Genomic DNA, 57,671 nt, shown 5'->3' on the forward strand with positions numbered 1-57,671 from the left:
GGGCATGTGCAACGTGTGGGCCGCACGTTACATCGAGCCGAACGGCAAGCGTCGCATCTTCGGTTCGTTCCGCCACGGCACGATGGCGAACGCCCTCCCCCAGGCGATCGGTGCCTCGGCTGCGCAGCCGAACCGCCAGGTCATTTCGATGAGCGGCGACGGCGGCCTCGGGATGCTCATGGGCGAACTTCTCACCGTTCGCCTGCACCAGTTGAACACGAAGATCGTCGTGTTCAACAACTCGAGCCTCGGCATGGTGAAGCTCGAAATGCTCGTGCAGGGCCTCCCCGACTTCGAGACCGACCATGATTCGGTGAACTTTTCGAAAATCGCCGAGGGCGCCGGTATCCCCTCGATCCGCATCGAGAACCCCAAGACTCTGCGCAAGGACCTCAAGAAGGCCCTCGCGGCACCCGGCCCGATGCTCATCGACATCGTGACCGATCCCGATGCGCTCGCGATGCCTCCGAAGATCACGCTCGAACAGATGAGCGGCTTCGCAACCGCGGGCGGCAAGATCGTGCTCGAAGGTGGCGTGGGCAAGATGGTCAATCTTGCAAAGTCGAATGTGCGCAACATTCCGCGCCCGGGGGCGTTCTTCTAAGAGCGTCTAAGGCCACGCCTCGGCGGGCCCGTGCTCACGCAAAAGGCGGTCTCCCTTAGGAGATCGCCTTTTGCAGTTGGTCGGCGGCGATGCGCACGGATTCAAGCATGTCGAGGTCGCGCGAGGAGTCGCTTCCCTGCCACGTGACGGCCACGGCTGCGACGGGCCACTTGGCGCCATCGAACACGGGGAGGGCAACGGAGCGGTGCCCGTCGAGAACCTCGCCGTTTTCCACGGCATAGCCGCGAGTGCGCGTGTCGCGAGCATCGGCGAGCGCCCGGGCAACGGGGAAGGCTGGGCCAACGTCGGCACCGAGATGAGGCTCGAGCACGGTTTCTCCCGTGAACACCGCGGCGAGTTGATTGGCGGGCAGGGCACTGAGGATCGCGCGCCCGCTTGCGGTGAGGTGTGCGGGCACGCGCACACCCACGTCGGTGGGGTATGACGCGGGCTTGTTGAGTCGTGCTTCAACCACGTAGAGAACGTGGCGCCCCTGCAACACCGCGACGTGGGAAATTTCGCCGACCCGATCCGTGAGGCGTTCGGTCACGCGTTTGCCAAGGCGGGCGAGCGGGGCCTGGCGGGTGTAGCCGAAGCTCAGCTCATAGGCGGACGGGCCAAGGCCGTAGGCGTGAAGGTCCGGGTAGTGCAGAACGAAGCCCTGGTCGAGGAGTTCGGCGAGGATGTCGTAGGTGCTCGAACGAGGAATATCGAGTTCGCTCGCGATGCGTGAGGCGGCGATGGGCCTCGAGCGCTGTGCGAGGTAGGTGAGGATCCTCAGCGTTGAGGCGGCTGCGGGTACTTTCGACGGCATGGGGGACACACTATCGGGCGCGCCTGGAGCGAATCTATTTGGATACAGTCCGCGCACCCATAATGGAGGGCGTGAACACGTTGAGCAGCATCGAAAGCAGTCCGTGGCAGGGTCGGGTCGACGGTGAGGGGGCGGCGCATGCGCGCTGGCATCAGCGCGTGTCGCTCGTGAGTGAGGGGCGCCCGCCCGAGGGCCCGCACGTGGCTCTCGCGGGCTTCGCCTCGCACGAGGGGGTGCGCCGAAATCATGGTCGCGTAGGCGCTGCGGAGGCGCCGCGGGCTTTGCGTTCGGCTCTTGCGGGCATGGCACTTCACGGCCCGCTCGGCACGGGCGAGGCGGCTCTCGTGGACTGGGGTGACGTGGCGACGGTCGGCGAAGCGCTCGAGGAGGCGCAAGCGGAGATGGGGCATCTCACGGCCCGTGCGCTCGGCGCGCAGGGGAATCGCCTCACGCTCGTGCTCGGTGGTGGTCATGAGACCGCATGGGCGAGTTACCTGGGGCTGCGCGAGCACTTGGGTGCGTGCGGGTCAGCGAAAGAAAGCACGCCTCGCCCTGGGGGCCCGGGGTCCGACGCATGCCAGCTCCCGTCGTGGGGTGTTCTCAACCTCGATGCCCACTTTGATCTTCGCAGTGCTCCCACGCCCACGAGCGGGACTCCGTTCTTGCAGATGGCGGAGGCGGAGGCGGCCGAGGGGCGCGCCCTCAACTATGCCGTTTTGGGTATCGCGGAGCCGGGCAATACGCGCACACTGTTTGAGACCGCAGATGAGCTCGGCGTTCAGTACCGCACGGATCTCGAGTGCCTTGAGATGGGCGCCGCGGGTGTCACGCGTTTCGTGGAGGAATTCGCGGCGAGCGTGGATGTTCTCTACCTGACGATCGACCTTGATGTTCTTCCCGCCCACACGGCCCCGGGGGTCTCGGCACCAGCAGCTCTCGGCGTGGATCTTCCCATCATCGTGGCGGCGGTGCGGGCAGCGGCGGCGTCGGAAAAGCTCGCACTCATGGACGTTGTCGAGTTGAACCCGCGCTTCGACATTGATGGACGCACGGCAAAATCGGCGTCCCGTCTCGTGAGCGAGGCCACGCATCTCGTGGCTAGCTGACTAGGATAAGGGTCACCCCTGTCCCTGCACCCGAGGAGATGCCATGAGCACCCAGGCAACCCCCGAAAACCTCTCCTCGAGCCCCGGCCTCATCGAGCACCAGGGCATCGAGATCGTCGCGGAATCCGAACGCACGGCGAAGCCAAGCGACCTGTTTTGGCCGTGGTTCGCCGCGAACATCTCGGTGTTTGGCATGAGCTACGGAAGCTACATCCTCGGTTTCGGCGTGAGCTTCTGGCAGGCCACGCTCGTGACCCTCATCGGCATCCCGATCTCGTTCTTCCTGTGTGGCCTGATCGCGATTGCGGGCAAGCGCGGGAGCGCCCCAACGATGGTGCTCTCTCGTGCGGCGTTTGGCGTGCATGGCCAGAAGGTTCCCGGAATCGTCTCGTGGCTCACCTCGATCGGGTGGGAGACGTTCCTGTCGATCATGGCGGTTCTTGCGACGGCAACCGTGTTCTCACGCCTTGGCCTTCCCAGTGGCACGCCCGTGCTCGTTGCCGCGACGGTTGCGGTTGCTGCGCTCATCGTCGTCGCGAGCGTGCTCGGCTACCACACGATCATGAAGCTGCAGTCGGTTCTCACGTGGATCACGGGCGCCATCACGATCCTGTACGTGCTCCTCACGTTCTCTCACATCGATGTCGACGCGATTCTCGCGGTCCCGAACGGCACGCCGCAACAGGTCATCGGCGCGCTCGTGATGGTCATGACCGGCTTTGGCCTCGGCTGGATCAATATCGCCGCCGACTGGTCGCGGTACCAAAAGCGCGAAACCTCCGACGGCGCGATTATCTGGTGGAACACGTTCGGCGGTGCGATCGCCCCGGTGCTCCTCGTGTTCTTTGGCGTGCTCCTCGTGGCCTCGGATCCCTCACTGAGCGATGGCATCGTGAATGATCCGATCGGCACGCTCGCCTCGATCCTCCCGATCTGGGTGCTCATCCCGTTCTGGCTCACCGCTGTCCTCGCGCTCGTGTCGGGGGCCGTGCTCGGCATCTACTCCTCAGGCCTCACGCTGCTCAGCCTGGGCATTGATATCCCGCGCCCCGCTGCGGCCGCGATCGACGGCGTGATCCTCACGGCGGGCACCATTTACGTGGTGTTCTTCGCGCACGACTTCCTCGGCCCGTTCCAAAGCTTCCTCATCACGCTCGGTGTACCGCTCGCGGCATGGGCGGGCATTCTTATCGCCGATATCCTCACGCGCCGCGTGGACTACGACGAGCAGGCATTGTTCGATGCACGCGGCCGCTACGGCTCGGTCGATTGGATCTCGATCGCGACGCTCATCGTGTGCTCCATGCTCGGCTGGGGGCTCGTGGTCAACGGCTTCGCGGAAGCTGCGGCATGGAACAACTGGCAGGGCTACCTCCTTGGCCCGCTCGGCGGGCGCGATGGCAAGTGGGCGGACGCGAACCTCGGCGTTCTTCTCGCACTCGTCCTCGGCTTCGCTCTCACGTTCGTGCTGCGCCGCGGCACAATCCGCCGGCAGGAGCTTGGCCAGTGAGCGGGTTTCCGACGCCTGTAGGCGCCGAGCTGACTCCTCACACTCACGTAGATCCCGCTCACGACTCCTCGAAGGCGTGGCTCCTCGTCATTGATCCGCAGGTGATTTTTGCCGAGCAATCGTCGGACTGGGCCTCCCCCATGTGGGAGGCGGCCTGGGCGAATATCGCGCGCCTTGCGGAGGCGTTCGAGGGGCGCGTGATTCTCACGCGCTGGATTCCGACGGCGGACCGCTCGACTTCGTGGGGCGAGTATTTCGAGGCGTGGCCGTTTGCGGATGTGCCCGCGAGCGATCCACTGTACGACCTCACCCCCGAGGCGGCCGCGCTCGACGCCCCACACGTGATTGATGAGCCAACGTTTGGCAAGTGGGGCGCCCAGCTCACGGCGATTACGGGCGGGAGTCCGCATCTCGTCGTGGCGGGAGTGTCGACCGATTGCTGCGTGATCTCGACAGTTTTGCCCGCGGCCGATTCGGGTGCGTGGATCACCCTCGTAGGCGATGCGTGCGCGGGCTCTGACCAGGGAAATCACGAGCGGGCGCTCTCAATCATGGGACTTTTTGCGCCGCAGGTGCGTATCGCCACAACGAACGAGGTGCTGTCCCTGGGTTGACGGGAGGAGGCTCCCTATGTTGTTAATGATAGCGACTCTCATTAACAACCGTTGCTCGCGGTTTTCGCCGGGCGACATAGAAAGGTGCTCCCTTGGTCCAGACAGCCACGGCGCCGGCGCGCACTCGCGCCGCGTTGCGCGCGCTCCTCGCGGCGTTCGCTTCGCTCGCCGTTATTCTCATTCCTCTCGGCTCGGCGCACGCCGCCGAGCGCCTCGTGATCGATTCCGGCCACGTCGATGCCTTCAACGTCACCGCTGAGGGCGACGCGCTCAAGCTCGACCTCAAGGAAGACGTCACGGGCTCGCACAAGACTCACGCTGCCGAAGACGTCGAGCTTCACGTGAAGTCGGCGGCGCTCAAGGATCTGCCGAAGGGTGTTCCCGGCGCCCCGAAGGCCTACTGGCTGCCGATCACCCAAAACCAGAACCTCCTCTGGCCCGGCTGGGACACCTTGGGGATCAAGGGCACGGGCTTTGATGAGTCGATCAAGCTCAAGTTCGACAAGGTCGAGGGGCCCGGGAACATCCACCTCATGGGCGCTGACAGCTTCGGTGCTATCACGCCGCTCCTCGAGAACGGCAGCATGGACCTCAAGTCCGGTTCCGTGCGCGACCAGTCGTTCGCTGCTCACACGCACGCGCACTGGGTCTTCACGAAGCCCGGCGTGTACACGCTGACCCTCCACGCCGAGGGCACGAAGGGCGGCAAGAAGGTCTCCTCGAACAAGGCGACCTACACCTTCACCGTGGGCGATGAGTTCAAGGGCAAGGCCGACGCCAAGGCTGAAAAGCCTGCACCGGCTCCTGCCCCCGCACCGGCTCCTGCCCCCAAACCGGAGGACTCGACGACACCGGAGAAGCCGTCGGACACCGCACCCACCGCGGAAGCGCCTGCGCCGAAGGACTCCACCAAGCCTGCCGCGCCCGCAAATCCCGCACCCGCGGACAAGCCGAAGCCTCGCACTTCCACGCCGAAGGCCAAGGCGCCGGAAAAGCCCGCCGCACCCGCGCCGAAGGCGAAGCCTAAGGCTAAGGCTGCGGCTCCGGAGGCCAAGACGCCGGCAAAGAACGCTGCTCCCGCAGCACCGGCGATGCCGGAAGCCCCCGCTAAGGAAGAGCCGAAGGCGCCCGTGTGCACCGCGACCGAAGTCGTGCGCGACGCAACGCAGGACGAGGTCAAGGCCGCGACGAGCACGTCGAAGGCCAAGGTTGGCGGCTCGTACACGATTCCCGCGAACACGCACGTGCACCCCAACTGGGTGTTCTCCAAGCCCGGCACCTACAAGCTGAAGATTCGCCAGAGCGCGAAGGGCAAGGACGGCAAGACCTATTCCGACACCGCGACGCTCACGTTCAACGTGGGGAGCAGCTCGCGCGCCACGAGCGGCCACTTCGACTTCGGTTCGCGCTTCGAGAACGGCGCGCTCATCTCGTCGATCAAGGACGACCGCAAGTCACCCGCGCAGTGGGTTGACCCCTCCTCCATCTCGTTCGGCCTCGGCAACGCCGCAAAGGCAAAGGCCCCCGCGGGCATCGAGTACATCGCCCCCGCCGGCTCGGACGTGTGGATGATCGGCTCGACTCAGGCCCCGAGCGTTCCGTGGGTCGGCGCGAACTCGATGCACCCCTCGATCATTCAGAACACGACCGGCGAAATCACGCAGACCCTCGTGTCCGCGAGCGGCCCGGGCAACGTGGGCGTGTTCACCGCTGGCAACTTCGGCCAGATCGTTGGCCAGAAGTGGTACTCCTCGACCGCCGGTTCGGGCTCGAGCGTGAGCGCCGCAAAGGACCGCAAGAGCGCGAAGATCGGCCAGATCTTCAAGGACGGCAAGGGCTACAAGATCGTCGACCTCAAGGGCAAGACCAAGGACGGCGCCGACTGTGAGCTCACCGCCGACCAGATCGTGGAGGCGGGCGGCTCCGCCGACTACGCCAAGTCCGTGACGGGCGACGCTCCCGCGGGTTCCGCTTCGGGTCTCCCGCGCACGGGCGCTGAGGTGACCGGCCTCGCCGGCACCGCCGCAGCGCTCATCATCGTGGGCGCTGGCACGGCAGTGGCGAGGCGCCGCTTCCAGTGACCTCCACCCCTCAACTGCGGCGGCGCTCCGTGCTCCTGGGCGCCGCCGCCTGCTCTCTCGGCGCGATCATTCTGCCTGGCCGCACCGCGCGCTCGAGCGAGGATCCTCGCCCGCGCGTCGTGGCAACGACCGGCATTCTCGCCGATCTCGCAAAGAACGTCGCGGGTCCCGATGCACTCGTCACGTCCCTCATCCCCGAGGGCGGCGACCCGCACTCGTTCGAGCCGCTCCCCCGCAACGTCCGGGACATCGCGTACGCCGATCTCGCGCTGTCGAACTACCTCATGCTCGAGGAACAGGCGCTGATCCGCACGATCGACGCGAACCTTCCCGCTGGCTCGACGCATCTCGCGCTCGCCGAGGAAGCCTCGACGCGCGGTGCCACAATCATCCCGCTCGTCGAGAACCGCTCTCTTGACACGGTGTGGCTCGGCCTTCGCGTCGCGGGCCGCGAACGTGGCGCCGGGCGCCTCACGCAGGTGCGTCTCGCCCTTGCCGAGAGCGACGGCCCCGGCGACCTGCACGGGTACGTGACCGGAACGTTCGGGGAGCCTCAGCGCGTCTTTGATTCGTCCGACGGCGTCTCGGCCCGCACCGATGCCATCGACCTTCCCATGGATGCCCACACGCACATGAGCTGGGCCTTTACCAAGGCAGGCGTGTATCGCGCGCGCTTCAGGGGAACGTGGAGCGGTGGAGCGCTTGGTGCCGACTCCTCCGCCGAGGGCGATGTCTGGATCTGCGTCGGCATCTCCCCCGAGGAAGCGTCGAAGAAAGGCGCCCATGCCTCCCTCGCGAAGCGGCGGGTGATTTCCGCGGGCCACGCCGACATCACGGTCGACGTGCCCTCTGACGCGCTCGTGATGCGCATCGACGACCCCGAGGCCGACGGCGGTACGCGCGACATCGCGCTCGACGACATGGTGATCCACGTGCCTCCGAAAGCGCTGCTTCCGGTCCCAGCCGATCCCGCCTTCCGATTCATCGCCCGCGGCGGAACAGACGTCTACCAGCTGCCGCAGGCTGTGCTCGGCAAGCACGTGCACGGCGAGATCGACCCGCACCTGTGGCAGGACGTCACGAACGCCCAGGCCTACGTCGAGGTCATCCGCGACCACCTGTGCGGCCTCGACCCGGACCACGCGGGCGGTTACCGCTCGCGGGCGGCCACATACCTGCGCGAACTCGACGACGTCGACTCCTACGTCCAGCGTTCGATCGATTCAATCCCGAAGGCCGGCCGCGAACTCGTGACGACCCACGACGCCTACGGTTACCTTGCGAACCGCTACGGGCTTCGGATCGCCGCCGTTGTTTCCCCCTCACCGGGGCAAGAACCCTCCATCGCGGATCGCCGCCGCCTCGCCGCCACTCTGCGCGACCTCGCCCCGAAAGCGGTCTTCCTTGAAGCCACAGCGGGACCGGTATCGACGAGCCTCGTTGATGCCGCCCGCATGGAAAAGATTCCCGTCCAGCCCATCTGGGGCGACTCCTTCACGCGCGAGGTCAATACCTACGCCGCGATGATGAGGGCCAACGCCGACTCCCTCGCGAGGGGGCTCGGTGGAAAACCCCTGGGCGATGGCGACCGGCAAGCGTCGGAATAACACCCTCCTACCAACGAAAGATGAGCTCATGACTTCCCGTTCTTCTCGCGCCCTCACGCGACGCCACTTTTCCGCCCTCGGCGCCGGCGCACTCGGCGCCCTGGCATGCGCCCCCGCTGCCCTCGCGGCACCCGCACGGCCCCTCCCGCTCGATCCGACCGACGGCGCGACCGACGGTGCCGACGACCCGGCTCTCAAGCAGAAGGTGAGCGATGACGAGAAGATCGTCGAGGGCGAGAAGGTCGTGATCGATGCGCATCACGTCGATCTCGGTCCGCGCCTCATCGACGGTGAGTGGATCTTCGCCGCGCGTGACGACACGGGGGAAACCCCCACGTGGCGCATGCTCGAGGACATCGTTTTCCAGGTTCATGACCAGGGTATTCTTCCCGTTCCGGACGATGAAGCGTACTCGTTCATCAAGGCGGAACCTGGCTCTGAGGTGTACGTCGTGCCCCAGACCGAAGTGTCGGGCGTCGTGTGGCTCGGGTGGAATACGCAGGATCCCGCTGTCGTCAAAGCATGCCCGCGCGGCGTCACGCTGCGCTTCACGCACGTGTCCGGTCCCGGGCACTTCAGCCTGTTCCTCCAGCCGGGCAACTTCGCGCCGCCGCAGCAGCTCGCCGATGGCGACACGCTCGAGCAGACCCCCGCCGACGTGTTCGTGGACATCAACACGCACACGCACGCGAACTGGGTGTTCACGAAGCCCGGCGTGTATCTCCTCGCCGTGGAGGCGGTGGCCGAGGGCGAGGATGGCACGAAGTACTCCGCCGGCGGCACCCTGCGTTTCGCGGTCGGCGATGCGACCGCACCGGATGAAGCGATGCAGGCGACGCCCGCATGGGGCAACGACGGTGCACCGGCCGCGGGAAGTGCGAGCGATGGCGGGTCCGACGCCTCCTCGGCTCCCGGCGCCGCGAAGGATGACGCGAAGGCCAAGCCCTCGAAGGGCGCTGCCGATGACGGCGCGAGCGAAAAGACGAGCTCGAACTCGCTTCCGTGGATCGTGGGCGGCGGCGCTGCCGTGGTTGCTGCCGCGGGCGGCGGAGCCTACGCGCTCAACAAGAAGAAGAATGAGCGCGCGCGAGCCGAAGCCGAAAGCGAAGCCGCAGGCGCCGGCTCTTCGACCGCGAACCACCCGGGCGAAGGTGGCAGGAAGTGACCTCCGCTCTCGGCGCACGCCCGCGTGAGGCGGCTGGCGCGACCGCGGCGGGCCACGCGGATCGCGCACGTCCGCTGTCGTGCTCGCAGCTGCGCGTCAATCTCGGTGGGCGCACGGTCCTCGACGACATCAGCCTCGATATCGAGGCGGGAAGCGTCACGGTGCTGCTCGGGCCGAATGGCGCCGGTAAAACCACCCTCGTGAAGAGCCTCCTCGGGGTGCTCCCCCTCGCTTCGGGAACCGTCGAGGCGCGCGGGGAACGTGCGTACGTTCCGCAGCGCAGCGAAATGGAGTGGGATTTCCCCGCGACCGCGCACGACGTGGTCATGCTCGGGCTTATTCGCAAGCTCAGCCGCTGGCGCTCCCCCGGCAAAGAGCACTACAAGGCCGTCGCGCACGCCCTGTCAAAGGTCCGCATGGACGCGATGAAGGATCGTCCGATCGGTGAGATGTCGGGCGGTCAGCGCCAACGCGTCATGATCGCTCGCGCACTTGTGCTCGAGCCTGCCGTTCTTTTGCTCGACGAGCCTTTCACGGGGCTCGATATGCCTTCGCAGGAACTCCTGAGCGACCTGTTCGTGTCGCTCGCGCGCGAGGGCTGCGCCGTTGTCATGTCCACCCACGACCTCACGCATGCGCTGCACGTCGCCGACCGCGTGGTGCTGCTCAATCGCCGAGTGATCGCCGATGCCCCGCCAAGCGAACTGCGCGACCCCGAGCCGTGGCGGGAGACCTTCCGCGTCTCCGAGCACTCACCTCTTCTTACGCACGTCGCCTCCGCGGTCGACGCCGAATCGAAAGACCATTGATGCTGACTCCTCTCGACTTCCTCACCGACCTCACGAACCCGCAGCTGACGTTCCTTCCGAAGGCTCTTGTCGTGTCGATGCTCGCAGCGCTCGTGTGCGCTGTTGTGGGCACGCACGTGGTGCTGCGCGGCATGACATTCATTGGCGATGCGGTCGCCCACGCGGTGTTTCCGGGAATCGCGGTGGCGTTCGTCCTCCAGGGCTCGTTCCTCGTGGGCGGCATTGTCGCGGGCGTCATCACGGCGATCCTCATCGCCGTTTTCGGTCACCATCACCGGTTGCGAAGCGACGCCGTGATCGGCGTGTTCTTCGTCGCGGCGTTTGCGCTCGGCATCGTGGTCATGAGCCGCGCCCCCGGCTACGGCGGTTCGCTTTCGAGCTTCCTGTTCGGGGCGATCACGGGCATCGAGGATTCGGCGCTCGTCACCTCCGCGGTGTTCACGGCGATCGTCCTCGCCCTCCTCGTCATCCTTCACCGCGACCTCGTTGTCGTCGGCATGGACCGCGGCTACGCTGCGGCACTCGGCCTGCCCGTGATGCTCCTCGACATCGCCCTCTCGGTGCTCGTGACCCTCGCGGTCGTCATGAGCATCCACACGATCGGCAACATCCTCGTCCTCGCCCTCCTCGTCACGCCGGCGGCCTCGGCGCGGATGCTCACCGACCGGATCGTGCCGATGATGGCGTGCGCGGCGGCGATCGGCATGGGCAGCGCCCTGCTCGGCGTGTACTTCTCGTGGGCGCTCGACCTTCCGACGGGCGGCACGATCGTGCTTGTTGCGACGGCGATCTTCGTTCTCTCGTGGGCGCTGAGCCCCCGCCACGGGGTGCTGCGCAACAAGCGCCGGGGCGAACTCGATAACGGCGCCGAGGGAACGGAGCTCGAGGCGGCGGTCTAAGGTTTACCGTTCGCCGACCCCGCTCGCCGGGGCATCACCCCGGCGAGGAGGTCCGGCTTCCTAGGCAGCGTAGCCGCGAATCACTCGCGGCTCCTTCGTGAGGGGGTGGTCGCTCGCACCGCTCGCAAACTGGGTGAAGTAGCGGCGCAGGTCAGTACCTGCACGGTCAATCTCCTCCCACGTGGCCCCCTCGAACGGGAGCGCACTTCGCCACGAGTCCTCGCGAGAAAATAGCAGCGCGATGTCCGTGACGTGCGGGGAGCCGAATGGGTTGCCGGGCACGCTCCACGGAACCACGGCGCGGTGGGCAACACCGCCGGCCGCGCCCCACTCGTGCGCGAGAAAGTCGATGCCTTTCGTAAATACAGCCCTGCTCGCCGAATCCACGAACGTCCAGTACGCCCGCTCCCCCACGCGCGGAAGCCCCCGCAAAAAACGGGCGAAAGGCATCGAATGCGCGAAGAAGCTGCTTTCGGTTCCCACCGCACTGATAAGGAGGGGCACCTTGGGCGCGATCGCGTGCCACGCCGCGAGCACGCTTTCCTCCGGCGGAAGCGGGTCGTGGCCGTATTGGACGCCGAACGGCATCGACCCCGCGTAGCCGAAGGGCGCCGCTGCCGTTTCAATGGCCTTTTGCGCCGCGAGCAGGTCCTCGATGGGCGACTCGCGCCTCACGCGCTTCTCAAGAATCCTCGCGCTGAGCGCGTTCATGCGGCTGCGCCCCTCGCGGATCCCGAGCGGCGGGCTGAGCGCGATCGCGCGGTCGAAGAGCAGCTCCTCGTCGCGGCCTTCGAGGATCGCGTGCCCCATGGCGGCGGCGTGGTGCAGGATGGCGTCGGCCCCCGCCGACTCCCCGAGTGCCGTCACTCGCGCAGCGTCCCCGCCAAACGACGAAATGTTGCGCCGCACCCACCGAAATGCCTCCGCCTGGTCGAAGAGCCCGAGGTTCGCGGGGCCGAGCGAGGAACCGAGGAAGCCAAGCACGCCGAGGCGATAGGAAACGGTCACGACGATGACTCGCCGCTCAGTCACCCACCGCGCGGGATCGGTGAACGCCGAATCGCCAGCCCCGGCGACGTAGGAGCCGCCGTGGATCCACACGATCACGGGAAGCTTCTCGCCCTCCCGGATATCACCGGGAAAGGTGATCGAGAGGTTTTGACAGTCCTCGCTCACGGGGAGGTCGCGAAGCTCCGGCCCGAAAATGGGCGGCCCTTCCACGGGATTCTGCGGCGACGAGGGGCTCCACTCGCGTGCCTCGAACTTCCCCAGATCCCGCACGGGAACCGGCTTGTCGAAACGTTCGGCGCGGGCGTACGGAATCCCCGTTGCGCGGATGACCTCGCCGTCGCGCCACCCGGTGATGCGCCCGGCCGGCGCGTCAACCACAATGCTCTGCTCTCGTGAAAAACGCTCGGAAGTCACGACACCATCGTACGAACGCCCGTCGGCGTCCTCGAGACTTGCCTGGGGATCTCAGCCGGTGATCCCGAACCTCTCGAGCAGCTTCTTCGCCTCGGCGCCGCCCGCGTTCTGAAGCGCGAGCAACTCCGCGTAGATGCCACCCGAAGCCGCGAGCTCAGCGGGGGTGCCGATCTCGTCAATGCGACCATCGCGCAGCGTGATAATCCGGTCGACACCCGCGATCGTCGAGAGGCGGTGGGCGATGATGATCGACGTGCGGTTCTCCATGAGCGCATCGAGGCCCGCCTGGACCTGCCGCTCGGCTTTCGTATCGAGCGCGGAGGTCGCCTCGTCGAGAACGAGGATCGGAGCATCCTTGAGCATCGCGCGCGCAACCGCGATGCGCTGGCGCTGCCCGCCCGAAAGTTTGAGGCCGCGCTCCCCAATCAGGGTGTCGTAGCCGTCGTTGAACCGCTCGATGAACTGGTTCGCGTTCGCGCGGCGAGCCGCCTCGCGCACCTCTTCATCGGTCGCGTTGGGGCGGCCGTAGGCGATGTTCTCGCGGATCGTGCCGCTAAAGAGCGCCGCATCCTGGAACACGACGCCCACGCGCGAGCGCACCACGTCGATCGGAAGCTCGTTGACGTTGTGGCCGCGAAGGCGCACCTCGCCCGTGCGCGTGCGGTACAGGCCGAGGATCAGGTTCACGATCGTGGATTTACCGCCGCCGGACTCGCCGACGAGCGCGACCTTCTCCCCCGAGTCCACGTGGAAGCTCATGTCGTGCAAGACGTCGTGGTTCTCTTCGTAGGCGAAGTTCACGTGGTCGAAGACGATGCGCGGGGCACCCTCCACCGCCTCCGGGAACGATCGCCCGTCGGCAAGCGTCGGCCATACCTCGACCTTCGTGTCCATGACCGCGAAATAGTCTTTAGACCCGGCAACCGCGCGCTGCGACGTGTCCACGACCCAGCTCATATTTTCGATCGGGTTGCGCACGAGGTTCATGAGCTGGATGAGGATGACCATGTCACCGACCGAGAAATCGCCCTGAACCGTGCGGATGAAGATGATGAGGTACAGCACCGCGAACGCGAGATTAAGCGCCGCGAGGCGGTAGACATCCATCTTGTGCCAATGGACCGACTGCTCTTTCGTGATCGCGTCGGTGCTGTTGAAGCGCTTCGTGAACGAGGCAAGCTCGCTCTTTTCTCGCACGAAACTCTTGACGACGCGGATCTGACCCACGACCTCCGCGAAGCGGCCCGAGGCAATGTCGATCTGCTCGTTCTTCTCACCTTCGAGTCGCTGCCACTTGACGCTCGTGAGGGAGGTCAGCCACAGGTACAGCGGGAACATGATGAACAGGATGAGGGCGAGCGGCCACCAGTACCACGCGCTGATCGCGAGCACGGCGATCGCGGTGATGATCATCGAGATGAAGGCGTTCGAGGCGATCTTCGCGAACGTTCCAATTTCGGCGATCGAACGGTTCAGTCGCGAGACGATCGTGCCCGTGAGTTCTTCGTCGTACCAGCGCTGCGGGAGGTTGAGCAGCTTGTCGTAGTAGCGAACGGAGAGCATCGCGCGAAGGCGGTTGCCCATAACGTCACCGAAGTACCCGCCAATGTTCTGGATGAGCGCACTCGCCATGAACGCGACGAAAATCCACACGGCCGTCACGATGATGTCGTGCAGAGCTTCGTCGCGCGTGAGCGTCCCCGCCACGGCCGCGGTTGCGGTATCGGTCGCCGAACCGATCAGGAACGGGATCACGAGGGTCATCGCGGTCGTCAGGAGCGCCGACACGACGATCAGAAGATAGAGCGGCCACAGCTCGCTCGTGAACCGGAAAATTCTCGAAAGTGCCTTCACCCTTCCAGGGTAGGCGAGGCCCGACGGTTGCCGAGCGCACGTCGTTTCCCCAGTGTGAGGAACTGCTCCCACTTTCAATAATGGAGTGGGCGCCGGCTCGCGATAATCGCGACGTCGGCGCCCCTTCGTTTCCTCAGGTGAGGACCATTCTCGTTACTTCATGCTCTCCTTGCGCGAGCGCGCCACGAGCACGCTCCCGAGGCCAAGGAACATGAGGCTTGCGAGTGCTCCTCCAAGCTCGACGCCCGTGCGTGGGAGGGACGCGTGGGATACCGCCGCTGGAGTGACAACTCGCGCGGGGCGTGATGCCGTGCCGGAATCGGCGACACCCGACTGGGCATCTTCACGATTCGCGCCCGTGCCCTGCTCGGCGGGGCTTTCGGCGACGCTTCCATCATCAGTGGGACCCTCGGCGGTGGTGCCCTCGTCCGTAGGCTGCGCACCCTCGGGTCCTTCAGCGTCGGCCGCCTCATCATCGTCGGCGGGAGCGGGCTCGGTGGGCGCCACACCGGTATCCGACGGCTCCTCGGCGGGATCCGGCTTCGCCGGAGCGCTCGCGCCCTCAACCGTGATGCACTGCGAGTGAGTCCGGCCGTTGACCTCAACGACAAGTTCGGCGGTGCCCGGGCGGATTGCGGTGACCTCGCCCGTCTGGGGGTTCACGCGGATCACGGCGCTTTCGTCAGCAGCCTCGGCTGCCTCGGAACCATCGTCAACGACGACGCCCTCGCCGTAATACTGTGCGGTCACGGGCCACGCGACGGGAACCTTGCGGCCATCCTGTTCGATGACTGCCGAGAACTCGCCTGTCTCGCCCTCCGGAAGGATCTTCGGGAGCGTGAGGGTGACCTCGTCGACCCAAGGCTTCACCTCGGCGGCAAGCCAGTTGACGCGGTCCGAGGTCGTGGGGTTCGAGCCGACCTTGCCTGCGCCCGGGTTGATGCCGAGCATCGTCCAACCGGTGAAGCCGCCCGTCTCCGGCGTACCCGCGGGGTTCTTCCCGGAGTTGCCATTGACGAGGTAGGTGACGCCCTCGACAGCCGCGCCGTGGAACACGCCAACGTGGGCGTTCACCACCGCAGCAGATTTTCCGGAGCGATCGCGGAACTCGCCAAGAACGCGCTCGAGTTCCCGAGCCTCGCGCTGGTCAGCGAGCTGGCTCGACTTCGAGGGAAGCGGATCGCTCGGCGGATGGTGGAAGAACACGACAATGCCCGTGAGGGTATCCGACTGCTCCACGTCCTTGAGAGCCTTCTCGAGCGCCGCAATCTGGTCGATGCCACCCGAGCGGAGCGAGCCTCCCGCGGTGTTGAGCGTGAAGATCTTCGTGCGGCCGAGGTCGCGGTCGTGGCGGGTTGCGCCGAAGGCATTCTCGAAGTTCTCGATTTTTCCGCCCATGATCTCGTGGTTGCCGGGCACGTAGATGTACGGAATCGACGGATCCCATTCCTCGTCGAGGATCTTCTTCGCAAGCTCGTAGTCCTCGGGGGTTGCCTCATCAACAAAGTCACCGTTGATGATGAGCAGATCGGGCTTTTCCGCCTTGATCTCGCGGAACGTGCGGCGGGCGCCCTTGACACCATTCGACTCGGGGGCGCGTGCCACGAATTGCGAGTCGCTCATGACCGCGATGCGCTGCGCACGATCGTCGACCGAGCCGACCGTGAGGAGTGCCGGGTCGTGGATGGCCTTGTCTTCGCTCGCCTCGGCGGACGTGGTCGTCGTTGCGGTCAGCGCCGAGACGGTCAGGTCGCCCTTGTATTGCGCGTCGGGGCGGGTCTCCATGAAGCGAAGACGCTCAACGGTCAGCGGCTGCGCGAGCCCCTCGGGAACGGTGAAGACCACCTGGTTCCAGCCATCGAACGTGATGTTCTCACCGTTAATGTTCGTGCGGGTACCCTTGCCGTCAACGACCTGGAGGCGCGGCCACACGCCCGTGGCATCGCCCTTGACGGTCGCGGTGAACGCGAGGGTGTTGCCCTCGATCTTCACGGGCTCGTTCGCCACGAGGTAGTAGCCGCGGGTCGCGGTCGACTGCGTGAAGTCATACTGCAAGCGGACCGCGGGGTCCTCTCCGTTCTCGCCAGTCGCGGGCTCGATCGAACCGGCGGCACGAGCGTTCGCATCGCTGAAGTTCTCCACGGCCGAGAAATCGAAGACCGGTGCCTCCGTGTAGCCGAAGCTCACGGGGACCGTCGTCTCGACATCGCCCACACTGAAGGTCACGGTGCCAGCTTCGGCATCGCCCGTGCCGGCGATCGCCCACGTGCCAAGCCCATCGTCGGTCACGGTAAAGCCATTGCTGGCCTCGACCTTGACGTCCTGGGTTTCGATGCGGGCGCGGCGGCCGTCGGAATCAATACCCGTGAGGGTGAGGCTGCGAGTCGAATCGGCATCGGGAAGACTCAGGGTGCGGGCGCTCGGACGCAGCGCGAGGAGATCGCCGAGAACACGTACGTTCACCGAGTCCTCGTGAACACCGGACTTATAGGTCACGGTGGCGCTGCCGGGCTCGACACCCTCGACAACCGCGGTTCCCGACACGGTCGGGGTCACTGTGGCGGCGCCCTCGGCCGTGTATTCACCTTCGACGGCGAGCGGAGCAAGGTTCTTTCCAAGCCCCGTGCCCTCAATCGTGCGGTGAAGGCCCGGGAACACGGCGTTCTCGCTCTCGAGGGCGATCGAGAGCTGCGCGTCCGAAAGTTCGTCCTTCGGGGCGCTCGAGTAGAACACGAGGGCGTCGGAAACGCTGCGGACATCGCCGTCGGAGGGGGTGTTCCACACCGCGGGGCCGTCGTCGCCAGCAGCGCGCGCAATCATCGCGGAGGAGCCGCCGCCGTCGAGGTTCACGGCGTTATACGCGCCGAGATCCTTGAAAAGCTGACCGAGCTCGGGGAGGGTCATGCCGTGGGAGTTGGCGCTACGGCCATCGAGCACGATCGCGAAGGCTTTCGAGCCGTCCTTGCTGACGCCGATCGCGGTTCGCGGGTGCGCGGTTTTGACGAGGGGGTCGTCATTCATCGCCATGACCTCGCCATTTTTGAGGATTTGGTCGCTGCCCTGCACGCCCATGTCGACGTTCTGGTCAGGGCCGATCGCGACGTCCACCTTGTCGCCAACCTTGAGCGCCGCGACCTTGTCGGCACCCTCTTCGCGGCCGAGGAGGAGCTGCGCGCCCTCGGGGATCTCCTGCTCCCCCACACCCTTCTCGACGATGCCGCTCGCCTTGACGACCTTGCCGTCCTGGACGAGGGCGTAAGCGGCGTGAGCGCTCACCTTGTCGGGTCCGCCGATAGGGCGATCGAGCGTGTAGGAACCCCAGCGCGAGTTGTACACGCCGATCTGACCCTCGGGGATACTCGGGTCGTTGAGGGTCGCAAGCTCAATCGAGGAACCGTCGGCAAGCGTGGCCTTACCCGAGGTCGTGAGCGCCTGCACCACGGCCTTGCCGCCAGCGATCGTAAACGCCGGGCGCTTGCTATCCGAGCCAACGACCGACTCACCATTCGAGACCGAGCTATAGACCGGCGCATCGCTGAAGTTAATGTCGAAGAAGGCCGAGTTGATCGCGGCAACAGCCTGGTCGCCGCGCTCGCCCGAGGTCATAAGCTCGCCAAGCGGGGCGCGGCTTGCGACAGCACCGTTGTCCACGATGTCCATCGACAGGGTCTGCTCGGTGAGATCCGCGGTCAGTACGCTTCCCTCGTTCCACCCCGCGCTCTCGAGGCGCGAGAAGGTCGTGAGGTCGAGACCCGGTGCGACGCGGCGCGTCTGCGAATCCGCAAACACGCCACCCTTGGCAACGTCGTCTTCGCTTGGCGCGGCCTGGGCCGTGGCCGGCGCGAGAACGGAGGGGGAGTCGGCGGGGAGGGCAAAGCTACCGGGAACGGCGATGGCAAGGGCCGCGGCAATGGCGAGGGCACGAAGGCCACCGCGCGTGCGGCGAGAGCGCGAAGCGCCGGCGGGGGCAACCTCGCCCGGGGCGGGGATACGGGGCATGATCTCTATCCTGAACTCGAGAAACAGTGTCAAGCTCAGGCTAGAAATCGAGTCCTAACGGCATCTTGCCCAGCGGTGAATTTCAGGCTGCGCCAGCGGCAACACCGGAGTTCACGGATCGTTCACCGCCGCAACGCGCACGCAGCACGAGGGCCGCGGCGACGAGCACAAGAAGCGTCACGGCGAAGCCCGCGGGCGCCATTCCCGTTGCCGCAAACACGACGTAACCCACGAGCGAGGATCCGGCCGCGACGAGCGCATAGGGAAGCTGGGTGTTCACGTGCGTACTCACCTTGCAGCCGGCGCCCGTGCTCGACAGGATCGTCGTATCGGAAATCGGCGAGCAGTGATCGCCGAACACACTGCCGGCGATGACCGCGCCGAACGCCGCGACCAGAAGCTCATTGCCTCCGGGAGAAGCATTCATGAGCTGGCCCGCGAGCGGCAGCAGAATGCCGAAGGCACCCCACGAGGAGCCGGTCGCGAACGCCATGAGACCGGCCATCGCAAACAGGATCGGGACGAGCCAGTGGGCCGGGAGGTTCACGTTCGCAACGACGTCGGCGAGGAAGCTGCCCGTGCCGAGATCGCCAATGACGGCGCCGAGCATCCACGCGAGAAGAAGAATCGAAATCGCGGGAAGCATCGACTTCGCGCCCTGGAAAGCGCCACCGAAACGCACGGTTGAGGAGAAGACCGGGTTGGAGAGGGTGTAGCGGTACAGGTAGTAGAACGCGACGATGAGGCCGATGGCGCCGCCGACGTTGAGGGACAGCGCCACGTTGGCATTGGCCATCGTCGAGAAAAGATCCCACGCGCCGGCCTCGAGGCCGCCGGTGACGTACATTCCGCCCACGACACCGAGAATCAGCAGCACGAACGGGACGAGCAGGGCGCGCTTCGCGCCCGGTTCGTGACGCGGGAGCTTATCGGTCGCCTGGCTGGGAGCGTCCTTCTCGTCGGCGTGCACGCCCTCTCCTGCGAAGGCCCGCTCCTCTTCCTTACGCATGGGCCCGAAATTGAGCTGCCAGGCGATCACGAGCCACAAGAACACGAGCGCGGCAACCGCGTAAAAGTTCATGAGCGCGGCGCGCACGAAAGCCTCGACTTCACTCATCTGAAGAGCGGAGGCCGCGAGGATCGGCGACATGATGCCGATGAGGGAGGCACCCCAGCTCGAGAAGGGGATGAGCACGACGACGGGGGCCGCGCCCGAATCGATCAGGTACGAGAGCTTGGCGCGCGAGACGCGTTGCCGATCCGAGATGGGCCGCGCGATCTGCCCCACCGAAAGAGCGTTGAAATAATCGTCGATAAAGAACGAGAGGCTCAAAAGGCCCGTGAGGATTTGGGCCCCACGTCGTGTCTTCACGCGCTTTTCCACCCAGTCCGAGAACGCCGACGTCCCGCCAGCCATGAGGACGAGAGAGGTGATGATGCCGAGTTCGAGGAGGAAGGCGATGATGAGGATCGTGTACCAGTTCAGCCCGCCATCTTCCCACACGAGTCCGAGGGCGGCCTTACCGACCTCTTTGAGTGAGGCGAGTGGCGCGAAGTCCGCGATGAGGATCGCCCCCGAGACAACGCCCGCGAAGAGGGATATGAGCACGCGTTTCGTCACGATCACGAGGAGAATCGCGAGAAGTGGTGGAACGAGGGTGAGGATCGGGTAGGTCTCGACCACAATGACCTCCTAGGCGTGTCGCAGACGCAAGAACACCCCCACAGTAGGCGCGCTTGCCCCACGTGAAAAGTGCAATAGCCCCCGAGGGGATCGATACGTGGTGAAGGATACGTGTGCTTAGGCCGTCGCGAGCGTCAACACGCCTACCCCGGCGAGGAGAACCGCGAAAAGCGCCGTAAGGCTCGAGGGCTGTGCCTTCGCCGAAAGGGGCCCACCGACCATCCCACCGAGCACCGTTCCGGCCGCGAAGATGAGCACCGACGGCCAGTCGATATGCGTGGGGGTCCCGATTCTCGCAAGCAACGCCGCGGCGGAGGTCATGATCATGACGAGCAGGCTCGTGCCCGACGCCGCACGCATGGGCAGCCCGAGAGCGATCACAAGCATCGGCACGGCAAGGAACCCACCGCCCACTCCAAAAAAGCCCGTGAGGAGCCCCGTGGCACTCGCGGCAAGCACGAGGGCGAGCCGGGACGGTTGGGGTTCAGGTTCCGACGGTTGCCCAGCAAGCGTCGGCCCCGTCTCTTTCGCGTTCTCTTCGGCACGCAGTAGGCGCGCGCGGCGTGCCATCACTGCCGCAACAACGAGCAGTAGCACGCCGAAGCACAGCATGAGCGCGCGCTCGGGCACGAGGAGCGAGAGCCTCGAGGCAAGCGCCGCCCCCGCAATCGCGATCGCGCCGAAAATGGCGCCCTCTTTCCATCGCACGTTCCCGTGCTTTGCGGGGTGGCGGATCGCCACAACCGCGGTGAGACCCACGACGACGAGCGAGGCCCCCGTCGCGTCGTGGGGTGCCATGCCGAGCACGTAGACGAGCACGGGCACGGAAAGGATGCCCCCACCCGCGCCGAGGGCACCGACCACGAGGCCGATGCCCACGCCGATCACCGCCGCGAAAAGGACGGCATTCATCGCATCACCGCGAGCTGCACGCCTAGATCACACCGAAATCGAGCATCGCGTCAGCAACCTTCACGAAGCCCGCGATGTTGGCGCCCACAACGTAGTCGCCGGGGCGGCCGTACTCTTCGGCTGTCGCGGCGCACGTGTCGTGGATGTTCACCATGATGTCGGTGAGGCGTTTTTCGGTGTCCTCGAACGTCCACGAGTCACGCGCGGCGTTTTGCTGCATTTCGAGGGCGGAGGTCGCCACGCCGCCCGCATTGGCGGCCTTGCCGGGGCCGAAGGCGATGTTGGCCTCCTGGAAAAGGTCCACGGCTTCGGGGGTCGAGGGCATGTTCGCTCCTTCGGAAACCGCGATGAAACCGTTCTTGAGGAGAGTCTTCGCGCTTTCGCCGTCGAGCTCGTTCTGGGTAGCGGAGGGGATGGCGATCTCGCCGGGGACCTCCCACACGTTGCCACCCTCCACGAACCGCGCTTTGCCGCCGCGGCGCTCGGCGTACTCGTGGATGCGGCCGCGCTCGACCTCCTTGATCTGCTTGAGCAGGTCGAGGTCGATGCCTTCCTCGTCAACGACGTAGCCGCTCGAGTCGGAAGCGGTGATCGCGGTACCGCCGAGCTGCTGGGCCTTCTCAATGGCATAGAGCGCGACGTTGCCGGAGCCGGACACGAGCACGCGGCGGCCCTCGAAGCCGAGGCCTTTCGCCTTGAGCATTTCGTTCGCGAAGATCGCGGCGCCGTAGCCCGTGGCCTCCGTGCGCACGAGCGAGCCACCCCAGGCGAGCCCCTTGCCTGTAAGGGTGCCGGCATCGAAACGATTCGCGAGGCGCTTGTACTGGCCAAAGAGGTAGCCGATCTCGCGGCCGCCCACGCCGATGTCGCCCGCGGGGACGTCGGTATCGGGGCCAATATGGCGGAAGAGTTCGGTCATGAACGACTGGCAAAAGCGCATGATTTCGCCCTCGGACTTGCCGTGCGGATCGAAATCGGAGCCGCCCTTGCCGCCGCCAATCGGGAGGCCCGTGAGGGAGTTTTTGAAGATCTGCTCGAAGCCGAGGAACTTCACGATGCCGAGGTTCACGCTGCGGTGGAAGCGAAGGCCGCCCTTGTAGGGGCCGAGCGCCGAGTTGAACTCGATGCGGAAGCCGCGGTTCACCCGCACCTTTCCCTCGTCGTCCACCCACGGGACGCGGAAGATAATCTGCCGCTCAGGCTCGGCGATGCGCTCGAGGATCGCGGCTTCGGCGTATTCGGGGTGGCGCGCGTGGAGCAGTTCGAGGGACTCGAAAACCTCCTTGACCGCCTGGTGGAATTCGCTTTCACCCGGGTTGCGGCGTAAAACGGCGTCAAGAGTCGCGTCAAGTGATGTGGCCATCGATCGTCCTTCGTGGTGGTCGCGTGCGATTGTTGTCGTACACCTCGGCTGATACTGACTGGTAAAGGCGTACTTGAAAATCTACACGCCGCGGCCACCTTTCGGGAAACACGGGTCTCAATATGAGAAATGCCGAGACTAGTGGCCCGCGAGTTGCTCGATCGCCCAGCGCGGATCGTCAGTGGAAATCGACTCCGGACGAAGCGCCACGGCCTTTGTGAGCTGCCCTTCCGTGTTCACGGTCCACACGTTGATCTTGTAACCGCGCGCGCGTGCGTCCTCGGCGGCCTCGGGCGTGAGTCCGTCCACGCTGCAGCTGAGCCACGTGCATCCGAGCTCCTCGAGCGTGTCCCAGGTCGAATCCTCGACCGTGTTCACAAGGAGACCGAGCCCCACGTGCGGCGCGATCTCGTGCACAGCTGCGAGAGCCTCTGGCACAAAGGAAATGACCGTATCGCGCTCTCCGTGCCCCGGGCGCTTATCGTGGATGAGCTGCGCCGACGCCTTCGCCGCCGAGGCTACTTTGACCTCGACGTAGAGTTCGAGATCCTCCATTGCGAGGAGCTCCGTGAGAAGCGGAACGCCGTGGCCACCCTGGAGAGACACCTGCGCGAGTTCAGCATTCGTGAGGTCCTTGATCGCGCCCTTCGCGGGGAGCGAGGCCGGATCGGCCATGCGGTCGATCGTCTCGTCGTGCATGATGACCGGCGTGCCATCGGCACTTAGGTGCACGTCGCATTCGACGACGCTCGCGCCATCGATCTTCGCGCGCCGGAAACCCGCGAGGGTGTTTTCGGTCGTCACGAGAGCCGCGCCGCGATGCCCGACGATCACGGGACGGTACCCCTCAACCCCCGCGACCTCGACGCCCTCAGTTTGCGACGGGGCCGCGCCCGCTGTGGGCGCATCCTCCACAGCCGCGGGGGCACCCGTGCCCGCGCCCCGCTCGGGAAGGAAGTGATCGATGCTCGCGAGTACCGTGCGCAGGCCGTGATCGGCGTCGTCCGTCATCGAGCGCACCTCATCACCCGTGCTGAGCGTGCTCATGATGGTGGGGTCGATGCACTCGACGATGCTCTGCTCGTAGGTCTCCCCCGCGCGCACGACGACGTTGCACGGGAGGAGGGCCCCCATGGACTTATCCGCGTTGAGGGCGCGGCGCGCGAGCGTGGGGATGCACGCCCCGAGAATCACGTAGGGGCCGAGCTCCGCACCGGCTTCCGCGCCGATTTTGTTGGAGAGCGTGCCCTGCATGTTGAGTTCGTACACCACCCCGAAACCTTCTTCGGCGAGGGCGTGGCGAGTCGCCTCGAGGGCAACGTCAAAGGGCGCCGAGACCTGCACTCGGTGCGTGTACTTCACGGGAGACTCCTTTTCCTGAGGTGTGCGCTCTTTGCGCGTGATCGAGCCAGGCTAGGCCCGCAATCCCACGGGCGATTGACGCCCCGGTGGCCTCGAGGTGAACGAGCCGGGTTACATGACGGGGCGAAGTGGAACGAGCAGCTTCTCGGTCACCTTTTCAATCCCGGCGCGCGCCTTCCATTTTTCGGGATCGACCTCGTAGCAGTCCTTGAAGTCGGCCTCGAACACCTTCTCGAGCGCCTCGGCGAAGGCCGGGTCGGCAACTTCGAGGTTGGTTTCGTAGTTCAGCGCGAGAGAGAGCCGGTCGAGGTTCGCGGTTCCGACGGTTGCCCACATTCCGTCGATCGTCGCGATCTTCGAGTGGTTCATCGCGGGGGTGTAGAGAAAGATGCGCACGCCGGAATCGAGCAGATCCTGATAGAAGCCTCTCGCGACCCAGTCAACGACGACGTGGTTGGACTGCTCGGGGAGCATGAGGCGCACGTCGACCCCACGCGCCGCGGCCGCGCGCAGCGGCTCGAGGAGCTTGCCGTCGGGAACAAAGTACGGGGTCGAGAGCCAGATGTTCTTCTGGGCGCGTTCGATAGCCGCGAGGTACATGCGGCGAATCGGGTACACGGCCTGGAGCGGAAGGTTGGGGTGGACCTCGACGCGCGTGTTCCATGCGTTGGGCGCGATCCAGTCGATACGCTCGTCGGCGCGGCGATCCTCGTTCCACACGTTCACGAACGCTTGCCGCAGCTCCCACACGGCGGGCCCAACTTCGCGCACGTGGGTGTCGCGCCATTCGCTTTCGTAGGCGTCGCCGATATTGAAGCCGCCCACGTAGCCGATCTCGTCATCCACGACGAGAACCTTCGAGTGAATGAGGCCGGTGGAACGAATCGGTGCACGCCAGAATGACCCCGAGATGGGGTACATGCGGTGAACGTTGATGCGCTCATCAAGCTGCTCGAAGAACTGGCGAGGAACCACAAGGTTCGCGAACACGTCCCAAATGAGGAACACATCGACCCCACGCGCAGCCGCGTTGTTCACGGCGTCCATGAAGCGCTGCCCCACGCGGTCGCCCTTCCAAATGAAGGTCGCGAGCATCACCGTGTGCTCGGCATGATCGATCGACTCGATCATCGACTCGAAGAGATCCTCACCGCTCGTGAAGATCGTGATATCCGACTTCTCCACGGTCGAGTCAAACGTGCCCGGCTTGGGGGCGCGGCGCTTCTTGCGACCGCGTTTGGTGTAGGCGTCCATCGCGAGGAGCGTTCCCACAGCGACTGCTTGAGAGGCGGCAATCCCCGCAGTCGTCGCAAGTGCGGCCCGCCTCGCGAGGCGTTTTGCACGACCAATGGCGCTTTGCTGTGCAGTGTTCTCACTCATGGTTCAATTCTCGCAAGTCTTGCTGAAGTTTGCGTCCCCGTCCACGTGCTTTGCCACGGCAGCCGCCACCACAAGGTCCTGCCAGCTCATCCCCACCGTGGTAACGACCGTGGGGGTATCCGGAACGTTCACCTCACCTGCCGCCATAGTCGCCTCTTCGCCAAGGAGCGCCTTCATGCTCACGAGCGCGCTGTCGGCAAGGAACCCGTCGGCTATGGCGCGCACAACGTCCCCGTTCTCGCGCAAGGCCACAGCTTCATCCTCGACGATGACGCGGGCGCGGCCCATCGTCGCGGCGGGAACTTCACGCGTCTGAGGCGTATGCGCCCCAACGGCGAGCACGGCGGCGTGCGGCTGCACCCACGAATCCTCGAACACCGCCTCTGTCGCGGCGCTCGCGCACACAATGACGTCCGCGGCCTCAACAGCGGCGCGGCAAGCGTCGGACCCCGCACGCACCGCTCCAACCTCGCTCGCACACCCCTCCTCGCCGACCGCGAGCGCACTCGCGCTCACGCGATCCGGATTGCGCACTGCGTAGGTGACCGCGCCGAGCCCCTCGAACCCCACACCCCCGTCGCCGCATTCCGCCGCGAGGGCGCGCACGAGCCCCTCCCCCTGGACCCCCGCTCCGAAGGCGACGATATTCGGGCGGCGCGTGACGTGCGCAGCGATCGCCGAAAGCGCAGGTCGCGCCCCCGCAATCGCGACGGCGGGCGTACGCAGCGCCGTGAGGGCGATCCCCTCAACGAGCGAGTGCGGCGTGAGAGTTTCCGCATCGCACAGGAGATAGGTGCCCTGGATGAAGGGCCGGTCCTTCTCAGGGTTGTGCGGCGCGAGGGTGAGGATCTTGATCCCCGCATCCTTGCCAACGCTCGAGGGCATCGTGAGGAACTCGCCTGCATCGACAGGAGTGAAGGTGCGCTCGGGATCGCTCGCGGGGTCAAATCCCCGCTCGAGAGCGGCGGTCAAGGCGTCTGCCGCGGCGCGGTAGCCCAGGGCAAACACCTTTTCTGCGGTGAAGGTTTTCATGCCATCACTGTGTCATGCGTGACTTGAGGCGAGCCGAATTGAGGGATGGGAGCGTAGCCTCGACACATGCCCACGTTATTGATAATTCACGGAACGACGCGCCCCTCGCGCACGGGAATCCTCGTCTCCCGCGCGCTGGAAGCCCTCGCAAAGGACATCACGAACTTCGACGTCGAATTCGCGGATCTCAAGGAGATCAATTTGCCCTTCCTTGACGAGCTCGAGCCTCCCCGCGCCGGAAACTATCAGCGCCCACACACGCGAGCGTGGGCCACCACCGTGGACCGGGCCGACGCCGTCGTGTGGGCGACGCCCCAGTACAACGGCTCGTTTTCGGCTCCGCTCAAAAACGCGATCGACTACCTCGCGGCGGAGTGGGAGGGCAAGCCGCTTGGCATCATCGCGTGGGGTTACCACAATGGCGGGCTGGACGCGGCGCGCGCGCTCGCGCCCGTTGCCGCTTCCCTTCGCATGAGGCTCGTCGAGCCGCTCCTCGGTTACACGAGCTACGGCGCTGACCTCAAAGACGGCTCCCTCGCCATCAGTGAGGAATGGACCCAGAACGCCACAGCCCTCCTCAAAGGTCTCGAAGAGCATTCGGCGTAGGATGCTCCGCATGCCCACTTCACCTCTTCGCCTCGCCGGCGACTTCGTTGTTCTCGAACCGCTCTCACTCGACCACCTCGAGGGCCTCAAGGATGCGGTGAGCGACGGCGAATTGTGGAAACTCTGGTACGCGAACATCGCGAAGCCCGCGGAAATGCGCCAGGACATCGAGAGGCGCCTCACGTTGCGCGACGAAGGGTCAATGATCCCCTACACGGTCATCCGAAAGGTCGATGACGACGCCGGCTACATTGCCGGGCTGACGTGCATCCTCAACATTGACCGAGCGAACCGGGTCGCTGAGATCGGCGCCACGTGGTACGCGCGAAGCGTCCAGGGCACCGCCGTGAACCCCGAGGCGAAGTTTCTTCTCTTGCGCCACCTCTTCGAGGTCGAGAAATTCCAGCGCATCGAGTTGCGCACGCATGCCCTCAACCGGCACTCACGTGCCGCCATCGAAAAACTCGGGGCGACATTCGAAGGGATTATGCGGCGTCATCGCGTTCTCAAGAACGGCACGACGCGCGACACCGCCCTCTACTCGATCCTCGACTACGAATGGCCCACCGTGCGTGCGCACCTCGAGCACCGGCTCGCGCAAGCGCGGGCCTAAAAGGGCGTTCGGTTCCGACGGTGGCCGCCCTACCTCCAGGCTTTTCGTGCCGAGGCGCTCACGAGGTCCACGAGGATCGAGAGCACGAGAAGGGCGAGGACGACCGTGAGCATCGAGGAATAGTCGAAGGCCGTGCGTTCGGCCTCGAGAACGCGGCCAAGGCCACCCGCGCCAACAACGCCAACCACGACGCTTTCGCGAATGGTCACTTCCCACCGGTAGAGGCTGTAGGCGGAAAATCGGCCTTTCACGAGCGGAACCACTCCGTAGACGGCCTCGACAAGGCGGCTCGCTCCAGCATGGCGCAGGGCGAGCGAGGGGCGGCGATCGACCGTTTCAAGAGACTCGGCGTAGAGGCGTCCGAGTACGCCCGCGTTGTAGATGCCGAGTGCGAGGGCGCCGGGGAGTGGTCCCGGGAAAAGCACAAAGAGCAAGAGGAGAGCCCACACGGGCGGCGAGGTCACGCGCACGAGCAAGAGGATCGCGCGGGCGAGGGCACCGAGGGCTTCACGCGCGACGTGCAGCGTGCCACGCTCCCCCTCGGGAGTCACGGGAGGTGGCGTGGCAACAAACGCCATGACACCGCCGAGGAGCGAGGCCACGGCAATCGCCGCGATCGACATCGTGACCGTGAGTGCACAGTCCACCAGCAACTGCGGCAGTGTCGACGGAAGTGTGGGCGGGAGCGCCTTTTCAGCAACGCGCGCGGCACGTTCGGCGATCCGCACGAGATCGAGCTTGACGATGTTCACGCGCAAGTGAAATGCCGAGAGAAGAAGAAGCACCGCGATGGCAATCGACGAACCGAGCATGAACCGGCGTGAAGGGTCACGAAGTTCCCGGCTCCACCATTCGCACGCGAGCCCCACGATAAGAAGCGCGTACATCACGGTCCACATTCGCTCAAAAGCGAGGCCCTGAAACGCCGTCGACAGCTCGAAGCCGAGACCACCCACGCCGAGCATGCCGAGGATCACCGCAGCGCGAAGCGAGCAATCAAGCCGGTAGAAGGCGTAGGCCACGAAATCCTTCCACACGCGCGGGAGGGTCCCGTACGCGAAGGCCGCAACCTTCCCCGCACCCGCGAGGCGGAGCGCATCCGAGGGGCCCGTAGCGGTCTCATCGATGATCTCCGCGTAGACCTTCGCGGTGATCGCCCCGAACGGTATCCCGATGGCAAGTACCCCCACGAGGGGATCTCTCCCGAGCACGAGCAGAAGCGCGACCGCCCATACCGTTTCGTGCACGCCGCGCGGAAGCGCACACGCGAGGCGCGCCGTGATCCACGCCGTGCGGGATCGCCACCAGCCCTCACTCATGATGACTCCGCCGACGAAACCGATCACGACCGCGAGGGCCGTGCCGAGTACGGAAAACGCGAGCGTCGTGAAAGTCGCCTCGAGGATGCGCGAAACGTAGGAGAAACTCAGCTCAGGGGAGAAAGCCGCGAGCCAAAACCGGGCAAGCGTCGGAAAACCCCCCGGTGCCAGGGCGACGCCCGGCATGACACTCACAACCGACACGAGAACCGCGCCGAGGGCGGCGATACTCCACCATCGCGCGCTGCGCACTTTCGTCATGCGTCGATCCTGTAGAGGGCCCTTGTGCGCTCAGCATCCACATCGCCCGCGGGCAGATCGAACTCGATGTTTCCCGCACGCAGGCCCACGACGCGATCGGCACACTCGGTCGCGACCTTCGGGTCGTGGAGGCTCACGATGAGTGCGGCGCCCGTCGAGTCAACGACGCGCGTGAGGATCGCCATGACTTCGCGCGCGCGGGCCGGGTCGAGCGCGGCAATCGGCTCATCGGCGAGGATCAAGTCAGGCCGCTGCACGAGAATGCGGGCGAGGGCAACCCGCTGTTGCTCTCCCCCCGAGAGAAGTCCCGTGCGCCTCGAGGCGAGGTGGGCGATGCCGAGCTCCCGCATGGCACTCTCGGCGACCTCGCGCTCGCGCGGGAAGGCGAGCGAAGTAAGCGCGCGAACACTCCCCCAACGGCCAAGGTTGCCCGCGAGAACGTTCTGGAGCGCCGAAAGTGGCTCGACGAGATGGAGGCCCTGGTGGACCGTGCCGATTCCGGCACGCGCGGCCCGAAGCTGCCGGCCGGAAAGCTCGGCGAGGTTCTTCCCCGCGATACGCACCGTTCCGGCACTCGGGCTCACGGCCGCCGTGCACACGCGCAGGAGTGTGCTCTTGCCCGCGCCGCTCGGGCCGATGAGCGCAACCCTCTCGCCGGGAGCAACGGTGAGGCTCCCGGCGAAAGCGCAACGTTCGCCAAAGCGCACCTCGACGTTCTCGAGGTGCGCTGCGGCCGTGTCGCGACCGGTCATGCTAGCCGAGCAGATCCAGTTTCTCGGCGGCCTCTTCGATGCGTGCGTAATCTTCGGGCTTCGCGTCGATGATGCTGCCAGCCTTGTAGAGTTCGAGCACGGCCTTGCCGTCCTCGTCCTCGTGCATCGCGAAGAGGGCGTCCTTGAGTTTCTGGGCAAAGCCCTCACCAAAGTCCTTCTCGGCCTCTTCCCGAAGGATCCAGTGGTAGTCGTGGAACGTGGGCGTCTCGAAAACGGCGATGACCTTCTCGGTATCGAGCATGCCTTCTTCGAGGCGGCTCCTCCACACCTGCGCGTTCACGGCACCGCCCTCGTAGGTGCCGGCTTGCACAAGCTCGATGGTCTTATCGTGCGAGCCGGAGAAACCTGGCTCGCCCGCGAGGTCGCCCTCTTCAACACCCGCTTCGGCGAGGAATGACGACGGCATGAGGCGGCCCGAGGTCGATGTTTCCGATCCGAACGTGAAGCGCTTACCCGCATAGACCGAGAGGCCCGCAACGTCGCTCACGGGCGCGATGCCGGAATCGGCGCTCGCGATGAAGATGCTCGTGAACTTTTCGTCGATATCGCGCTGACCGATGATCGTGACATCCGGGTTCTGCTTGCGGGCTTGCACCCCCGTGAGACCCCCGTAAAACACGAGGTCGAGATCGCCCGTGCCGAGCTGCGCGACCGACGCGGAGTAGTCGGGAACGGCAACGTACTCAACATCCCGTTCAAGCTTCTTCGCAAGATACTCGGCGAATGCTTCCTCACGTTCGGTGAGCACATCCGGATCCTGATCCGGAATTGCGCTCACGCGAAGGGGGCGCGAAGAATCCTCAGAAGATGACCCGCATGCGGCGAGAAAGGAAAGGGCGGGAAGTGCGGCGGCAGCCTGGATGACCCGGCGTCGCGAAACCATTAAAAAAATCCTTATCAGCAGGGAGAACGGACGTTATCGAATCTTACGCGACGCCCATCGCCGCTCCACAATCAGTCCAAATACGACGACGGCGATACCGACGCAGGCACCGATCGACGTTTCAACGATGCGGGGAACAAGCATCTCGTAGTTTCGCTCGGGATTTGCGAGATGCACCATGAGCAGCGCGAGTGGGGTGACGAACACGAGCCCGAGCGAGTAATTGCGCGTGACGAACATTTCCGCAAGGAACTGCATCACGACGATCCATACGACCGTTTGCCACGGCTCGCTCGGGAACGACATGAGGAACGCCGCAATCACGACACCAAGAACGGTCCCCACGACGCGATGGAGGGCGCGGTTGACTTGCCCTAGTCGACGCGTCTCGGAAAGTGGGGCGACGGCGGCCACCTGCGCCCAGTACGGCGAGGGGATCATAAGTGCGGTCGAAATGCTCCCCGCGAGTAGTGTCGCCGAAGAAAACCGCCCCGCATCCTGCACATAATCCGCGCGGGATACGCGCTCGGGCGCGGGAACCGCACGCCCCGTGTTCGCTTCACCGAGCACGTGAAAAAGCGCGCTAAACGCCAGGGAAATCACCACGCTTCCGCCGCCAACCAGGAGTGGCACCCACAGGGGAAAGTTATGCGGGCTCGTGGCGATGGCGGTCGAAGCGAAAACGAAAAACAGCACGCCCCTTGGGCGCAAGCCAAAGCGGGGCACGAGGCCCGACGTCAGGGCGGCAACAATCGTGCCAACGATGACGACGATCCAGGCCCCGGGAAGCGTCGGCACGAGCGCCCCAACGTGACGCGCGGCCGTCGCAAAAACCTCACACGCCACAAGGGCACTTCCCGCGATGGCTTGCTGGCGCACGCGTTCGCGCGTGGGCACGAATCGACCGTACAGCGAGCTGAAGGTGCCAAATGACGCAAACAGCGAAAGGTCAAGGCGCCCCAGCAGAAGGAGAATCACGAGGGGAAGGGCCACCGAAAAGGAGATGCGCACGGCGGGGACGAACTCTCCCCGCGCCTCGCCAAGGGTCACAAATGTGCGGGCGCTCGAGCCCACGTGCTCTCTCGCTTCGGCAGGAATCGCGTGCAGAAATGTTCGGTGGTGGCGGGAAACGTGAGATTCAGGCACGTTCTTCAGGATAAAACCATCCAAATTGAACGTGCATCAGCGCTAGCGGAAACTCACGCCGCGAGGTGTTCGATGAGGATCTTGAGGCCGAGGGCAATGAGCACCACGCCGCCGCCGATTTCTGCGGGCTTGCGGAAGCGGGCGCCGACCCGGTGACCAATGATGACCGCGAGGAAGGACATCACGAAGGTGACGGCGGCAATCACGAGCGCGGCCTGAACGATGTTCACGGCGAGCATCGCAAACGACACCCCGATCGCGGCGGCGTCAATGCTCGTGCCAATTCCCAACACGAGAATCTTCTTGAGGTCGAAACCCGCATCCTCACGCTGTTCGCGAACATCCTCGGGGGCAAAGGCCTCGCGGATCATGAGGCCGCCGGGAAGCGCGAGCAGCGCGAAGGCGATCCAGTGGTCGACGGGCGCGAGAATCTGCGAGAACTGCGACGCGAGAGCCCACCCGAGTACGGGCATGAGCCCCTGGAATGCGCCAAACACGACCGCGATGAGCACCGCGGCCCGGTAGGAGAGTTGCCGCATCTGGACGCCCTGCGTAAGTGCGGCGGCGAAGGCATCGGCGGCAAGGCCGATACCCACAAGAAGGATTGCGAAGATGTCCACGTTTTCCCACACTTTCGCGCCCGTGAGTGGTGTGTCTAGAGGAAACCGAAAGTGAGGACGTCCAAACAATTTGACGGGCCCTATCTCGCGGGCGATTCTTGAAGCGGGCCGAAGGGCCCTTCGCTGCCCGCGCATGAGAGGCCCATCCCCATGAAAGCCACGCCGGAACCGACCAGGGTCACCGAGGACTACCTCGCTGTTATCTGGAAGGCAACCGAATGGCCAGACGACGGGCACGCCCCCGCGACGAGTGCGATTGCTTCCGCACTCGGCGTCTCGCTCTCGACCGTTTCCGCGCAACTCAAACGCCTCGCGGGCGACGGCCTCCTCAACTATCGCCCCTACGGCGCGATCACCCTCACGAGCGAGGGCGAGAAAATCGCCCGCGAGGTCGTGCGACGCCACCGCATTCTGGAGACTTTCCTCGTAGAACACCTCGGATTCGCGTGGGACGAAGTGCACGAAGAAGCGGACCGGCTCGAACACGCGACGAGCGACAGGCTCATCGCACGCATGGACGATCTCCTCGGGCACCCCGCGGTCGATCCGCACGGAGACCCCATCCCGTGCGATATTCACGAGGCACCGTCACCGGGGGTCCCTCTCGCTCGCTGCGTGGAGGGGCAAAGGCTCGTTGTTTCGCGGGTCTCCGACGAAAACCCGGACATCCTGCGCTACTGCGCGAAGCGTGGCCTCGCACCCGGGGCGCACCTCACGATTCTCGAGAGGCTTGACTCGACAGGCCTCATGAGCATCGAGATGGAGCAAGGGCAGGTCGAACTGAGTGCCCAGATCGCCGGCGCGATCAGGGCGGTACCCAAAGGCGATTAAGCGCGCTGCTCGCGCGCCTCGGCACGCGCCACGAGGCGCGCGACGAGCTTTGCCCTGTTGGCTTCGGAAATCGGGCGTCCGCTGAGGTGGTTGTATACCCACAGCCCCGCACTCAGAACGTGATCCTCGAGGCGCTCGAGATCCTCATCACTCTCCACATTTTCACTCGGGTTGAGAAGCCAGCGCTCGTCAATGTCATCCCAGGCCCTCTCATAGTCACGGTGGCTGAGCGCCTGAATGTTGAGAAGAATCTCGGCGAGTGGCTCTTCGCGCTCGAGCGCACTGACGAGCGCGCGCTCGCGCTGTGCCGGCGTGAGGTCCTCGGGGGCTTTGCCGCCGCTTACGCGAACAAGCTCGCGCTCCCACAGGTGCGCGGCGTACCGGTGAAGCTCGATGAGGAGGTCGTGGCGCGAAGGGAAGTGATAAATGAGGCCGGATTTCGACATCCCGGTTGCTTCCGCGAGCGAATCGAACGTGAGTCCCTCGACGCCACCGCACTCGGTGACGAGGTGGTAAGCGACCTTCAGAGCAAACTCTTTCTTGCTGGTTCTGGGCATGGGGGGTCCTAGGGGGCGGGGATCAGCGGTGAGGGGAGTGCTTTTCAAAATAACAACGTTTGTTACCGTCCGTGGCAGATAGCGACTGAACGCGAGGTATGCCACATTTCTTACAGACGTAAGCGACACCTCTTTACATCTGTAAATCACTGGTCTACTTTTGATCCGGTCGAAAAGACTGACACCTGTAAATAAGAGCAGAGTCGAGGCCCCATGTCTGTCCTGTACGCCGCCAGGCGCGCCCTCGTCCATCGCGACGAGGAACTCCCGATCGATCCGCGTGCCCAAAAATCACGCGAATCGCTCATTCGCGTCATGATCGACGCCCTCGACGACAACCCGCAGCCACCGAGCGTCTCCGAACTCGTACGACGCGCCGGCGCGAGCCGCCCCACGTTCTACCAGCACTTCGGAGACATCCCCACGCTCATGCATGCGGCGGCCATGGAACGCCTCGAAGAGGTTTTCGCGATGCTCCCCCAGCAGGCGTCGGACCCCACGGAGCCCACAAGCCCCACCGACTTCCCCGACAACTGGACCCGCTTTGCGGCCGAAAGCCTCACGGCGCTCTTCACGCACCTGAGCGAAAACCGCGCGTTCTACCTCGCGGTTCTTGACGGCCCGAGCGGGCGTGCCGCCGAAAGCGAACTCACGCGATTCCTCGCGGGGCGTATGCTCGGCTTCGCCACGCTGCGTGACGCGCTCACCCGCCTCACGGGCCCCCGCGCCGCACGCTACGCCGAATTCCTCTCGGCGGGTCTCATCTCGCAAGCAACAAAGGACCTCCGCGATGACCTCCCGGTCACCGCGATGGTCGAAACGACAACCGACTTCCTCGCGGCCGCGACCGGCCTCAAGGCCGCCTAAGGAGAACGTTTCATGTCACAAGCCACCAGGGAAGCCTCGCGCAAGGCTAAGGCCAACTCCGTCGCGCGCCGCCTTCGCAACTCAGGCAACAGCCTCTCCATCATTCGCGTCATGATCCTCGTGATCGGCGTTTCGCTCGTTCCGCTCGTGTACGCGGCGCTTCTCACGTGGTCGAACGTCGACCCCATCAACAGGCTCCACCAGGTGCCCGCCGCCGTCGTCAACCTCGATAAGGGCAACACCGACCCCGATCTCGATCTCGGCGACGAGCTCACCGACGAACTCCTCGATTCGACCGCGAACAACAACCTCGACTGGACGGAAATGTCCGAGTCGCGCGCCAACAAGGCGCTCCAGGACGGCGAGATCTACGCGATTTTGCGGATCCCCGAAAACTTCAGCAGCAATGTCGCCTCGGTCGGAAACGACGACCCCTCGACGGCAGTCAAAGCTCAGCTCTCGATCACGACCAATGATGCGAAGAACATGATCTCGGGCAATCTCGCCCAAAGCATCCTCACGAAGGTCACCGACTCGCTCAACGAAAAGGTGAGCGACGAATACCTGCACAACATCTACGCGGGCTTCAACGACATGCACGACTCGCTCTCGGAAGCCGAGGATGGCGCGGGCCAACTCGTTGACGGTTCTTCCGACGCGAAAGACGGCGCCGACAAGCTCGCCGACGGCACCGCAACCGCGAAAGACGGCTCGGGTCAGCTCGTGGACGGCACGGCCGCCGCAAAGGATGGCACGGCTCAGCTGGCCGACGGCACCGCAACCGCAAAGGATGGCTCCGGCAAGCTCGTCGTGGGCCTCGGTGACCTCAAGGACGGCACCGTCACGCTCGCGAACGGCGCGGGCGATCTCGCGAACGGCACCACGCAGCTCAAGGACGCGACGGGACGCGCCGCCTCCGGCGCGGGTGATCTCGCGAACGGCGTAGGTCGTCTTAATTCGGCCGCCGGCCAGCTGAACGACGGCGCAACGCAAGTCAATGACGGCGCCATCCGCTTGCGCGACGGGCTCACGGACGCGCAGGGTGGCTCCGCGAAACTTGCCGAAGGCCTCAACGAACTAAACTCGAAAACCTCGATCCTCCCGGGAGCGGTCGCGGAGCTCAAGAAGGGCTCGGCGGCCCTCGCCGACGGCTCCGAGCTCATCGCCGAACGTATGGAGGACCTGAGCGACCGCGGTCCGGAGATCGTGGACGACTTGCACAAGGTCAAGGACAAGACGCGCGGTGCGCACGATGAGGCCGTTGAACTCAAAAAGCTCACGGTCGAAGATGTCGAAGGCACCGAGGACTACGCGGAATCGCTCGCGGATATCCAAGCGCACTGGGACGAAATGAGCCCCGAACAGCAAAAGCAAACGATCGACGGCCTCAAGGACGGCGCCGATCAAATCGCCGAGCGTTCTCGGAAAATCAACGCGGGCGTAAGCGACCTCGACCTCAAGATCATCGTTCCGCTCGATGTGGCCGCGCACGCTCTCGACAACAAGGTCAACGAGCTGCCCGCGCTGTTCGACCACGCGGCTGCAAAGTCGCGGGAAGTCGCGGACAAGTTCAAGCGGCTCGACGACGGTGTTGGCAAACTCGACGCGAAATCGACCGAGCTTGTGGATGGCATCAACCAGCTCGCGACCGGCGCGAACACACTCGACGACGGGCTCGGCAAGCTTTCGAATGGTGCCAGCGACCTCACGGGCGGCACGGGCCGTTTGGCGAGTGGCACGAGCCAGCTCAAGGACGGCACGGGAACCGCACTCGCGGGTGCCTCAACCCTCGCGGATGGCGCCTCGCAGCTCGATGCCGCAAGCGGCAAGCTCAACGACGGGGCCCAGCGTCTCGCGAGCGGAACGAGCGACCTCACGGACGGTGCGGGCAAGCTTCAGGACGGTGCCGTGAAGCTCGACGGCGGTATCGGCAAGCTCAACGACGGCGCCGTGAAGCTCCAGGATGGCGCCATCAAGCTCAACGACGGTGCGGTCAAGCTCAACGGTGGCCTCGGCGACCTGAACGACGGTGCGCGCAAACTCGGTGGCGGCCTCAGTGAACTCAAGGACGGCGCGAACGAGCTCCACGACGGCCTTGCCGATGGCGTCGAGCAAGTGCCGAATTACTCCTCGTCAGAGGAGGATCATCTCGCGAGCGTTGCCTCTCAGCAGGTAGACCTCTCGAAGCACCGCCTGCACGAGGTTGAAAGCTACGGCTACGGTCTTGGCCCGTACTTCATGACGCTTTCGCTGTGGATCGGCGCGCTCGCGTTCTTCCTCGTGTTCCCGGCCCTGAGCGGTCGCCGCGTGGGCAGCAACATGCCCGCGGCGATGGTCGCCCTCGCGAGCTACCTTCCGAGCGCGTTCGTGAGCCTGCTCCAGTCGGTGCTCATGGTCTCAACCGTGCACTTCCTCGTGGGCATCGACATGGTGCGTCTCGGCCAGGCGTTCCTCATTTCGTTCATCGCCTCGCTGACGTTCATGGCCCTCAACCAGGCACTCGTCGCGTGCTTCGGCCCCGTGGGGCGCTTCATGTCGCTCATCTTCACGGTGCTTCAGCTCGCGTCGGCGGGCGCTACGTACCCGATCGAGACGACCCCGAAGTTCTTCCAGATGATTAGCCCGTACTTGCCATTCACGTCCGTCGTGAACGCGCTCCGGGTGGCGATTGCGGGCGGAGACATCAACTTCGCGCACGTCATCTGGGTCATGGTCGCGTACGCGGCGGTAGCGGCGGTGATGCTCGTGTTGGGCGTCCGCGCGAAACGCCGGGTCGAGAAGCTCAAGGAGAAGATCCATGACCGCGTCGAGAGCGCTGAGCGCGAGGATGGGTCCGCGGCTGAGACGGCGGAAGGCTCCGAAGGAGCAGCAGATCCCGACGGTCCCTCAGAACGTGCGGAGGAACCGGAGGACGCCGAAGCTCCTCGGGGAGAGGAAGGCACCGACTTTCCGGCTCCGGAGCAGGAAGCCTGAGTAGCACCGGGCGCGAGTTATTCACAATCGGGGTCCGACGCCCGCCAGGGCTCACCTGGTTCCGTAGGATCGAAGCATGACGCTTCCTTCCCAACCGTTTCAGGTCAACCTTCACGCGGTCGTTGAGCTTCTGAGTACGCATATCTACTCGCGCCCGAGTGTGTTTCTTCGCGAGCTGATTCAGAACGCGCGCGATGCGATCATGACCAGCATCGAGCAGGGCACGCTCGCACCCGATGATGCCCTCATCCGCATCACGCCCGTTGGCCCGGAATCGAGCGAGCTCGTTGTCACCGATAACGGCGCGGGAATGTACCGCGAGGACATGGCGGAACTCCTCTCGACGGTCGGCCAATCGAGCAAGCGAGATATCTTCGATCTGCCTCGCACGGATCGCCTCGGCCAGTTCGGCATCGGTCTGCTGAGCTGTTTCATGGTGAGCGACGAGATCATCGTGGAAACCCGTCCCGCCGCGGGTGGTGAGGCGAGTCGCTGGGTGGGTCGCAGTGATGGCACATTCACGCTCGAGCCACTCGAAGGCACCTCCGGTGAGGGCATCAAGGTTGGCACTCGAGTGCGTCTCACGCCTCGCCCCGAGTCACGCGAACTCACGATGTACGCGCGCGTGTGGGAGCTCGCGACTTTGTACGCGGAGTTTCTGCCCGTCACACTCGAGGTGTGCGGTCCGCGCGGGACCGAACGATTCGTGAACCGCACGCCGTTCTTCACGCGCCACCTCTCGCCGAGTGTTCTCCCCTCGGAAACAGGCACTCTGGAGGAGGGCAGCATCGAGGACCTCCACGCATGGGCCCTCGAGCGGGATCTCGAGCACCTCGCCGAATACGGCGCAGAACTGCTCGGTGCCCCGCCGCTCGACATGATCGACATTTCCGTTCCCGAAACGGGCACGCGGGGAACCGCTTTCGTACTTCCAGCCTCGCCCTCCCCAGGTGCGAAGCAAACCACGCGCGCTTACATGGGTGGCCTCCTCGTTTCCGAGTCCGTTCCCGATCTGCTCCCCGAATGGGCGTTCTTCGTAAGGGTCGTTCTCGATTCCACGGGTCTCACCCCCACCGCCTCGCGCGAAAACTTCGTCAACGACGAGGCGCTCGCAGTCACGAAGCGCGCGATCGCCTCGAGCCTGCGCGCATGGATTCTCTCCCTCGCCGAAAACGATCCGCGCGGCCTCCAGCGCTTCCTTGCGATACACGACCTCGCATTGCGCTCCCTCGCAGTTCACGACGCCGAACTCGCGCGCATCGTGCTTCCCCATTTCACGTTTGAAACGAACCAGGGACGCATGCTCGTGAGCGAGATTGTCGCGGCGAACCCCCGCGTGCGCTATGCGGAAACAACCGAAGAGTTCCGCCAGCTCGCGGGCGTGATTCCAAGCGACCAGATCGTTGTCAACGCGGGCTACGTGTACGAAAAGGACCTCATGCGGATGCTTGGGGAGGCCCTCCCCTCCGCGAGCGCCAACCCCATCACGCTCGGCGATGTGATCGCACAATTCGGCGCCGTGCTCGGCGCCGATGCCGAGGGCGCAGAACGCGTGCGGGCCCTCGCGGAAACCGCGCTTTTCGGGCTCGACTGCGACGTCCAGGTGCGCGCTTTCACGCCCGAAGATGTCCCCGCCCTCTACGTCGTCGACCCCAACGTTTTGCGAAGCATGGAGCTCAAGCGCCTCGAGGAATCCACAAGCGGATTCTGGGGTGATCTCATGCGTGAAGTCACGGCGGCGCCAAGCCCCGAGCAAGCGTCGGAAAACTCCGAGCCGGGCCTTCCCACCCTCGCCACGCTCGTGCTCAACTGGAACAGCTCCCTCGTGAAGATGCTCGCCGGCATCGACACGGATGATCAGGTCGTGGCCTCGCGAACGCTGCGGCTGATGTACGTGCAGGCGATGCTCGCGGGACACAACCCGCTGAGGCCCGCGGATCGCGCAATCCTCAACGAATCGCTTTCGGACATGCTCGCGCTCTCCACGAACCTCATGCGGCGCGATATCTCGGTCGAGGATTTTCTCGAGCCGGGTGACGGTCACGAAAGTTAGGCTGGGATCATGCGCGAACTTCAACACACGATCATCAGCGAGATGGGCGTGAAGCCCCATATCGAGCCCGCGGTGGAAATTGAGCGCCGCGTAGCCTTCCTCACCGAATACCTGCACGCGACCGGCACGAACGGCTTCGTGCTCGGCATCAGCGGGGGTGTGGATTCAACCCTCGCGGGCCGTCTTGCGCAGCTCGCGGTCGAGAAGGTGCGCTCGCAGGGCGGCGATGCCAGCTTCGTCGCGGTTCGCCTCCCCCACGGTGTCCAACACGATGAAGCCGATGCGGCAGCGGCGATGGACTGGATCGGTGCGGACCGAGAAATGACCATCAACATTAAGGGCGCTACGGATTCGCTTCGCAGCGAGTTCACTTCGGCGGCGGGCCACGAGACGAGCGACTTCAATGCGGGCAACATCAAGGCGCGCCTGCGCATGGTCGCCCAGTACGCAATTGGCGGCGACGAGGGACTTCTCGTAATCGGCACGGATCACGGCGCGGAATCCACGGTCGGGTTCTTCACGAAATTCGGCGATGGCGGTGCCGACATCCTCCCGCTTTTCGGCCTCAACAAGCGCCAGATCCGCTCGCTCCTCGAGCATCTCGGCGCACCGGAGCCGCTATGGCGGAAGGTTCCCACTGCCGACCTCCTTGATGGCAATCCGGGCCGCACTGATGAGGACGAGCTCGGCGTGAGCTACGACGACATCGACGATTACCTCGAGGGCCGCGAGATCCCCGTAGCCGCCGCCGAGAATATCGAGCGCCGCTACCTTTCTTCGCGGCACAAGCGCACGACCCCCGTCACGATCACCGATACGTGGTGGAAGGGCGCGCCGGGGTCTCGATGAGCGAAGCCGAAACTTTCGAAAGCCTCACGCGCCGCTTCGATTCCGATGCGCCCATGCCGCACCGGGAACGCTGGGACATCGGCAAACGCGCCGAGCGCCTCGCGGAAGAGTCTGGCGATAAACGCGCTTTGTACGAGATCCGCATGCGTCTTGTGGGTTTCGCCTTTCAGGCCGCCGAAGCTACGGAGCAACTCACGCTGTTCCTGTGGTGCGCGCACATGCATGACTCCGATCCGGCTCGCTACCCCACACGGCCTCTCGAAGCTCAGCCGGACGTTGACCTCCTGTGGTGGTACAAGTGGCTCACGGTGATGCTTCTCAGCTACCCGCAGTACTCGCTCGCCCAGGTGCGCTCCGCGCTCGACATGATGCGCGCCGCCTACCGCCGCGAAGGCGCGGGCGAAGCGGGAATCCTGTGGGCCGAGCTCTCACTGGCTCTCGAAACGGGCAGAAACGATGAGGCGCGAGAGGTGCTCGCCCGCATCAAGGCTTCCCCACCCGACGAATACTCCAACTGCGATGCGTGCGCACGGGCACAGGAGGCCACGATTCTGTGGGAAATGGACGACGATGAGGCGGCTCTTCGCCTCGTAGACGAGATTCTCGATCAGGGCTACGTGTGTGCGGAGGAGCCACAGTCGATCGCGTCGGAAGCGCTTCTAGCTTTTGCGCGCGCCGGGAGGCTTCCCGAGGCTGCGGCTCTCGCGGAATTCACGTATCCGCTCATCATGTCCTCGCCCATGCACCTCAGCCACCAGATCGACCACATGCTGTTCCTTCTCTCGACGGGCAATCCCCGCACCGCGGCGATGCTGTTCGTGCGGCATTTGCCGAATGTTCACCACGAGGGTCTCCCCCCGAGCTCGTATCTCGCGGCTCTCAAGCAGCTCGTGGTGGTCGCAAGCGAGCTCTCTCGCGAGGGCTACGGTGCGATTGAGATCGAGGGGGTGCACGGCGAGGCTACGACCATTGAGGGCTTCATTGACTCGGCTCGCGTTGAAGCTCGCCCGCTCGCGATCGCCTTCGATAAGCGTGATGGCACGAGCGACCGCGTGAAATCGCTCGAGAGCGCCGGCAGCATGCCTCTCGAACGCTTCGAGTTCGAGCTCGGCGGCTGAGCGTACGTTCGCCCTCGCCGCTTACGTTCCACAAAAGCTCGTGAAGAAGCGCGCATTCGGCGGTGGAGATTCGAGATCGTCTAAGCCGTCCACGCGCGTAAAGGGGTTGCGGATCGCCGCGAGGAGCCGTTCGAATGTGGCGGCATTGCCCCGCTCAATGTCGCGCAGTGCCTTCTCGACATGGTGGTTACGGGGAATGTAGATCGGGTTCGCTTCCCGCATGAGTGTTGCCGCGTGCTCGGGGCTCGTGCCCGCGCGTGCGCGGTGCTCCTCGAGTTCCACTTGCCACTCACTTCCCGCAGCGAATTCCCCTTCACGTTCCGCATCGTCGGTGAGGGCCCTGAAGAACAGGGTGAAATCCTGCTCTTCGCGCTCGAGTGCGTCGAGGGTATGCGCGATGAACTGCTCTACGCCCGCTCCCGGTGTGGCACCGATCCCCAGTTTCCTCGCGAACACGCGTGTGAAGGCCGCACGGTACTCCTGCTCAAACTCCCTCAGCACGGTGCTAGCCTGCTCGATCGCGGTTTCGGGATCGGGATCGAGCAAATCGAGGAGGGACTCGGCGAATCTCGCCATATTCCACTGCGTGATGGCCGGCTGCTGCCCGTACGCGTACCGGCCACCCGTGTCGATCGAACTGAAACACGCGCCGCTCTCGTACCGGTCGAGGAAGGCGCACGGCCCGAAGTCGATCGATTCGCCGGCAACGCTCACGTTGTCGGTGTTGAGCACGCCGTGCACGAACCCCACGCCCATCCACTGCGCCACGAGTCGCGCTTGGCGCGAAGCGACACCGCGAAGAAGAGCAAGGGCGGGGGCCGTGGAGGCGTCGGGCCCCTCATCCCAAGCGGGGTAGTGCCGCTCGAGCGTGCTCCGCACGAGCCTTTCTCGCGTATCCGGCTCGATCGCGCCCTGGTCAGCAGCGATCCTTGCGAATTGGAAGGTCCCTACCCGCACGTGGCTCGCCGCCGTACGCAAGAGAATCCCCGCGGGTTCCGGCTCGGGGGCTCGGCGCCTGATCCGCTCCCCCGTCTCGAGAACCGCGAGAGTGCGGCTCGTGGGAATGCCGAGGGCATGAAGCGCCTCCGAGACGAGGTATTCGCGATACATCGCACTGAGCGGTGCCTTGCCATCGGAGCCCGGGCGCGAGAAGGGCGTGCGCCCACTGCCTTTGAGGTGCACATCCACGAGTGCATCGCCAACGGTCAACTCGCCCACGAGGTGGGCGCGGCCGTCGCCGAGAACGGGGGAAAACGTGCCGAACTGGTGGCCCGAATATGCCATCGCATGCGCGCTTGTCGCGTTCGCCAAGTCGCGAACGAGTCCCTCGACCGCCTCGGTTTCCTCCCCGGGGTCACTCCCGAGCTCTCGCGCAAGCGGGGCATTCACCGCCGCTACGCGCGTATCGGTGGGAATGTCGGGGGCACACTCGCGCACGAGGCCTGGAAACTCGCGCGCAAACTGGGTCGTGAGGGGCGGAAACTGGGAGCACACACCACCACGCTACAGGGGCATGCCCGACGCCTGCTCACCGAGCGTCATACCCACCTTCGTGTGCGCTGTCCCACTACACTTTCCGTATGCCTCGCTTTTCTCGCGCCGACATCTATCGGCGCCAATACAAAGCGATCGTCGTCATCTTCGCCGTGTGCTTCGCGCTCGTCTCGATTGTCACGCTCGTGAACACCATCGCGGCCGGGCAGCCGTCGGAATCACGCGCGAACCCCGCCGCCGCGCCCACCTCCGCCAAGGCACGAGTGATGACGATCCCCGAAACCCCCGCCAATGCGCCCGCACTTTCGAACTTGCCGCGCGGCGTTGAGCTCACCGAAGGGGAGAGCCTCGGCATCGATGTTTCTTCGCATCAAAAGACGATTAACTGGGGCGATGTTGCCGATGCAGGTGTGAGCTTCGCGTATATCAAAGCGACCGAAGGCTCGGGATACACGGATCCGAATTTTGCCGCGAATTGGAAGGGCGCCTGGCAGGCCGGCATCACGCCGGGGGCGTACCACTACTTCACGCTGTGCTCCCCCGGAGCGCAACAGGCACGCGATTTCTTGCAGGTAGCCCCACCGGATTCGGGTGCGCTTCCACCCGCCCTCGACCTCGAATTTGATGGCGCGTGCGAAAAGCGCCCCGAGGCTGAGCACGCCAATGCCGAGGTCGAGGCCTTCGTGAACGCGGTGGAGAAAGCCTGGGGGCGCAAGCTCGTGGTGTACTCGAGTAAAGAGTGGCGCCAGCACTACGACCTTCCGCACGCTGATGGCCGGCCAGACTGGCTTTTCTCGGAGCACCAACGGCCTGATCAGGAGGATTGGGCGGTGTGGCAGCTGCGGTTTGATGGCGCGGTCGAGGGAAGTTCCACGAAGGTCGACATCGATGTGATTCGACCGAAGCATCTCAAAGGAGAGTAAGAGATGACGAGACAAGTGAGCGTCGTCCTTTTTGACGGATTCGAGCTTCTTGACGTCTGCGGGCCGGTCGAACTCCTCAGTCACGTTGACGGCATCACGCTTGACTTTGTGGGGCCCGAGGTCGGTCTCGTGTCGAGCGCGCAGGGCCTTCGCATGGAGTGTCGGCGTTCGTTCCGGGAGCTCTCACAGGAGCCGGTCGACATCCTGCTCGTCCCTGGAGGGCCCGGGACGCGTGGGCTCGTCGACGATGCACCTTTCCTCGCGTGGCTGACCGAGGTCGGCACGCGCGCACGGCTCGTCGTTTCCGTGTGCACGGGCTCGGCGCTGCTCGCGGCCGCTGGACTGCTCGAGGGCTACCGGGCAACGAGCAATAAAGCGGCATTTGAGTGGGCGCGCACCTTCGGGCAGACGGTTGCCTGGCAACCCGAGGCCCGGTGGGTGGAAGATCGCGATCGGTGGACGTCCTCGGGCGTGGCTGCAGGGATGGACATGGCCGCCGCGCTCATTGCCTCCCTGTGTGGCATCGAGGCGCGTGATCGGGCCCTCGCGAAGGCCGAATACACAGCCCATACCAACAGCGATTCGGATCCCTTCGCCGCGGCGCCTCCTTCCCTTCCCTGAAAGTGGAGAAAGCAGGGGAGGCAATCCCCACATCAGTGCCGGTCACACGGTGTCGGCACCCTCGAGTGGGGCGGGCTCTCAAGGCTCGCGGGTACGGCGCCAGCGAGCGATCCATTCCTCAACATCGGCGATGGGCGCAAGGAGCGGGGCCTCGGCACTCACACCGGAGGGAGGCCTCACTTCTTGCACCGCCGCGCTATTTTCGCGGCGCGCCCGAGCGTTGTAGTCCTCGAGGTATTCGCGCACCGCGTCTTCTGATGGGAGCGAGCAAAGAGTATGCGCGAGCATATCGTGTTCCTTGCGCAGCACCACAGCGGCGGGCAGTAGCGCCTCGCGATCGAATTCGCCGGAGGAAATGCGCGATTTAATCCACCAGTCGGGATCGTGCACGTCCGGAAGCTCGAGCTGTGCACCCGCGAGGGGAAGGTTGTCAAAGACGCCGGCAGCGGCGGCCCGATCGGCAGCCGTCGGAATAAATCCCGCACCCTCCCCCACGGCGCCAAGCCAGGCATTCGTGTGCGCGCGTGCGCCCGGCTCCTCACTCATGGCGCTCGCCCCTCTCGGTCACCGTGTGCGAATACGCGAAAGCCCCTCCCGAAGGAGGGGCCCGCATGGAGTGCGCAAGGGGGGACTTGAACCCCCACGCCCGCAAAGGCACACGGACCTGAACCGTGCGCGTCTACCAATTCCGCCACTTGCGCGAGTACTTCGACACCGGGTTTCACGGCACACCGAGATCGAAGCGCTCCCTAATATAGCCGCACCGACTCCCGCGCGCGAATCCGCGCACGGGCCAGGTGGGCAACGCCACGGGTGTGTGCGTCAGCCGTCCGCGGGGGTCGGGAGAACAACGAGCACACCCGATTCCTGCGCGTTGAGGATCGTTGCCGCAATCACGGTCGCCTCGCCCTTGCCCCATTCAGCTTCGACAGGGCACACCTGCGAATTGCGACCTTCCGGAATGAACATTTCACCCGTGCATTCGAACTTCGAAACCGGGATCTCGAAGGCCTCCATCGCCTTGAGCGCTTTTTTCGAAACGTTTGCGCCATCAACCGGTGCGTCAGCCGCCCACATTCCGCCCGCGCCGTAGGCATACACTTCGGTTCCGGCTTCGGTCAGATTCGCGGTAAGCGAGGGGTCGAAGTCTTTCTCGAAACCGACCAGGAGGCCGGTACCTTGCACGCTCGAAAACGTTCCGTACACGTAGGCCTCGGTCGCCTTGTTTTCGCCCTTTACGGTGCAGTGCGTCTTCGGTTTACCGGCCGTAATGTCCACGTCTGAATCGCATTCGACGCTTGCCGAGGCGCCATCGGGAACGACGTCCGTGATCGCCTTGGCGATCACATCCTTCGAGACGGGAAAATCACCGATCTCGGGTTCATCGTCGCTCGTGATGTGGGCAACCATGGCAGGGGCCGAAGTGACCTCTCCCCCGGATTCGGCCGAAGGCTTCCCACTCGGCTCGCTGCTCGGCGACTCGCTCGGCTCGGAAGTTTCGGTTTGTTCATCACTCGCCTCTGAGCTCGGCTCAGCCGTGGGAATCGCGGTGGGGCTTGCCGTCGTGGTTTCCGGGGCAGCACTCGGCGTCTCGCTGGGCTTCGCAACCTCACTGCCTGTGGCGCCGCACGACGCGAGCATGAGCGCTGCGGCAAAGGCGGCGGATGCGCCGCGGAAGATGGACCTCATCGACATGGATTATCTCCTCTAAGAATCGGCACGAGGGAAGAGCGTGCGGAAACATCTTCCCCCGCCACGCCTCGAAAGTAAAGACTCGGCAAATTGTGGAGGTTGTGAAGGAAAAGCCGCACGCTCGAGGGGTGGGCGGGTTCCGACGGCTGCCAGGCGCCTTAGTGGGCCTCGCCGCTAAAACACCGCACGCACACAAGGGATTCGCGCCGCGATAAGCGACAACACCCACGAAAGCCCGAGCACGAGCACCCAGGCGCCCACGCACGCGAGCGTTCCGCCCGAGTCGAGTCCGGGCACGAGGAGGCGCACACCTATGAGCACAACGAAATGGCACAGAAACACGCCGAACGACGCATCGCCGAGGCGCCGCAACACACCCTGCACACGATCGGAAACCTCCCACTCGCGGCTCACGGCAAGAAGTCCCGCCACAAGCGCAAACGACGCACCGACGTTTAAGGGTGAACGATAGTTGCCGCTGACGAGCTTGCCCCACCCCTCGTTCTCGATACCGAGGCCGCCACACACGCCAAGAACCGCGAGCAGCGCGATACCGAGGGCGAGCACGGCGGGGGCAAGGCGCCGTCGGACCGGGTGGGCGAACGCGACGTGACCGGCAAGGTAGTGCCCTACGTAGAAAATCCAGTAGGTGAGCACCGCCCCGGAAATCACGCCGGTGGGTTGCCCGACCGCCTCAAACGCGTTCGGAGCGAGGTACACCGACAAACCCCACGCGAGGCTCACGCCCATGGCAGCCCACGCACGCGCTTTCGACTGCGCAACGAAAGAGCCGAGCACGGGGGTAACGATGGACAATCCCATGATGAGCCAGAGAAAGTACAGCTGTGGGGACTGATCCCCCATAAGCGCTTCTTTGACTAGGGCGTGTCTCTAAATAAGTGGTTGAGCCACTGGATGATGGCGCGGAGGACGGCTCCGGCGCGGTAGGTCAGGCCGCGCCATTGCTTCACGTCGCTGTAGCCGCGTTCGATGACGTTTCGACCGCGGTAGGCCTCGGTGTCCAGTCCGACGGGGCGACCGCCGCGTGAGCCTCGATTGCGACGGTGCTGCTGGTGGTCACGGGGCTCGGGGATCACTGCCTTGATCCCACGCCGCCGCAGGGTCTGGCGGGTGGCGCGGGAGGAGTAGGCCTTGTCGCCACGCAGCATGTCCGGTCTCGTGCGTGGTCGGCCAGGCCCGGGCCGGGTTACGGACAGCCCGTCCAGCAGAGGGCCGAGCATCGGGGAGTCTCCGTCTTGACCCGGGCCGCAGAGGATCACCAGGGGCAGGCCGTGTCCGTCGACGAGCTGATGGATCTTCGTGGACAGCCCGCCGCGGAAACGACCCAGCGCGTGATCAGCCGGCTCGTGGCGAAGATTCTTGTGGTTCCACAATGCCCCCTGTGGTGCGCTCGAGGTTCGTGCCGTGCTGGTGAGCACGACAGATCGTGGAGTCGACCGCGACCGACCAGTCCAGCTCTCCGTCCGCGTCGGCACGGACCAGGAGCGCGTCGAGGATGCGGTCCCAGGTGCCGTCAGCTGACCATGCGCGGTGGCGTTTCCAGACCGTCTGCCAGGCCCCGAAGTCAGCCGGGAGATCCCGCCAAGCGATCCCGCACCGATAGCGGTAGATGATCCCCTCGACCACCTGGCGGTGGTCACGCCGGGGCCGTCCTGACCAAGGACGTTGAGCAGGGAGGCACGGCTGGATCGCCTCCCACTGGACGTCGGACAACACACTTCGTCGGCTCATCCACCCACCATCACACCCCGGGCCACCACACACTTAGGAGACACGCCCTAGGCCGATCACGGCCTGCAGGCCGACCGCGTCGGCTGAGTATCCCGGTTCTGTAGCGGATCTCCAGGCGCCGTAGAGCTCGTAGGCGTCCAGTGCCGTCTGTGGCCCGAGAGGCTCTGCGAGTGCTTCCAGTGCTAAAGGGGCGTCTGCGCAATATCGGGTCTCGGAGCGATGGTGAGTCGTCCCCACAGTTCGGTCGGCGGCGACCATGCGATGGACGAGCGCTTCTCGGATGACGCCCAGGGTGAGGTGGAGGGCCATCAGGTGGCTTCCGCGGCCGAAGCGCACCGCTGCGAGGGCGGTGTCGAAGCGGACCTGGTTGTCGGCAGGCGGCATGGGCAGCGTTCCGGGCGTGCCGTGAATCGTGGCGTCGATCCGTCGGCCATCGGCGAGGACCGCGCGCACAACCTGTGCATCGCCGTCACTCGTCGACTGAAAAGCCCAGAGCCGTTCCTGCAGCGCCTCCTGGACCTCGAACGCTGCGTGGGAGGTGATGACGACGTCGAGGTCACTCCAGCCATCGAGCAACGCCGGGTCGGTCACCGATCCGTAGGGTTCGATGTCGGCGCCCGGAAGCGCATCTGTCATGGCGGCCAAAGAATCTGCTTGCCAGCTGCTCATCGCCGGAGTCTAAGGCGCAAGGCCCTCGAGGTCACTCAATAAACGTGCGACCAGCTCGTCCTCGCTTTGCCGCTCATCGAGGATGACCTCGCCGGGCAGTGCAAGCACGTCATTTGGGACGTACCAGGAGGCGACCTGTTCATCGCTGACATGGTCGGCGATAGGCTTCAGCGAGTGGCGCCGGAGCGTTTCCGGGAGGCTGACATCGAGGTAATACACGAACGACGGCCCGTCATGGCCGGCGATGAGCCGCTCGCACATCTGCTGATAGCGGGCCGATCTAAAGATGCCTTCGAGGACGGTGATGCGGCCACGCGCCAGACAGTGGCGCACCATTACCTCGGTCAGGCTGATGGTGTCGCCCGGCCCTGAGTCGTGCTCCCACAGCAGTTCCCGACGCACATGGTCCTGGCCGATCACCGCAACACAGCCGCGCGGCAGCTCGCGCTGCACCCGCCGGGCGACCGTGGACTTGCCGGACGCGGAATTACCGCGAAGGATCACGAGTGTCGGCACCAATGTCACCCCTCCATCTTAACACCCTCGGGGAACTGAGAGCGTCTAGCGCGGTCTTTGCTCAGTTGCTCAAGACAGAGCCGATGCGCGATCGCATACCAGCACGGCCTGACCTACCGCGCCGGAGCCGTCCTCCGCGCCATCATCCAGTGGCTCAACCACTTATTTAGAGACACGCCCTAGCCGCTCCGGGGTCAAATCGCGACCCAGAACCACTCCATTGATCACAACGCCATACACGAGCGTCCATACGATGGTCGCGGGAATAAGCCGCGCGAAACGCGAACGCAGAAACGGCCATGCTCCATTGCGCATCGCCACGGGGGCGAGGTTCAGGGCGTCGGAGATCATGATGAACACGGGCCCCGCGACGTTCATCATCGAGCGGAACACAACGAGTGCCAAGGGGGCGTTTTCAGCAGTGGCGGCGGGCGCGAGACAGTGGATGCCTACGACAGCGACGATCGCCGATATACGCACAACATCGAGCATTGGCACATAGCGCCGCTGAGGTGTCGAAGGCATGCGATTAAGGTTACGAGAATTCGGCGCGCGCCTTTTCAGCCTCCGCAAAGCTCGCGTCGATGGCCTCAACGCTAATGCGGTGGCGGAACACGAGCACGTATGCGAGGGAGACAAGCGCCACGAAGGGCACGCCCACCATGGCCGCGAGCTGCATGCGCTCAACGGCGAGCACGGTCGAAAACACGAACAGCAGCCCCGCGATACCCGCGATTGCCGTCGCGACGCCGCCGGGCATACGGAAAAGCTCGAGGCCGTCACGCGTACGGTGATACACAATGTAGGTCACGAGAATGAGCATCCAGACGATCACCGCCGAAAAAATCACGGTCGACATAATGAGCGGGAACAGCCCGCCGATACCCGTCATCGCGAGTACCACGACGAGAAGAATCCCGCACGCGTGCACAATGATGCCGGGAAGCGGGATGCCGCGGCGCGTGGTGCGCTCAAGTACGCGAGGCGCGAGAGAATCCGCGGCAAGCGAGTGGAGGAACCGCGAGCCCGCATACACGTTCGCGTTCGCGGCCGAGAGCGCCGTAATCACGACGATGAGATTGGTGAGGCCCGCCGCCGCGGGGATCCCGAGCTCATGGAACACCATGACAAACGGCGAAAGGCGCACGTCGCCCGAAGCCCCCGAGGCTTCTTTCCACGGCACAAGCGCCACGATAATGCCGATCGCCACGACGTAAAAGAAGCTCAAGCGGACCACGGTGGACTGCGCCGCCGTGCGAATCGATCGCGCGGGGTCCTTCGCCTCGGCCGCCGAGATCGAAAGCATCTCGATGCCGCCGAAGGAGAACATCACGAGCGCCATCGACACCCACACGCCCTTGAAGCCGAAGGGCATAAAGCCGCCGTCGTTCGTCCAGTTGGAAACGCCCGCCGCGGGCGTGCCCGGGAGGCCGAAGAACACGAGGCACAGCCCCACGAGGATGAACACCACGACCGCAATCACTTTGATGCTCGAAAGCCAAAATTCGATCGTGCCGAAGCTCTTCACGCTCACGACGTTGATCGCGACCACGATCGCGCCAAGAATCGCGACTCCAGCCCACTGCGGCAAACCGGGCGCCCAAAACTGCAGGTACAGGCTGCACGCGTACAGCTCGGCGGCCGTCACGCCAACTGTCACGATCCAGTAGAGCCACCGCACAAGGTAGCCCCAAAACGGCGAGAGGTAGCGCGCGGCGAGCGTGCCAAATCCTCCCTGGACGGGGTGGCGCGAGGCCATCTCACCCATGGCGAGAGCGATCGTCATGGCGATGGCCGAACCAATCGCGAAGCTGATGATCACGGCTGGGCCAGCGACCGCGATCGCGTCGCCCGAGCCAAGAAAGAGCCCGGTGCCGAGTGCCGAGCCCATGGCGATCATCGCCATCTGGCGGTGCGTGAGGGAACGATTGAGGTGGCCGTGTTCGTGGGGATCGCCGGCCGTGGGTGGGGGTGAGGATGGGGAGGTCATTCCAATAATGTATTCAATTTCTTGGTCGGTTCGGGCGATTGACCGCTAAATGGCAGAAAAAAGCGGCGGGCGCAAAGCCCGCCGCTTCCTCATACGCTCTTACGCGAGCGCTTACGCTATGCCCTTCAGGCGCGCGCACCCTTCGCGGCAACAACCTGGACAACGAGGTTTGCGTAAACCTCTTCGTGCAGGCGCACCGTCACGGTGTACTCGCCGAGCGACTTGATCGGCGCGGTGAACTCGACCTTACGGCGATCGATCTCGCGATCGAAACCAGCCTTGACGGCCTCGGCAACCTCGGCGGCGGTCACGGCGCCAAAGAGGCGGCCGTTCTGGCCCGCACGCTCGGCCACAACGACCGGCTTGGTCTGGAGAACGTCGCGGAGGGCCTGGGCGTCCTCGAGCGACGCCACGGCACGCTTCGAGTTCGCGGCAGCCATCTGCTCGAGCTGGCGCTCAGCGCCCTTGGTCCACGGCGTGGCGAGGCCACGCGGCAGGAGGTAGTTGCGCGCGTAGCCGGCCTTGACCTCGACGACATCGCCGGGGCCGCCGAGCTTGGAAACCTCATTGGTGAGGATGAGCTTGGTAGTAGCCATGTTTCTCTATCCTTCCTTGGCTCAGCGACCGGAGGTCGAGTAGGGAAGGAGGGCGATCTCGCGGGCGTTCTTGACGGCCTTCGCGATCTTACGCTGCTCCTGGACACTCACGCCGGTCACGCGGCGTGCACGGATCTTTCCGCGATCCGAAATGAACTTACGCAGAACTGCGGGGTCCTTGTAATCGATGTTCTCGATACCGGCGCTCTTAAGCGGGTTCTGCTTCTTCTTGGGCTTACGAAGCTCTGGCTTCGCCATCGTGGTGCTCCTTTGAGTGAGGGGAGCCCGGGCTTTCGACCCGGGATGGAATGGATATTTTCAAAGATGTATGCCGAGTGGTGCGGTTTAGAAGGGCGGGGGCTCTTCGGCGCCGCCGTTGCTCCAGGGGTCAACATCGGCGGGGTTCTGGCCGCCCTGCGGCCCTCCCTGGTTGCCACCGCGGTTGCCGCCGTAGCCTCCCTGGTTGGAGTAGCCGCCCTGGCCGCCACCGTAGTTGCCGCCACCATTATTTCCACCGTTGAAGCCGCCACCGAAGTTGCCGCCGCCGCGCTGAGTGCGGGTCGGCTTCGCGGTCGCGTAGCGGAGCGAAGGACCGATCTCGTCAACCTGGAGTTCGATCGAGGTGCGGTTGTTGCCTTCGCGGTCGGTGTACGAGCGCTGCTGGAGGCGGCCCTGAACGATCACGCGGGTGCCCTTCGTGAGGGACTCGGCGACGTTCTCGGCTGCATCGCGCCAGATGGAGCAGCGCAGGAAGAGAGCCTCGCCGTCTTTCCATTCGCCCGACTGGCGGTCGAACGTGCGGGGGGTCGACGCGACGGTGAACGACGCGACGGGAATGCCCGAGTTCGTAAAGCGCAGCTCGGGATCGGCGGTCAGGTTTCCGACGACGGTGATGACGGTATCGTTCGCCATGACTCTCCTTCAGCTGGTGGTGCGGTGTAGCGTGTAAACGAGGTTTTTACTTCTCGTCGACGCGCATGAGCTTCGTGCGCAGAACGGACTCGTTGAGGCCGAGCTGGCGGTCGAGCTCCTTGGCGGTCTCGGGCTTCGAGGTGAAGTTAAGGACGACGTAGATGCCTTCCTGCTTCTTGTCGATCTCGTAGGCGAACTTGCGCTTGCCCCACACGTCGGTGTTGTCGACGGTGCCGCCCTCAGCAGGAACAACTTTGATGAGCTTCTCAAAAGTGGTGTCCACGGTACGCTCGTCGATCGACGGGTCCAGGATCACGACCATTTCGTACTTACGCATGTGTAAATCCCCACCTCCTGTGGTCTATCGCGGCCACGGTCCTTCCGTGGCAGGAGGGTCATGCATGCGCCTGCGGTTTTCCACAGACTTCCCAAGTCTAGCGGCTCGGCCGGGTTCGGGGAAGGGGGTCCGACGGTGGCCTGGACCTCACCGCTACCGAGGTTCTTTCGGCGTCACGGTCGGTTCGACCGGTTTGTCGTTGCCGCGCGTCGGCTGCACCTTCGGTGTCTTCGGCTTTTCGCTCGGTTCGGGCTCGGGCTTGGGCTTCTCGGGCTTCGACGATGGCGTGGGCTGCTCGCTCGGCTCGGGCGCTGGCTCGGGCGCTTCTTCCGAAGGCTCCTCGGTTGCGGGCGGTTCCTCACTCGGCTGTTCCGACGGCTGCGCAGGAGCCTCAGGCTGCGTGGTCCTGCGCGGCGCGTGCGTCCGCTTTCTCCTCTTCCGCTTCTTCTTGCCATCGGTATCGACTTCGTCGGGGAAGTCGAGTTCGTCCTGCCCGTCGAGGACGCTTGTCATGATGTCGACGAAGATGCTCGCGGGCGCGCCGCCGCCGGTCATGTCCTCCCACGGGCCGAAGGGGGTGAGCGGTTCTTCAGTGCGGCCGTCGGCACTTGGCTGGAACATCCCCACCGCGGTCACGAGCTGCGGGGTGTAGCCCACGAACACTGCCGAGCGGAAGGCGCTCGATGTGCCGGTTTTGCCGGCGACGGGCCGGCCGTCCATTTTTCTCGCAACGACCTTCGCCGATCCGCGCGAGCTCGTGGGTTCCTGAAGGGCTACGGTCGCGTTGATGGCGGTGGATTCCTTGAGAACTCTCTCGCCGTCATCCTTATAGGCGTACTTGCTCGAACCGTCAGCGTTGGTCACTTTTTCGACGATGTGCGGAGTGCGTTTGATGCCTCCGGAGGCGATCGTCGAGTAAGCGTTGGCGAGCTCAAGCATCGTGGGTGAAGCAGAGCCGAGAACGTTGCTGGGGCTGTCGTCGAGGCCGGGCGTCTTCTCGGAAAGCCCCATCTTGACGGCCGCTTCGCGCGTCTTCTCGGCGCCCATGTCAACGTTGAGTGCCGCATAGGGCGTGTTGTAGGAGTGCCGCGTCGCGGTCAGGAGATCGACGCTGCCACGCGATACATTGCCGAAGTTCTTGACGGTCCACCCCTTGAAGGTCCTAGGCGAAGAGGCGTCCCAGTTGGAGTGGAGGCTATAGCCCTCCTCGAGCGCTGCAACAAGCGTGAACGCCTTGAACGTTGAACCGGCCTGCATGCGCGACTGGGTAGCGTCGTTACGCTGCTGCTTGAGGTAGTCCTTGCCACCGTAGAGCGCGCGGATCGCACCGGTTGACGGGTCGATGCTCACGGTTCCCACGCGGTTATTCTCGGGGCGGTCTTCGGGGAGATTTGCGATCGCTTCGACGGTCGAGTCTTGCGTGTGCTTGTCGATCGTCGAAACGATCGTGTAGCCGCCCGTGTCGATGTCGTCCTCGTCAAAGCCTCGCGCCTCGAGTTCCTTGCGCACCGCCATCATGAGGTAGCCGTTTGTGCCGCGCAAGGAGTTTTGACGTTTGTATTCGATCGTCTCGGGGAAGCTGAGCTTGTCGGCTTCCTCCTTCGTGAGGCTTCCCGTCTCGTTGACCTCTCGGTCGATGACGCGCTGCCAGAGCGCTTTCGCTTTATCGGGATTCTTCGCCGGGTCGTAGGCGCTCGGTGCGGGAATGACGGCGACGAGAAGTGCGGCCTCGGCGTCATCGAGCTCGCTCGCACTCTTGCCAAAGTAGGCCTGCGCCGCCTCTTCGATTCCGTACGCGGAGCGCCCGAAGTAGATCGTGTTGAGGTAGCGCGAAAGGATCTCGTTCTTGTCGAGCTCCTGATCGATTTTGACGGCCATGATCATCTCGCGCACCTTGCCGGTATACGACGTGACCTTGCCCGTGTAGTAGTTCTCGACGTACTGCTGGGTGATCGTCGAAGCCCCCTGGCGGGAGCCGCCAGAAAGGTTATTCACGAGGGCGCGCACGATACCCTTCGGCGAAATGCCGCGGTTCTCGTAAAACGTGGAGTCCTCGGAGGCGACGACAGCCTCCTTGACGTTGTCGGGAATCTCGTCGGCGGGCAGAATCGTGCGATTGAGGTCGCTGAACTCGCCGAGGAGAGTCTCTCCATCGGCGTAGTACACGCGAGTCGTTTGGGCGACCGCGATATCGGTGGGCTCGGGAACATCAGTCGTGGCATACAGCCACGCGCCGAAGCCGATGCCGGCGAAAAAGAGCAGCACAAAAACGGCGGAAAGGAGTCGCCACGATGGCCACCAGCGCCAAAAACCCTCCCTACCCGCGCGGGGATAATTGAGAAGGTTCGTGGGTTTGGGCTTGTTCTTAGCCCTGCGATTACCTCGTGGCGTTGACGACGGTGCGTCAGAGGGACGGCCGGGAGTGCGCGTCGTTGTTTCGGGGCGCGGCTTTGTGCGGCTGCGGCTTAAACTCGCCGCCGCGGGGGTCGTCGCCGCGCGTGCGGCACGCTTCCCACTCGAGCGTGTACGGCTTGTCCCCTTCGGCGTCTTATCGCTCACTTCGAGTTTCCTCTCGTCGCGGAGGCGCTGTCGTGCGCCCCATTATGCGCCCACCATTCCTGAAGGCGCTTGGAGGCCTCCTCCTCGCCGAGCGGCCCCTCCTCCATGCGAAGCTCAAGAAGGTAGGCGTAAGCCTTTCCCACGGCTGGCCCCGGCTCGAGCCCCAAGATCTGCATGATTGCGCGGCCGTCCAGATCAGGCCGGATTTTCGAGATCTCTTCTTGCTCGGCAAGCTCAGCGATACGCTTTTCGAGGTCGTCGTAGGCTTCACGGAGGCGCTGGGCCTTGCGTTTATTGCGGGTCGTGCAATCGGCACGCGTGAGGCGGTGGAGGCGCTCCAGCTGGTCTCCCGCGTCGGTCACGTAACGGCGCACCGCAGAGTCCGTCCACTCTGAGTCAGAGTAACCGTGGAACCGAAGGTGCAGTTCGATCAGGTGGGCAACCGCTTTCGTCGTCTCCTTATCGAACTTGAGGGCCTTCATGCGAGCCTTCGCCATGCGCGCACCCACCACCTCGTGGAAGCGGAACGTCACGACCCCGCCCTCTTCGTAGCGGCGCGTGTTGGGCTTCGCGCAATCGTGCATGAGGGCGGCAAAGCGCAAAATGAAATCGGGGCCGGGCACCGGTCCTTCGGGGCCCGTTTCAAGGTCAATCGCCTGCTCAAGCACCGTGAGCGAATGCGTATAGACGTCCTTGTGCCTGTGGTGCTCGTCGATTTCGAGCCGCATCGCGGGCAGTTCGGGAAGGACGATCTCGGCGAGACCAAGGTCGACCATTTGCTCGAGGGCGCTCCTCGGGTGGTCACCAAGCATGAGCTTCACGAGCTCATCGCGCACGCGCTCAGCGCTCACGATCGTGAGGCGCTCGGCGAGTGCCCCGATCGCGCGCGCGGTGCCCTCCTCGATGTCGAAACCAAGGGTGGAGGCAAAGCGGACGGCGCGCATCATGCGCAGCGGGTCGTCGCTGAAGGACTGCTCGGGGGTAACGGGTGTGCGAAGAAGCCCCGCGGCGAGATCCTCGAGACCGCCGAATGGGTCAATGAACTCGAGCGAAGGAAGGCGCACCGCCATCGCGTTCACGGTGAAGTCGCGGCGCGAAAGATCGCCGTCAATCGTGTCGCCGTATGCCACTTGAGGCTTGCGCGACTTCGGATCGTACTCCTCGGTGCGGTACGTCGTGATTTCCACCTTCACGCCATCGAGCTGCGCGCCGAGCGTGCCAAACTCGCGGCCCATGTCCCAGATCGCGCCGCGCTTACCTACCCATGCGCGAAGGATGCGCTCGGTCTCATCAGGCCTCGCCGACGTCGTGAAGTCGAGGTCATCGCTACTGCGCCCAAGAAGGGCATCGCGCACGGGCCCGCCCACAAGAGCGAGCTCCTGACCAGCCCCCTCAAACATTTCGCCAAGCTCATGGACGGAGGCTGGAAGCGCCCGAAACATGCTCTGCGCGCGGGTGCGAACGGTGTCAATCCCGATGCGCTCCACCCGGCGCGTGTCGCCATTAGTCACGTACGTCATTCCTCACCTTGGTTTGTGATGTGCAAATCGCTGCGCGCACGCAGCCCGTGTTTGGCACGCGGCACGAAGGCACGCCCTCTACAGTGGTTCCATGCTTCGATCCGTGACGCGGCGCGCCTTACGCGCCCTCCTCGTCATGGTCGCACTGTATTCAATTCTGTGTACGGCTCTTGCGCCCGTTGGCGCTTTCGCCCGATCGGGCTCCGCAGCCTACCAGTCTACCGGCCAGAAACCGCCCGCACATGTGGCACTGACCGCACCTGGGCTACCGTCGGAACCCGCACCCACCCCCGGGCCAGCCCCGGAAGCCGATACCCCGCTCACCCTGGACCTTCTTTCGCTTACGCCCGCTGCGGTAAGGCCCGGCGACACGCTCGAGGCCCGCGTGAGCATCACCAACA

Annotated in this window: 52 protein-coding genes and 1 tRNA gene (2 of these 53 running past the window's edge); 21 read left to right on the forward strand and 32 right to left on the reverse strand. The window is 64.7% G+C overall.

Annotation, left to right across the window (positions count from 1 at the left end):
* A protein-coding gene (locus NBW56_RS05680; protein ID WP_250258340.1) for a pyruvate dehydrogenase crosses the window boundary here: on the forward strand, positions 1-604 show its final stretch. 1,154 nt of this gene lie to the left of the window's left edge; 604 of the gene's 1,758 nt are visible here — the last part of the coding sequence; its start codon lies beyond the left edge, outside the window; its stop codon occupies positions 602-604.
* Positions 605-659: 55 nt separating this feature from the next.
* On the opposite strand, the gene NBW56_RS05685 is transcribed toward NBW56_RS05680, so the two are convergent.
* Entirely contained in the window at positions 660-1,418 is a 759-nt protein-coding gene (locus NBW56_RS05685) for an IclR family transcriptional regulator (RefSeq protein WP_065248576.1), read from the reverse strand.
* A 62-nt stretch (positions 1,419-1,480) separates the two neighbouring features.
* On the opposite strand from NBW56_RS05685, the gene hutG reads away from it, so the two are divergent.
* From hutG to NBW56_RS05730, 8 genes are all read left to right on the forward strand, one after another.
* Positions 1,481-2,524: a formimidoylglutamase gene (gene hutG / locus NBW56_RS05690; RefSeq protein ID WP_250258342.1), complete on the forward strand. Its 1,044-nt coding sequence runs from the start codon at positions 1,481-1,483 to the stop codon at positions 2,522-2,524.
* Positions 2,525-2,567: 43 nt separating this feature from the next.
* The gene (locus tag NBW56_RS05695) at positions 2,568-4,034 is read left to right on the forward strand and encodes a purine-cytosine permease family protein (RefSeq protein ID WP_250258349.1); all 1,467 of its coding nucleotides are present in this window, start codon (positions 2,568-2,570) and stop codon (positions 4,032-4,034) included.
* Positions 4,031-4,648, forward strand: a complete 618-nt coding sequence (locus tag NBW56_RS05700; RefSeq protein WP_502799326.1) for a cysteine hydrolase family protein — start codon at positions 4,031-4,033, stop codon at positions 4,646-4,648. Before NBW56_RS05695 ends, NBW56_RS05700 begins: the two co-directional genes overlap by 4 nt.
* Before the next feature lie 92 nt (positions 4,649-4,740).
* Complete coding sequence (locus NBW56_RS10140; protein WP_284346093.1) at positions 4,741-6,729, forward strand: choice-of-anchor M domain-containing protein; 1,989 nt, start codon at positions 4,741-4,743, stop codon at positions 6,727-6,729.
* On the forward strand, positions 6,726-8,336 hold the full coding sequence (locus NBW56_RS05715) for an anchored repeat ABC transporter, substrate-binding protein (RefSeq protein ID WP_239378999.1): 1,611 nt from the start codon (positions 6,726-6,728) through the stop codon (positions 8,334-8,336). The genes NBW56_RS10140 and NBW56_RS05715 overlap by 4 nt, the downstream gene beginning before the upstream one ends.
* Positions 8,337-8,364: 28 nt before the next feature.
* The gene (locus NBW56_RS05720; protein ID WP_239379001.1) at positions 8,365-9,501 is read left to right on the forward strand and encodes a choice-of-anchor M domain-containing protein; all 1,137 of its coding nucleotides are present in this window, start codon (positions 8,365-8,367) and stop codon (positions 9,499-9,501) included.
* Entirely contained in the window at positions 9,498-10,310 is an 813-nt protein-coding gene (locus tag NBW56_RS05725; protein ID WP_250258356.1) for an anchored repeat-type ABC transporter ATP-binding subunit, read from the forward strand. The genes NBW56_RS05720 and NBW56_RS05725 overlap by 4 nt, the downstream gene beginning before the upstream one ends.
* Positions 10,310-11,209: an anchored repeat-type ABC transporter permease subunit gene (locus NBW56_RS05730; RefSeq protein WP_250258358.1), complete on the forward strand. Its 900-nt coding sequence runs from the start codon at positions 10,310-10,312 to the stop codon at positions 11,207-11,209. Before NBW56_RS05725 ends, NBW56_RS05730 begins: the two co-directional genes overlap by 1 nt.
* Before the next feature lie 60 nt (positions 11,210-11,269).
* On the opposite strand, the gene NBW56_RS05735 is transcribed toward NBW56_RS05730, so the two are convergent.
* The 9 genes from NBW56_RS05735 to NBW56_RS05775 all read right to left on the reverse strand — a co-directional run bounded on the left by NBW56_RS05735 (position 11,270) and on the right by NBW56_RS05775 (position 26,220).
* On the reverse strand, positions 11,270-12,634 hold the full coding sequence (locus tag NBW56_RS05735; protein WP_250258360.1) for a carboxylesterase family protein: 1,365 nt from the start codon (positions 12,632-12,634) through the stop codon (positions 11,270-11,272).
* Between the two features lie 51 nt (positions 12,635-12,685).
* Positions 12,686-14,488, reverse strand: a complete 1,803-nt coding sequence (locus NBW56_RS05740) for an ABC transporter ATP-binding protein (RefSeq protein ID WP_250258362.1) — start codon at positions 14,486-14,488, stop codon at positions 12,686-12,688.
* 153 nt (positions 14,489-14,641) lie between these two features.
* Positions 14,642-18,487 carry a phosphodiester glycosidase family protein gene (locus NBW56_RS05745; protein ID WP_250258364.1) on the reverse strand — a complete coding sequence of 1,282 codons (3,846 nt, stop codon included), beginning with the start codon at positions 18,485-18,487 and terminating at the stop codon, positions 14,642-14,644.
* An 82-nt stretch (positions 18,488-18,569) separates the two neighbouring features.
* The gene (locus NBW56_RS05750) at positions 18,570-20,171 is read right to left on the reverse strand and encodes a Na+/H+ antiporter NhaC family protein (protein ID WP_250258366.1); all 1,602 of its coding nucleotides are present in this window, start codon (positions 20,169-20,171) and stop codon (positions 18,570-18,572) included.
* A 117-nt stretch (positions 20,172-20,288) separates the two neighbouring features.
* Complete coding sequence (locus tag NBW56_RS05755) at positions 20,289-21,083, reverse strand: sulfite exporter TauE/SafE family protein (protein WP_250258367.1); 795 nt, start codon at positions 21,081-21,083, stop codon at positions 20,289-20,291.
* 22 nt (positions 21,084-21,105) lie between these two features.
* Entirely contained in the window at positions 21,106-22,446 is a 1,341-nt protein-coding gene (gdhA, locus tag NBW56_RS05760; RefSeq protein ID WP_250258369.1) for an NADP-specific glutamate dehydrogenase, read from the reverse strand.
* A 138-nt stretch (positions 22,447-22,584) separates the two neighbouring features.
* Positions 22,585-23,808 carry a glycerophosphodiester phosphodiesterase family protein gene (locus tag NBW56_RS05765; RefSeq protein WP_250258370.1) on the reverse strand — a complete coding sequence of 408 codons (1,224 nt, stop codon included), beginning with the start codon at positions 23,806-23,808 and terminating at the stop codon, positions 22,585-22,587.
* Between the two features lie 111 nt (positions 23,809-23,919).
* The gene (locus NBW56_RS05770; RefSeq protein ID WP_250258372.1) at positions 23,920-25,188 is read right to left on the reverse strand and encodes a phospholipase D-like domain-containing protein; all 1,269 of its coding nucleotides are present in this window, start codon (positions 25,186-25,188) and stop codon (positions 23,920-23,922) included.
* Between the two features lie 3 nt (positions 25,189-25,191).
* The gene (locus tag NBW56_RS05775) at positions 25,192-26,220 is read right to left on the reverse strand and encodes an ornithine cyclodeaminase family protein (protein ID WP_250258374.1); all 1,029 of its coding nucleotides are present in this window, start codon (positions 26,218-26,220) and stop codon (positions 25,192-25,194) included.
* Between the two features lie 66 nt (positions 26,221-26,286).
* On the opposite strand from NBW56_RS05775, the gene NBW56_RS05780 reads away from it, so the two are divergent.
* On the forward strand, positions 26,287-26,826 hold the full coding sequence (locus NBW56_RS05780) for an NADPH-dependent FMN reductase (protein WP_250258376.1): 540 nt from the start codon (positions 26,287-26,289) through the stop codon (positions 26,824-26,826).
* A gap of 10 nt (positions 26,827-26,836) precedes the next feature.
* Entirely contained in the window at positions 26,837-27,439 is a 603-nt protein-coding gene (locus tag NBW56_RS05785) for a GNAT family N-acetyltransferase (RefSeq protein WP_250258378.1), read from the forward strand.
* 29 nt (positions 27,440-27,468) lie between these two features.
* Here the strand turns inward: NBW56_RS05785 and NBW56_RS05790 are convergent, their stop codons facing one another.
* The 5 genes from NBW56_RS05790 to NBW56_RS05810 are packed head-to-tail and all read right to left on the reverse strand — an operon-like array spanning position 27,469 to position 32,441.
* Positions 27,469-29,019: a PhnE/PtxC family ABC transporter permease gene (locus NBW56_RS05790; protein WP_074298615.1), complete on the reverse strand. Its 1,551-nt coding sequence runs from the start codon at positions 29,017-29,019 to the stop codon at positions 27,469-27,471.
* Positions 29,016-29,771, reverse strand: coding sequence for a phosphonate ABC transporter ATP-binding protein (locus tag NBW56_RS05795; protein WP_250258379.1), 756 nt, complete (start codon positions 29,769-29,771; stop codon positions 29,016-29,018). The genes NBW56_RS05790 and NBW56_RS05795 overlap by 4 nt, the downstream gene beginning before the upstream one ends.
* Position 29,772: 1 nt before the next feature.
* A complete protein-coding gene (locus NBW56_RS05800; RefSeq protein ID WP_126846750.1) occupies positions 29,773-30,675 on the reverse strand; it encodes a putative selenate ABC transporter substrate-binding protein in 903 nt (300 codons plus the stop codon).
* Between the two features lie 33 nt (positions 30,676-30,708).
* Positions 30,709-31,821 (reverse strand): FUSC family protein, encoded by a 1,113-nt coding sequence (locus NBW56_RS05805; protein ID WP_250258380.1) that lies wholly within the window; start codon positions 31,819-31,821, stop codon positions 30,709-30,711.
* A gap of 53 nt (positions 31,822-31,874) precedes the next feature.
* Positions 31,875-32,441, reverse strand: a complete 567-nt coding sequence (locus NBW56_RS05810; RefSeq protein WP_250258381.1) for a manganese efflux pump MntP — start codon at positions 32,439-32,441, stop codon at positions 31,875-31,877.
* A gap of 150 nt (positions 32,442-32,591) precedes the next feature.
* Here NBW56_RS05810 and NBW56_RS05815 point away from each other — a divergent pair, with 150 nt between their 5' ends.
* Entirely contained in the window at positions 32,592-33,272 is a 681-nt protein-coding gene (locus NBW56_RS05815; protein WP_250258382.1) for a metal-dependent transcriptional regulator, read from the forward strand.
* Here NBW56_RS05815 and NBW56_RS05820 read toward each other — a convergent pair.
* Positions 33,269-33,829 carry a TetR/AcrR family transcriptional regulator gene (locus NBW56_RS05820; protein ID WP_250258383.1) on the reverse strand — a complete coding sequence of 187 codons (561 nt, stop codon included), beginning with the start codon at positions 33,827-33,829 and terminating at the stop codon, positions 33,269-33,271. The two genes, NBW56_RS05815 and NBW56_RS05820, sit on opposite strands and share 4 nt — an antisense overlap.
* A 213-nt stretch (positions 33,830-34,042) precedes the next feature.
* Between NBW56_RS05820 and NBW56_RS05825 the strand changes: the two genes are divergently transcribed.
* The 5 genes from NBW56_RS05825 (at position 34,043) to NBW56_RS05845 (ending at position 41,689) form a co-directional block, all read left to right on the forward strand.
* Complete coding sequence (locus NBW56_RS05825; protein WP_239379032.1) at positions 34,043-34,696, forward strand: TetR/AcrR family transcriptional regulator; 654 nt, start codon at positions 34,043-34,045, stop codon at positions 34,694-34,696.
* 12 nt (positions 34,697-34,708) lie between these two features.
* Positions 34,709-37,669 (forward strand): YhgE/Pip domain-containing protein, encoded by a 2,961-nt coding sequence (locus NBW56_RS05830; protein WP_250258384.1) that lies wholly within the window; start codon positions 34,709-34,711, stop codon positions 37,667-37,669.
* Positions 37,670-37,745: 76 nt separating this feature from the next.
* Complete coding sequence (locus NBW56_RS05835; protein ID WP_250258385.1) at positions 37,746-39,722, forward strand: HSP90 family protein; 1,977 nt, start codon at positions 37,746-37,748, stop codon at positions 39,720-39,722.
* Between the two features lie 9 nt (positions 39,723-39,731).
* Entirely contained in the window at positions 39,732-40,571 is an 840-nt protein-coding gene (gene nadE, locus NBW56_RS05840) for an NAD(+) synthase (protein ID WP_065248607.1), read from the forward strand.
* On the forward strand, positions 40,568-41,689 hold the full coding sequence (locus tag NBW56_RS05845) for a hypothetical protein (protein WP_250258386.1): 1,122 nt from the start codon (positions 40,568-40,570) through the stop codon (positions 41,687-41,689). The genes nadE and NBW56_RS05845 overlap by 4 nt, the downstream gene beginning before the upstream one ends.
* A 21-nt stretch (positions 41,690-41,710) precedes the next feature.
* Here NBW56_RS05845 and NBW56_RS05850 read toward each other — a convergent pair whose 3' ends face one another.
* Positions 41,711-43,183 carry a protein adenylyltransferase SelO gene (locus tag NBW56_RS05850; RefSeq protein ID WP_250258387.1) on the reverse strand — a complete coding sequence of 491 codons (1,473 nt, stop codon included), beginning with the start codon at positions 43,181-43,183 and terminating at the stop codon, positions 41,711-41,713.
* Between the two features lie 86 nt (positions 43,184-43,269).
* Between NBW56_RS05850 and NBW56_RS05855 the strand changes: the two genes are divergently transcribed.
* Both NBW56_RS05855 and NBW56_RS05860 read left to right on the forward strand, forming a co-directional pair.
* The gene (locus tag NBW56_RS05855; RefSeq protein WP_250258388.1) at positions 43,270-44,106 is read left to right on the forward strand and encodes a glycoside hydrolase family 25 protein; all 837 of its coding nucleotides are present in this window, start codon (positions 43,270-43,272) and stop codon (positions 44,104-44,106) included.
* Positions 44,107-44,109: 3 nt separating this feature from the next.
* Positions 44,110-44,727, forward strand: coding sequence for a DJ-1/PfpI family protein (locus tag NBW56_RS05860; RefSeq protein ID WP_250258389.1), 618 nt, complete (start codon positions 44,110-44,112; stop codon positions 44,725-44,727).
* Positions 44,728-44,805: 78 nt separating this feature from the next.
* Here NBW56_RS05860 and NBW56_RS05865 read toward each other — a convergent pair whose 3' ends face one another.
* The 3 genes from NBW56_RS05865 to NBW56_RS05875 all read right to left on the reverse strand — a co-directional run bounded on the left by NBW56_RS05865 (position 44,806) and on the right by NBW56_RS05875 (position 46,137).
* On the reverse strand, positions 44,806-45,273 hold the full coding sequence (locus NBW56_RS05865) for a DnaJ family domain-containing protein (RefSeq protein ID WP_250258390.1): 468 nt from the start codon (positions 45,271-45,273) through the stop codon (positions 44,806-44,808).
* Between the two features lie 71 nt (positions 45,274-45,344).
* Positions 45,345-45,428: transfer RNA gene (locus tag NBW56_RS05870), tRNA-Leu, on the reverse strand.
* A 121-nt stretch (positions 45,429-45,549) separates the two neighbouring features.
* Entirely contained in the window at positions 45,550-46,137 is a 588-nt protein-coding gene (locus tag NBW56_RS05875) for a hypothetical protein (protein ID WP_250258391.1), read from the reverse strand.
* 13 nt (positions 46,138-46,150) lie between these two features.
* On the opposite strand from NBW56_RS05875, the gene NBW56_RS05880 reads away from it, so the two are divergent.
* Positions 46,151-46,438 carry a hypothetical protein gene (locus NBW56_RS05880; protein WP_250258392.1) on the forward strand — a complete coding sequence of 96 codons (288 nt, stop codon included), beginning with the start codon at positions 46,151-46,153 and terminating at the stop codon, positions 46,436-46,438.
* 155 nt (positions 46,439-46,593) lie between these two features.
* On the opposite strand, the gene NBW56_RS05885 is transcribed toward NBW56_RS05880, so the two are convergent.
* The 12 genes from NBW56_RS05885 to NBW56_RS05945 form a co-directional block, all read right to left on the reverse strand.
* The gene (locus NBW56_RS05885) at positions 46,594-47,283 is read right to left on the reverse strand and encodes an acyltransferase family protein (RefSeq protein WP_284346094.1); all 690 of its coding nucleotides are present in this window, start codon (positions 47,281-47,283) and stop codon (positions 46,594-46,596) included.
* A gap of 14 nt (positions 47,284-47,297) precedes the next feature.
* Positions 47,298-48,171, reverse strand: a protein-coding gene (locus NBW56_RS05890) for an IS5 family transposase (RefSeq protein ID WP_250258394.1) whose coding sequence is annotated in 2 segments (ribosomal slippage) — positions 47,298-47,819 and positions 47,821-48,171 — 873 coding nt in all. Because the reading frame shifts where the segments join, the coding sequence is not laid out codon by codon here.
* Between the two features lie 33 nt (positions 48,172-48,204).
* A complete protein-coding gene (locus NBW56_RS05895) occupies positions 48,205-48,840 on the reverse strand; it encodes a hypothetical protein (RefSeq protein WP_250258395.1) in 636 nt (211 codons plus the stop codon).
* Positions 48,841-48,849: 9 nt separating this feature from the next.
* A complete protein-coding gene (locus NBW56_RS05900) occupies positions 48,850-49,365 on the reverse strand; it encodes an AAA family ATPase (RefSeq protein WP_250258396.1) in 516 nt (171 codons plus the stop codon).
* 153 nt (positions 49,366-49,518) lie between these two features.
* Entirely contained in the window at positions 49,519-49,881 is a 363-nt protein-coding gene (locus NBW56_RS05905) for an acyltransferase family protein (protein ID WP_250258397.1), read from the reverse strand.
* Positions 49,882-49,891: 10 nt separating this feature from the next.
* Complete coding sequence (locus NBW56_RS05910) at positions 49,892-51,346, reverse strand: amino acid permease (protein WP_250258398.1); 1,455 nt, start codon at positions 51,344-51,346, stop codon at positions 49,892-49,894.
* Between the two features lie 125 nt (positions 51,347-51,471).
* Positions 51,472-51,942 carry a 50S ribosomal protein L9 gene (gene rplI, locus NBW56_RS05915; protein WP_065248615.1) on the reverse strand — a complete coding sequence of 157 codons (471 nt, stop codon included), beginning with the start codon at positions 51,940-51,942 and terminating at the stop codon, positions 51,472-51,474.
* Positions 51,943-51,963: 21 nt separating this feature from the next.
* Entirely contained in the window at positions 51,964-52,200 is a 237-nt protein-coding gene (rpsR, locus tag NBW56_RS05920) for a 30S ribosomal protein S18 (protein WP_016663507.1), read from the reverse strand.
* A gap of 87 nt (positions 52,201-52,287) precedes the next feature.
* Positions 52,288-52,854 carry a single-stranded DNA-binding protein gene (locus NBW56_RS05925; protein WP_034371286.1) on the reverse strand — a complete coding sequence of 189 codons (567 nt, stop codon included), beginning with the start codon at positions 52,852-52,854 and terminating at the stop codon, positions 52,288-52,290.
* Between the two features lie 46 nt (positions 52,855-52,900).
* Positions 52,901-53,191 (reverse strand): 30S ribosomal protein S6, encoded by a 291-nt coding sequence (gene rpsF / locus NBW56_RS05930; protein WP_016663509.1) that lies wholly within the window; start codon positions 53,189-53,191, stop codon positions 52,901-52,903.
* 153 nt (positions 53,192-53,344) lie between these two features.
* On the reverse strand, positions 53,345-55,750 hold the full coding sequence (locus NBW56_RS10145) for a transglycosylase domain-containing protein (RefSeq protein ID WP_284346095.1): 2,406 nt from the start codon (positions 55,748-55,750) through the stop codon (positions 53,345-53,347).
* Positions 55,747-57,270, reverse strand: coding sequence for a CCA tRNA nucleotidyltransferase (locus tag NBW56_RS05945; RefSeq protein WP_250258399.1), 1,524 nt, complete (start codon positions 57,268-57,270; stop codon positions 55,747-55,749). Before NBW56_RS05945 ends, NBW56_RS10145 begins: the two co-directional genes overlap by 4 nt.
* Positions 57,271-57,361: 91 nt before the next feature.
* On the opposite strand from NBW56_RS05945, the gene NBW56_RS05950 reads away from it, so the two are divergent.
* On the forward strand, positions 57,362-57,671 hold the beginning of the coding sequence (locus tag NBW56_RS05950) for a DUF6049 family protein (protein WP_250258400.1). The gene runs 2,135 nt beyond the window's last position; 310 of the gene's 2,445 nt are visible here — the first part of the coding sequence; it begins with the start codon at positions 57,362-57,364; the stop codon falls past the right edge of the window.

Source organism: Dermabacter sp. Marseille-Q3180, from assembly GCF_940792985.1.
Lineage (GTDB): Bacteria > Actinomycetota > Actinomycetes > Actinomycetales > Dermabacteraceae > Dermabacter > Dermabacter vaginalis.

Coding starts and splice junctions, on each gene's coding strand:
- NBW56_RS05795 (WP_250258379.1), bottom strand. CDS start 29,771: ATGACCGGTCGCGACACGGCCGCAGCGCACCTCGAGAACGTCGAGGTG.
- NBW56_RS05860 (WP_250258389.1), top strand. CDS start 44,110: ATGACGAGACAAGTGAGCGTCGTCCTTTTTGACGGATTCGAGCTTCTT.
- NBW56_RS05720 (WP_239379001.1), top strand. CDS start 8,365: ATGACTTCCCGTTCTTCTCGCGCCCTCACGCGACGCCACTTTTCCGCC.
- NBW56_RS05780 (WP_250258376.1), top strand. CDS start 26,287: ATGCCCACGTTATTGATAATTCACGGAACGACGCGCCCCTCGCGCACG.
- rpsR (WP_016663507.1), bottom strand. CDS start 52,200: ATGGCGAAGCCAGAGCTTCGTAAGCCCAAGAAGAAGCAGAACCCGCTT.
- NBW56_RS05755 (WP_250258367.1), bottom strand. CDS start 21,083: ATGAATGCCGTCCTTTTCGCGGCGGTGATCGGCGTGGGCATCGGCCTC.
- NBW56_RS05925 (WP_034371286.1), bottom strand. CDS start 52,854: ATGGCGAACGATACCGTCATCACCGTCGTCGGAAACCTGACCGCCGAT.
- NBW56_RS05730 (WP_250258358.1), top strand. CDS start 10,310: ATGCTGACTCCTCTCGACTTCCTCACCGACCTCACGAACCCGCAGCTG.
- NBW56_RS05785 (WP_250258378.1), top strand. CDS start 26,837: ATGCCCACTTCACCTCTTCGCCTCGCCGGCGACTTCGTTGTTCTCGAA.
- NBW56_RS05800 (WP_126846750.1), bottom strand. CDS start 30,675: ATGGTTTCGCGACGCCGGGTCATCCAGGCTGCCGCCGCACTTCCCGCC.
- NBW56_RS05865 (WP_250258390.1), bottom strand. CDS start 45,273: ATGAGTGAGGAGCCGGGCGCACGCGCGCACACGAATGCCTGGCTTGGC.
- NBW56_RS05830 (WP_250258384.1), top strand. CDS start 34,709: ATGTCACAAGCCACCAGGGAAGCCTCGCGCAAGGCTAAGGCCAACTCC.
- NBW56_RS05820 (WP_250258383.1), bottom strand. CDS start 33,829: ATGCCCAGAACCAGCAAGAAAGAGTTTGCTCTGAAGGTCGCTTACCAC.
- NBW56_RS05875 (WP_250258391.1), bottom strand. CDS start 46,137: ATGGTTGCCCACATCACGAGCGACGATGAACCCGAGATCGGTGATTTT.
- NBW56_RS05835 (WP_250258385.1), top strand. CDS start 37,746: ATGACGCTTCCTTCCCAACCGTTTCAGGTCAACCTTCACGCGGTCGTT.
- NBW56_RS05825 (WP_239379032.1), top strand. CDS start 34,043: ATGTCTGTCCTGTACGCCGCCAGGCGCGCCCTCGTCCATCGCGACGAG.
- NBW56_RS05770 (WP_250258372.1), bottom strand. CDS start 25,188: ATGAGTGAGAACACTGCACAGCAAAGCGCCATTGGTCGTGCAAAACGC.
- nadE (WP_065248607.1), top strand. CDS start 39,732: ATGCGCGAACTTCAACACACGATCATCAGCGAGATGGGCGTGAAGCCC.
- NBW56_RS05855 (WP_250258388.1), top strand. CDS start 43,270: ATGCCTCGCTTTTCTCGCGCCGACATCTATCGGCGCCAATACAAAGCG.
- hutG (WP_250258342.1), top strand. CDS start 1,481: ATGGAGGGCGTGAACACGTTGAGCAGCATCGAAAGCAGTCCGTGGCAG.
- NBW56_RS05945 (WP_250258399.1), bottom strand. CDS start 57,270: ATGACGTACGTGACTAATGGCGACACGCGCCGGGTGGAGCGCATCGGG.
- NBW56_RS05845 (WP_250258386.1), top strand. CDS start 40,568: ATGAGCGAAGCCGAAACTTTCGAAAGCCTCACGCGCCGCTTCGATTCC.
- NBW56_RS05895 (WP_250258395.1), bottom strand. CDS start 48,840: ATGAGCAGCTGGCAAGCAGATTCTTTGGCCGCCATGACAGATGCGCTT.
- rplI (WP_065248615.1), bottom strand. CDS start 51,942: ATGGCTACTACCAAGCTCATCCTCACCAATGAGGTTTCCAAGCTCGGC.
- NBW56_RS05815 (WP_250258382.1), top strand. CDS start 32,592: ATGAAAGCCACGCCGGAACCGACCAGGGTCACCGAGGACTACCTCGCT.
- NBW56_RS05745 (WP_250258364.1), bottom strand. CDS start 18,487: ATGCCCCGTATCCCCGCCCCGGGCGAGGTTGCCCCCGCCGGCGCTTCG.
- NBW56_RS05910 (WP_250258398.1), bottom strand. CDS start 51,346: ATGACCTCCCCATCCTCACCCCCACCCACGGCCGGCGATCCCCACGAA.
- NBW56_RS05905 (WP_250258397.1), bottom strand. CDS start 49,881: ATGCCTTCGACACCTCAGCGGCGCTATGTGCCAATGCTCGATGTTGTG.
- NBW56_RS05775 (WP_250258374.1), bottom strand. CDS start 26,220: ATGAAAACCTTCACCGCAGAAAAGGTGTTTGCCCTGGGCTACCGCGCC.
- gdhA (WP_250258369.1), bottom strand. CDS start 22,446: ATGGCCACATCACTTGACGCGACTCTTGACGCCGTTTTACGCCGCAAC.
- NBW56_RS05790 (WP_074298615.1), bottom strand. CDS start 29,019: ATGACGAAAGTGCGCAGCGCGCGATGGTGGAGTATCGCCGCCCTCGGC.
- NBW56_RS05885 (WP_284346094.1), bottom strand. CDS start 47,283: ATGGGGGATCAGTCCCCACAGCTGTACTTTCTCTGGCTCATCATGGGA.
- rpsF (WP_016663509.1), bottom strand. CDS start 53,191: ATGCGTAAGTACGAAATGGTCGTGATCCTGGACCCGTCGATCGACGAG.
- NBW56_RS05695 (WP_250258349.1), top strand. CDS start 2,568: ATGAGCACCCAGGCAACCCCCGAAAACCTCTCCTCGAGCCCCGGCCTC.
- NBW56_RS05685 (WP_065248576.1), bottom strand. CDS start 1,418: ATGCCGTCGAAAGTACCCGCAGCCGCCTCAACGCTGAGGATCCTCACC.